This window comes from Vibrio sp. V23_P3S9T160 (genome assembly GCF_963886625.1).
GTDB lineage: Bacteria > Pseudomonadota > Gammaproteobacteria > Enterobacterales > Vibrionaceae > Vibrio > Vibrio anguillarum.
Map to the genome: position 1 here is coordinate 1 of NZ_CAWPDB010000124.1, position 40,688 is coordinate 40,688.

Annotated in this window: 29 protein-coding genes; 23 read left to right on the forward strand and 6 right to left on the reverse strand. The window is 47.0% G+C overall.

What is annotated here, in order from left to right; translation table 11 throughout:
• Positions 1-64 precede the first annotated feature (64 nt).
• Entirely contained in the window at positions 65-568 is a 504-nt protein-coding gene (locus tag AACU59_RS09500) for an FxsA family protein (protein WP_038149154.1), read from the reverse strand.
• Positions 569-1,047: 479 nt separating this feature from the next.
• Between AACU59_RS09500 and aspA the strand changes: the two genes are divergently transcribed.
• From aspA to AACU59_RS09555, 11 genes are all read left to right on the forward strand, one after another.
• Entirely contained in the window at positions 1,048-2,502 is a 1,455-nt protein-coding gene (gene aspA, locus AACU59_RS09505) for an aspartate ammonia-lyase (protein ID WP_094144540.1), read from the forward strand.
• Between the two features lie 148 nt (positions 2,503-2,650).
• Positions 2,651-3,964 (forward strand): anaerobic C4-dicarboxylate transporter family protein, encoded by a 1,314-nt coding sequence (locus AACU59_RS09510; protein WP_017042196.1) that lies wholly within the window; start codon positions 2,651-2,653, stop codon positions 3,962-3,964.
• Positions 3,965-4,479: 515 nt separating this feature from the next.
• A complete protein-coding gene (locus AACU59_RS09515) occupies positions 4,480-5,925 on the forward strand; it encodes a YfcC family protein (RefSeq protein ID WP_094144818.1) in 1,446 nt (481 codons plus the stop codon).
• Positions 5,926-6,768: 843 nt separating this feature from the next.
• Complete coding sequence (gene arcA, locus AACU59_RS09520; RefSeq protein WP_161437598.1) at positions 6,769-7,992, forward strand: arginine deiminase; 1,224 nt, start codon at positions 6,769-6,771, stop codon at positions 7,990-7,992.
• Positions 7,993-8,065: 73 nt separating this feature from the next.
• Positions 8,066-8,977: a carbamate kinase gene (gene arcC, locus AACU59_RS09525; protein WP_161437599.1), complete on the forward strand. Its 912-nt coding sequence runs from the start codon at positions 8,066-8,068 to the stop codon at positions 8,975-8,977.
• A 115-nt stretch (positions 8,978-9,092) separates the two neighbouring features.
• Entirely contained in the window at positions 9,093-10,103 is a 1,011-nt protein-coding gene (locus tag AACU59_RS09530) for an ornithine carbamoyltransferase (RefSeq protein WP_088732918.1), read from the forward strand.
• Between the two features lie 454 nt (positions 10,104-10,557).
• A complete protein-coding gene (pyrB, locus tag AACU59_RS09535; protein WP_017042200.1) occupies positions 10,558-11,487 on the forward strand; it encodes an aspartate carbamoyltransferase in 930 nt (309 codons plus the stop codon).
• Between the two features lie 15 nt (positions 11,488-11,502).
• A complete protein-coding gene (gene pyrI / locus AACU59_RS09540; RefSeq protein ID WP_017042201.1) occupies positions 11,503-11,967 on the forward strand; it encodes an aspartate carbamoyltransferase regulatory subunit in 465 nt (154 codons plus the stop codon).
• A gap of 408 nt (positions 11,968-12,375) precedes the next feature.
• Positions 12,376-12,834 carry an arginine repressor gene (locus AACU59_RS09545; RefSeq protein WP_088718009.1) on the forward strand — a complete coding sequence of 153 codons (459 nt, stop codon included), beginning with the start codon at positions 12,376-12,378 and terminating at the stop codon, positions 12,832-12,834.
• 160 nt (positions 12,835-12,994) lie between these two features.
• Entirely contained in the window at positions 12,995-14,797 is a 1,803-nt protein-coding gene (locus AACU59_RS09550; RefSeq protein WP_094145269.1) for a protein-disulfide reductase DsbD, read from the forward strand.
• A 241-nt stretch (positions 14,798-15,038) separates the two neighbouring features.
• On the forward strand, positions 15,039-15,668 hold the full coding sequence (locus AACU59_RS09555) for a response regulator transcription factor (RefSeq protein WP_013855820.1): 630 nt from the start codon (positions 15,039-15,041) through the stop codon (positions 15,666-15,668).
• 4 nt (positions 15,669-15,672) lie between these two features.
• On the opposite strand, the gene AACU59_RS09560 is transcribed toward AACU59_RS09555, so the two are convergent.
• Positions 15,673-17,418 carry a potassium/proton antiporter gene (locus tag AACU59_RS09560; protein WP_094145268.1) on the reverse strand — a complete coding sequence of 582 codons (1,746 nt, stop codon included), beginning with the start codon at positions 17,416-17,418 and terminating at the stop codon, positions 15,673-15,675.
• A 387-nt stretch (positions 17,419-17,805) separates the two neighbouring features.
• On the opposite strand from AACU59_RS09560, the gene AACU59_RS09565 reads away from it, so the two are divergent.
• Together AACU59_RS09565 and AACU59_RS09570 are read left to right on the forward strand one after the other, a co-directional pair.
• Positions 17,806-18,072 carry a DUF4212 domain-containing protein gene (locus tag AACU59_RS09565; RefSeq protein ID WP_013855818.1) on the forward strand — a complete coding sequence of 89 codons (267 nt, stop codon included), beginning with the start codon at positions 17,806-17,808 and terminating at the stop codon, positions 18,070-18,072.
• 12 nt (positions 18,073-18,084) lie between these two features.
• A complete protein-coding gene (locus AACU59_RS09570) occupies positions 18,085-19,788 on the forward strand; it encodes a sodium:solute symporter family protein (RefSeq protein ID WP_094145714.1) in 1,704 nt (567 codons plus the stop codon).
• Between the two features lie 97 nt (positions 19,789-19,885).
• On the opposite strand, the gene AACU59_RS09575 is transcribed toward AACU59_RS09570, so the two are convergent.
• The gene (locus AACU59_RS09575) at positions 19,886-23,320 is read right to left on the reverse strand and encodes a PAS domain-containing hybrid sensor histidine kinase/response regulator (RefSeq protein ID WP_094145715.1); all 3,435 of its coding nucleotides are present in this window, start codon (positions 23,318-23,320) and stop codon (positions 19,886-19,888) included.
• 86 nt (positions 23,321-23,406) lie between these two features.
• Positions 23,407-24,597, reverse strand: a complete 1,191-nt coding sequence (locus AACU59_RS09580) for a 3-phenylpropionate MFS transporter (RefSeq protein WP_017048886.1) — start codon at positions 24,595-24,597, stop codon at positions 23,407-23,409.
• 202 nt (positions 24,598-24,799) lie between these two features.
• Between AACU59_RS09580 and AACU59_RS09585 the strand changes: the two genes are divergently transcribed.
• From AACU59_RS09585 to AACU59_RS09630, 10 genes are all read left to right on the forward strand, one after another.
• Positions 24,800-26,626, forward strand: coding sequence for a DUF294 nucleotidyltransferase-like domain-containing protein (locus AACU59_RS09585; protein WP_094145724.1), 1,827 nt, complete (start codon positions 24,800-24,802; stop codon positions 26,624-26,626).
• A gap of 13 nt (positions 26,627-26,639) precedes the next feature.
• Positions 26,640-27,272 carry a 3'-5' exonuclease gene (locus AACU59_RS09590; RefSeq protein ID WP_026027882.1) on the forward strand — a complete coding sequence of 211 codons (633 nt, stop codon included), beginning with the start codon at positions 26,640-26,642 and terminating at the stop codon, positions 27,270-27,272.
• A gap of 141 nt (positions 27,273-27,413) precedes the next feature.
• On the forward strand, positions 27,414-29,363 hold the full coding sequence (gene acs, locus AACU59_RS09595) for an acetate--CoA ligase (protein ID WP_026027881.1): 1,950 nt from the start codon (positions 27,414-27,416) through the stop codon (positions 29,361-29,363).
• 285 nt (positions 29,364-29,648) lie between these two features.
• Positions 29,649-30,098 (forward strand): type II 3-dehydroquinate dehydratase, encoded by a 450-nt coding sequence (gene aroQ, locus AACU59_RS09600; RefSeq protein ID WP_013855811.1) that lies wholly within the window; start codon positions 29,649-29,651, stop codon positions 30,096-30,098.
• A gap of 83 nt (positions 30,099-30,181) precedes the next feature.
• The gene (gene accB, locus AACU59_RS09605) at positions 30,182-30,637 is read left to right on the forward strand and encodes an acetyl-CoA carboxylase biotin carboxyl carrier protein (protein WP_013855810.1); all 456 of its coding nucleotides are present in this window, start codon (positions 30,182-30,184) and stop codon (positions 30,635-30,637) included.
• Between the two features lie 14 nt (positions 30,638-30,651).
• Complete coding sequence (gene accC / locus AACU59_RS09610) at positions 30,652-31,998, forward strand: acetyl-CoA carboxylase biotin carboxylase subunit (protein WP_094145716.1); 1,347 nt, start codon at positions 30,652-30,654, stop codon at positions 31,996-31,998.
• Positions 31,999-32,111: 113 nt separating this feature from the next.
• Complete coding sequence (gene prmA / locus AACU59_RS09615) at positions 32,112-32,999, forward strand: 50S ribosomal protein L11 methyltransferase (protein ID WP_013855808.1); 888 nt, start codon at positions 32,112-32,114, stop codon at positions 32,997-32,999.
• Positions 33,000-33,138: 139 nt separating this feature from the next.
• Positions 33,139-34,107: a tRNA dihydrouridine synthase DusB gene (gene dusB, locus AACU59_RS09620; RefSeq protein WP_038171221.1), complete on the forward strand. Its 969-nt coding sequence runs from the start codon at positions 33,139-33,141 to the stop codon at positions 34,105-34,107.
• A 23-nt stretch (positions 34,108-34,130) separates the two neighbouring features.
• Positions 34,131-34,427, forward strand: a complete 297-nt coding sequence (fis, locus tag AACU59_RS09625; protein WP_010320338.1) for a DNA-binding transcriptional regulator Fis — start codon at positions 34,131-34,133, stop codon at positions 34,425-34,427.
• Positions 34,428-34,677: 250 nt separating this feature from the next.
• A complete protein-coding gene (locus AACU59_RS09630; RefSeq protein ID WP_094145717.1) occupies positions 34,678-36,717 on the forward strand; it encodes a TonB-dependent receptor in 2,040 nt (679 codons plus the stop codon).
• A 180-nt stretch (positions 36,718-36,897) separates the two neighbouring features.
• Here the strand turns inward: AACU59_RS09630 and AACU59_RS09635 are convergent, their stop codons facing one another.
• Both AACU59_RS09635 and cadB read right to left on the reverse strand, forming a co-directional pair.
• The gene (locus AACU59_RS09635) at positions 36,898-39,033 is read right to left on the reverse strand and encodes a lysine decarboxylase CadA (RefSeq protein ID WP_094145718.1); all 2,136 of its coding nucleotides are present in this window, start codon (positions 39,031-39,033) and stop codon (positions 36,898-36,900) included.
• A 117-nt stretch (positions 39,034-39,150) separates the two neighbouring features.
• A complete protein-coding gene (cadB, locus tag AACU59_RS09640) occupies positions 39,151-40,491 on the reverse strand; it encodes a cadaverine/lysine antiporter (protein WP_094145719.1) in 1,341 nt (446 codons plus the stop codon).
• Positions 40,492-40,688: the final 197 nt, after the last annotated feature.

A 40,688-nucleotide genomic window follows, 5' to 3' on the forward strand; every position in this document is an offset into this window, starting at 1 on the left:
TCTATTTCGGCATTTAATTTTTACAACTCAAAACAATAGAGTAAGAAACACCATAAAAAGTCTATTATTTCAGCCTATTATGCTCATCATCTTTACGTTCAAATTCACCTTCGAAGGTTTTTCCCGTTTCAGATGGTTCAAAGTCACGATCAAATGGGGCTTTGTTATGACGGCTATCATCAAACTGCGCCTGAAAACGGCCTGATACACCATTCACCACCACTTTATTCATCAAATAGTTGGCAAGCAAAGCCCGAGGCGCAGGCAATAGCACCACCATACCAAGTGCATCGGTCAAAAAACCCGGTACTAAAAGCAGCACACCCGCCACCGCCAGCATCACGCCCTCAATAATTTGCTGCGCAGGTAGCTCACCTTGGTGCAAACGGTGTTGAACGCTAAGTAAAGTTTGTATCCCTTGACTACGAACCAATGATGCACCAACAAATGCCGTAATCAGCACCAAGGCGATAGTTGGCCACATACCTAGCAAGCTGCCTACTTGGATAAAGAGGCCAATTTCAATGATTGGCACAAAAATAAAAGCCAGAAGTAAGATTGGAAACACACGCCCTCCTTTGTTTATTGCTCTCACCTTACCGTCAACTACAGGCGACTACAACACTCAACGCTCAATCAAAGAGCACGACCTCACAACCTAAATAACTAAATAGAGCCACTATCTATCTTAAAATAGACCGAATATTGGCTCTATCTGAAATCCATTCACTCGCTCATTTTGCTAACAAAACCTGAACAAATCTCATACCACACAGACAAATCCAACCGTCGGCATCACAACTATTTATCAACGCGATCACTGTTTTTAAAACCTAAAAATAACGCCTATGAGTGCGTATCAAATTTTCATAAAATATTGACCTAAAAGGTGATCCACTTACTATTTTTTAAATCTAGGTTGAGTATGATGTGCCACAGAAGTCAGGACGGATTTTCCAGCCTAAAATTCTGACGAATGGATTCTTAAACTGCAGAAATGGCTAATAATTTCACTAATTATCAGAATAATTCTCTAAGGATCCTGTTATGGCTACCCTATCAGAAACGACAGCTGCTACCGCTAACTCGGCCACTCGTATCGAAGAAGATCTATTAGGTCAACGTCACGTTCCTGCTGACGCGTATTACGGCATTCATACGCTGCGCGCTATCGAAAACTTTAATATTTCAAAATCAACCATTTCTGATGTGCCTGAATTTGTACGCGGTATGGTGATGACCAAAAAAGCCGCCACGCTAGCCAACAAAGAGCTCGGCGTCATTCCAAGCCAAGTGGCTAATTATATCCTCCAAGCGTGTGACTTGATCCTAGAAACAGGTAAGTGCATGGATCAATTTCCGTCAGACGTATACCAAGGCGGAGCCGGCACTTCTGTCAATATGAACACCAACGAAGTGATCGCGAACCTTGCTCTGGAATTAATGGGTAAAGAAAAGGGTCAGTACGAGTTCATCAACCCGAACGACCACGTCAATAAAAGCCAATCGACCAACTGTGCTTACCCTACCGGTTTTCGCATTGCGGTATACAACAGCATCCTGAAACTGATTGATTCTATTGCGTACCTAAAAGGTGCGTTCGAGCTAAAAAGCCAAGAATTCTCAGGTATTTTAAAAATGGGTCGTACCCAACTGCAAGATGCCGTACCGATGACTGTAGGACAAGAGTTTCGAGCTTGGGCGGTCACTATTAATGAAGAGATCCGCAACCTAGAGTACACCTCTAAACTGCTGCTTGAGATCAACCTTGGTGCAACAGCGATCGGTACTGGCCTTAATGCGGCGCCAGGTTATCAAGCGGCTGCGGTGAAACACCTAGCCGCCGTAACGGGTTTACCTGTCGTTCCAGCAGAAGATTTAATTGAAGCAACGTCAGACTGCGGAGCTTATGTTATGGCGCATGGCGCGCTAAAACGCCTTGCCGTGAAACTCTCTAAAATCTGTAATGACTTACGTCTTCTTTCATCTGGCCCTCGCGCGGGTCTAAACGAGTTGAACCTACCTGAACTGCAAGCTGGGTCTTCCATCATGCCTGCCAAAGTAAACCCTGTGGTGCCTGAAGTGGTCAACCAAGTGTGCTTTAAAGTACTTGGTAACGACAACACTATTTCCTTTGCCGCAGAAGGTGGCCAATTACAGCTAAACGTGATGGAACCTGTGATTGCACAAAGCATGTTTGAGTCAATTGAAATTCTTTCAAACGCCTGTATAAACCTTCGTGACAAATGTATTGACGGTATCACTGTCAATAAAGAAGTGTGTGAAGCTTATGTATTCAACTCTATCGGTATCGTAACTTACTTGAACCCATACATTGGCCACCATGAAGGTGACATCGTGGGTAAAATTTGTGCGGAAACGGGTAAGAGCGTACGTGAAGTGGTGCTTGAGCGAGGCTTACTCACCGCCGAAGAGCTCGATGACATCTTATCTGTCGAAAACTTTATGCGCCCGCAGTACAAAGCAAAACGCTACGAATAATCAAAAAAGGCTCTGATTCAGAGCCTTTTTACTTTCTACAGGTTATTAAGTGAAGAAAAATTGCGTTACATCATGGCGCAAAGCATACCGTTCAATATCGCTGAACCTGTAGAATGACCCTATTTTTCATTATCTTTAGGAGTATAAGATGTTCTTAATTGAGTTCCTTATCGTATTAGGATGTATCCTAATTGGTGCAAGGATTGGTGGTATTGGGCTTGGTGTTATGGGCGGTATTGGCCTTGCTGTACTGAGCTTTGGATTTGGCATGCAACCAACCAGCCCACCGATTGATGTGATGTTGATGATCATGGCCGTGGTTGCAGCAGCAGCCTCAATGCAAGCGGCTGGCGGTTTAGATTATTTGATCAAAATTGCCACTAACATTTTGCATAAAAACCCTCGCCACATCACTTTCATCGCCCCTTTGGTAACTTACTTTTTTACAATGATGGCTGGTACAGGTCACGTGGCCTATTCAGTACTGCCCGTAATTGCTGAAGTGAGCCGTCGCAGTGGTATTCGCCCAGAACGTCCTTTAGGTATGGCGGTGATCGCGTCACAATTTGCGATTGTAGCTAGCCCAATTGCGGCCGCCGTCGTGGCGTTAGTCGCCTTCTTAGAACCACAAGGCATCACGCTAACGGATGTGTTGATGATCACCATCCCAAGTACCATTCTTGGTTTGGCTTGCGCGTGCTTATTCGTCAATAAAATCGGTGTTGAGCTGAAAGATGACCCAGAATATCAACGTCGCTTGCAAGACCCAGAATTTCGCGCAGAGATGGAACAAGAAGTATCGATTGCTGATATTCAAATCACGCCACAAGCGAAAAAATCGGTCGGGCTATTTTTGTTCGGTGCCATTGTGGTGGTGGTGATGGGTGCATTGCCTAGCTTGCGCCCACAATTTAACGGCTCAGCCATGGGGATGGCGCACACGATTGAAATCGTGATGCTGTCTATCGCGGCGCTGATCATTTTACTGTGCAAACCTGACGGCAACGCCATCAGCCAAGGTTCCGTATTCCATGCAGGTATGCGTGCCATCGTAGCGATCTTCGGTATCGCTTGGTTAGGTGACACCTTCATTGCTGGCCATGGTGCCATGGTCAAAGAAGCGGTCTCTGGCTTAGTGGAAGTCGCACCATGGACATTCGCGTTCGCGTTATTTGCTCTGTCGGTGATGGTCAATAGCCAAGGCGCAACAACAGCCGTGTTAGTCCCTGTTGCAATAACCTTGGGTTTGCCACCAGCCATTATTATTGCGGTTTTCGTTGCCGTTAACGGTTACTTCTTCATTCCAAACTACGGCCCTATCATCGCATCTATCGACTTTGACCGGACTGGTACCACTCGTATTGGTAAGTATATTTTCAACCACAGCTTTATGCTCCCTGGCTTGTTAAGTATGGTGTTTAGTATTGGTTTTGGTTTGTTGTTCTCCAATATTTTGATGTAATCTCTACTATTGTTATAAGGGAGCTTTGGCTCCCTTTTTATTTGTCACGTATAAAATATTGATACATATCAATAAAGCAATAAATAATTACTTCTCTTCACTCATTCAGCTTAATGAATAAAATTTCAATATATTTACCCTACAACGATTATCCGCCTATCTCCATGTCTTCGAATAAAAAGCGTAAGAATATAATTCCATTATTTACACTCAATTACCCTAAATTAAATTCCCTAAAAAAATGGTGTGTAACTCGGTACTATTGTTTTGTGAAGCAAGACAAAGTTACGCTTTAAAACTCACCTTAGAATTTATACAGATATCTGAGCAAGTGAGCATTTATGTTCACTTAATAATAATTAAAACTTTTCATTTAACGTATTTAATTGAAGTTCCAATAACTTTTTATTCTTTCACCCCTAGTAGATAATATTTTAATGGGATGGCAGACTGAAGAACATTAGCCGCTGAACACACTCAGAATCTCGTTGTTCTCTGAGTGTAAGGAGATCGCTATGACAACCCAAACTGTATCCACGGAACCTAAAGGTGGCTTCTTTGCTAACTTTAAGTTTCCTTCCGCTTACACCATCCTTTTCATTCTAATTGCTCTTGTGGCCCTTTTAACCTGGATTGTGCCTGCCGGTCAGTATCAGCGCACCATGAATGAAGAACTGGGCAAAGAAGTGCCTATTGCGGGAACTTATCAACACGCAGAAGGTAACCCACAAGGGGTGATCGATGTGTTGATGGCACCGATTGACGGCTTTTATGACCACAACAGCTACGAAGCGGCCGCGATTGACGTGTCTCTGTTCATTTTAGTCATTGGTGGCTTTTTGGGCCTAGTGACCAAAACAGGTGCGATTGATGCGGGCATTGAACGCGTAACAGCGCGGCTTGAAGGGCGTGAAGAGTTGATGATACCCATCCTGATGGCGCTGTTTGCCGCAGGCGGTACGATTTACGGTATGGCGGAAGAATCCTTACCTTTCTACACCTTACTCGTACCTGTGATGATGGCCGCTCGTTTTGACCCACTGGTTGCCGCCGCTACCGTACTGCTTGGCGCGGGTATCGGTACGCTGGGCTCCACTATCAACCCGTTTGCCACCGTAATTGCGGCCAACGCAGCGGGCATTCCGTTTACTGATGGCATCATGTTGCGCTTAGCAATGTTAGCTGTCGGCTGGGTTATCTGTGTACTGTACGTGATGCGCTATGCGAAAATGGTGCAAGCAGATCAAAGCAAATCGATTGTGTACGACAAGTACGAAGAGAACAAAGCTCACTTCCTTGGCAACCAAAGTGGAGAGAAACTCGAATTCACCGCCACCCGCAAAGTTATTTTGACCATTTTCGCGGCCGCTTTTGGCGTGATGATTTATGGTGTATCTGTTGCTGGATGGTGGATGGCTGAGATCTCAGCGATGTTCTTGGGCGCAACCATCATTATCGGTTTAATTGCTCGTATGAGTGAAGAGGAATTCACTACCAGCTTTATTGATGGCGCACGAGACCTACTAGGCGTAGCGCTGATCATTGGTATCGCACGCGGCATTGTAGTGGTAATGGACCGAGGAATGATCACCGACACTATTTTGTTCTCAGCCGAGCAAATGGTTACTGGCCTTCCATCCATCATTTTTATTAACGTAATGTATTTACTGGAAATTCTTCTCTCTTTCCTTGTACCTTCGTCTTCTGGCCTTGCGGTATTAACCATGCCCATCATGGCTCCATTGGCTGACTTTGCAGGCGTTGGTCGCGACCTTGTCGTCACGGCTTACCAATCAGCTTCAGGGATAGTCAACCTCATCACGCCAACTTCTGCGGTAGTGATGGGCGGCTTAGCAATTGCTCGTGTACCTTATGTTCGCTGGGTGAAATGGGTCGCACCACTGTTAGGCATATTGTGCGTATTCATTATGCTATCTCTCAGCCTAGGTGCGATGCTATAGCGCCAAACTGATCAACGATATGTCGTAGGTGAAAACCGCGTCACATCCTTTAAAAGCCGCATGATTGCGGCTTTTTTATTGGCAGGCCGACTTAGGCTCATTGGCTGCGCAGCTACTCAACTCTAAACATGATACGTTAGCCAAATCAGGAAATGATGGCTTTCAACGTCGTTAGATCGTCATTAGTTTTGATGGCTATTTTTTTATAGCAATCGGCTGGGATAAATAACCACTTTTGGTGACTAAATAAAACGCGGCCGATATTCCTTTATTACCAAATTCAGATCGCCTGCTATTTCATCTCTCATTTTCCGTCCTCTATTACGCCAATTCAGACAAAACATCCACATTAGAAAGCCTGCGTCAGATCAAGTTTTATTAAGAAAGTTATGTTAACACAGTCCATTTCTTCGACTCATATTCAACTATATACCCTTTTCAAGTGCATATTCTTAACCAATTCTAAGAATTATCGACGTGTTTTTGGTGCATAAAATTCCCGACCAAAATACCTGTCCTATATGGAGTAGTGCTGCGTGAGATTTAAATTGAATGAACATCCATAAAAAAAGCAGTAATAAATATGACACTCACAATATAAACACTGCATAAACATTGTTAAAAAACTCTTATTTTCGCCGAATTTCAATATAAATCATTCTGTGATGGACCTCTAAGAACATATACAGACCAAGGGTAATATTAATTGCAGAACAAAGAAGTGAATAAATAAATTCATACTAAATTCCCTACAGAAATAATTATGTATTTATCCAGAAAAAGTTGAATTTAATGTCAAAAATATAACGGCATAAATGCATATAAATTAAGAGAGATACTATTATGAGTAAGTTATATGTTGGTTCTGAAATTGGTCAATTACGTCGAGTTCTTGTTCACCGCCCAAGACGCTCACTCACTCACTTAACACCATCAAACTGTCACGATCTTTTGTTTGATGATGTATTGGCCGTAGAGCGTGCGGGGAAAGAGCATGATGCGTTCACACAAACGCTACGTGACCAAGGTGTTGAAGTTTTACTGCTGACCGATCTATTAGCCGACACGCTAGCGGTTCCCGTCGCAAAAGAGTGGCTGCTTACTCAACAAGTATCGGATTACCGCCTTGGCAAAACATTTGCGAATGACGTGCGCTGCTACCTCAGCGATCTGCCAAACCTTGAATTGGCAAAAATCCTGACAGGCGGTTTGTCTTACGCTGAAATGCCAATGAAATCCTCTTCAATGATGCAAGGCTTGCATACACCAACCGATTTCATCATTGAACCACTGCCAAACCATCTATTTACTCGCGATACGTCTTGCTGGGTATACGGTGGCGTGTCAATCAACCCGATGGCAAAACCTGCACGTCAACGTGAAACCAACCATGTGCGTGCGATTTACCGCTGGCATCCAAGCTTTGCGGGCCAAGACTTCATTAAATACTTCGGTGATGACGAGAGCATTAATTACGATAATTCAACCATTGAAGGTGGCGACGTTCTTGTGATTGGCAAAGGTGCTGTACTGATTGGTATGTCTGAGCGCACCACAGCGCAAGGTGTTGAACACTTAGCTGCGGGCCTATTTAAACATGGCCAAGCGAAGCAAATCATTGCGATGGAACTACCAAAACACCGCTCTTGCATGCACTTAGATACCGTCATGACACACATGCGTGAAGACACCTTCTCTGTTTACCCAGAAGTAGTACGCAAAGATGTGAAATGCTGGAGCCTCACAGGCGATGAGTCTGGTGCCGTGAACGTCAAAGAAGAAGGTTACTTCGTGACCGCCATCGAAAAAGCACTTGGCGTTGACAAGCTCAACCTAATCACAACGGGCGGTGACAACTTCAACGCAGAACGTGAACAGTGGAACGATGCAAACAATGTCCTAACCGTCAAACCTGGCGTAGTGATTGGCTATGAAGGCAACACCTATACCAATGAAAAATACGACAAAGCAGGCATCACCGTTCTGTCTATTCCTGGTGACGAATTGGGCCGTGGCCGTGGCGGTGCACGCTGCATGAGCTGCCCAATTGAGCGTGACGGTATCTAGCCCTTAGGTTAATCAAATGGGTTGAGGCAAATCTCCTCTGCACGCATCAACCCACCTTAGAAGAGATAGAATTATGAGCAAACAAACTGTTGTTGTTGCATTAGGTGGAAACGCGCTACTTCGTCGTGGTCAGCCATTAGAAGCAGATGTTCAACGTCGCAACATTGAAATTGCAGTCAAAACCATTTCCGAAATAGCCAAACACTATAACGTGGTGCTGGTGCATGGCAATGGCCCTCAAGTTGGCCTGCTGGCACTACAAGGTCTCGAATACAAAAAAGTAGCGCCGTACCCACTCGACGTATTGGGCAGTGAAACTCAAGGGATGATTGGCTACATGTTGATGCAAGAGTTCAAAAACATGCTGCCTGAACGCAACATTTCGTGCATGTTGACCCAAATGATGGTCGACCCGAAAGACCCTGCATTTGCCAACCCAACCAAACCGATTGGCCCAGTTTATCAAGAAGCAGAAGCGCGTGAATTGGCTGAGAAATACCACTGGACAGTCAAGCCCGACGGCCAATATTTCCGCCGTGTGGTTCCGAGCCCTCAACCGATAGGCATCGTCGAACATGATGCGATTTCCCAGCTTATCAGCGCCGGTCATTTAGTGATTTGCACCGGTGGTGGCGGTATTCCAGTCAAACGTGAAAACGGCAAATTAGTCGGTGTAGAAGCAGTGATCGACAAAGACATGTCTGCTGCCTTTCTTGCCAAACAATTGAACGCCGACGCGCTGCTCATTTTGACCGATGCTGACGCCGTTTACCTTGATTGGGGCAAACCAACCCAACACGCGCTGCGCAGCACAACGCCAAGCGAGCTTGCCAACTATCAATTTGATGCTGGTTCTATGGGGCCAAAAATTGAAGCCTCGTGCGAATTCATTCAACAAGGTGGGAAAGTCGTTGGGATCGGCGCGTTAGAAGATGGCCTACGCATCTTAGAAGGCACAGCAGGCACCAACATCACGCGCGGATAAAACATTGTTTTTAAAATCTATTTTATAAACCGAATCTGTTTTTAACTTTAAACAAATAGTAACGCTTTCTTCCACCCTCTCATCAGAAGCAAGCGTTGCAAATGAGGAAAAGATCATGGCTTTTAACTTACGCAACCGTAACTTTCTAAAACTTCTTGATTTCACTCCACGCGAAATCCAGCACCTATTGGATCTATCCCTTGAGCTGAAAAAAGCCAAATACAACGGTTATGAGCAGCCTCGTCTCAAAGGCAAAAACATTGCACTTATCTTTGAAAAAACCTCAACTCGCACTCGCTGTGCATTCGAAGTAGCAGCGTTTGACCAAGGTGCTCAAGTCTCCTACTTAGGCCCATCAGGTTCACAAATTGGCCACAAAGAATCGATGAAAGATACCGCGCGCGTCTTAGGCCGCATGTATGACGGCATCGAATATCGCGGCTTTGGTCAAGAGATCGTTGAAGAGCTTGGTGCCTACGCTGGCGTACCAGTATGGAACGGCTTAACTGACGAATTCCACCCAACACAAATTTTGGCTGATTTCCTTACCATGATCGAACATGGCCGTGGCAAACGCCTCCATGAAATGAAATTTGCCTACCTCGGTGATGCACGCAACAACATGGGTAACTCCTTGATGGTGGGCGCTGCGAAAATGGGCATGGACATTCGCCTTGTTGCACCCAAAGCGTTCTGGCCAACCGAAGAATTAGTCGCGGAATGTCGCGCTATTGCAAAGCAAACAGGCGCGAAAATTACGCTCACAGATGATGTTCAAGAAGGCGTTCAAGGCTGTGATTTCCTTTACACCGATGTTTGGGTATCGATGGGCGAAGCGAAAGAAGCATGGGCAGAGCGCATTGAATTGATGCTGCCTTACCAAGTGAACATGGCAATGCTAAAAGCCACTGGTAACCCACATGTGAAATTCATGCACTGCTTGCCTGCTTTCCACGGCGAAGATACCACCGTTGGCAAAGAGCTTGCGAAAAACTACCCAGTGCTTGCCAAAGGCGTTGAAGTGACCGATGAAGTGATTGAATCTGAGCATTCCATCGTGTTCGATGAAGCTGAAAACCGCATGCACACCATCAAAGCCGTGATGGTGGCCACCTTAGGTAACTAACTTAGGTAACGAATAGTAGATAATGAATGTAGGCGATGAATCGTCTACTTCATTTCTTTGATGTTGAATCGATGCGAGCTTGAATAAAGCTCGCATTTTTTTTCAGTCAATAACACTCACAAATCGCGCCTATGCTTTAGCTGTAAACGCGTAGTAAACAACATCGAAATCAAGCTAATTTCGCATAAAAATCCATTTTCTGGATATTTTCCAAAGAGTATTGCCAGCGTGTTTTTTGTCCGTATAATCCTTCGCAATTTGTCTAAACGGAGCAGAAAATGAACCGCAGCACTCCCCATCAACGCCATCCATTACACCCGGCGCCGGTCGAGTTAGCTGTTTTGTTTTTCTGTTCTGAACGTTATTGAAGCCTCCTATTTTAGGGGGCTTTTTTTTAAGCAAAATTTCGCAAAGGCTAGTAGCCAAAGCGAACCATACAGAGGGAAGACACGTTATGGCGCATTCGTTATTTAACAAGCACATCATTTCCATTCCAGAACTGAGCCGTGCGGAACTGGAGCTGATTGTTGAAACTGCAACAAGGCTTAAAGCGGAACCAAACCCTGAACTTCTCAAAAATAAAGTGGTGGCAAGCTGCTTCTTTGAACCTTCTACACGTACCCGTTTGTCGTTTGAAACGGCAGTGCAGCGCCTAGGCGGCACAGTGATTGGTTTTGATAATGGCGGCAATACGTCACTTGCCAAGAAAGGGGAAACCTTAGCTGACTCGGTGCAAGTTATTTCCTCTTATGTCGATGCATTTGTCATGCGCCACCCACAAGAAGGCGCTGCACGTTTAGCCTCTGAGTTTTCCAACGGCGTTCCCGTAGTCAACGGTGGCGATGGTGCTAACCAGCATCCCACTCAAACCTTGCTCGATCTGTTTTCCATTTATGAAACGCAAGGCAGGCTCGATAACCTTAACGTCGCGTTCGTCGGCGACTTAAAATATGGCCGCACCGTCCATTCGCTCACCCAAGCCTTATCGAAATTCAACAATGTACGTTTCTTTTTTATCGCCCCAGAAGTGCTGGCGATGCCAGATTACATTTGCGAAGAGCTCTCAGAGGCTGGCATTGCGTTTAGTTTGCACGCCAGCATTGAAGAGGTCGTGCCTGAACTGGATGTGCTGTACATGACGCGCGTACAAAAAGAGCGCTTTGATGCATCCGAATACGCGCACATGAAATCGGCTTACATCTTAACCGCAGAAACATTAAAAGAAGCGCGTCACAATTTAAAAGTGCTGCACCCACTGCCTCGGGTCGATGAAATCACCACCGATGTCGATAAAACACCTTACGCCTACTATTTCCAACAAGCCGAAAACGGCGTTTATGCGCGTGAAGCTTTATTAGCCCTTGTTCTTAACCCAACCTTATAAGTAGGAGATAACATCATGGTAAAAGAGACCCAATTACAAGTTGAAGCGATTCGTAACGGTAGCGTGATTGACCATATCCCTGCCAACCTTGGGATCAAAATTCTCTCTTTGTTTAAGTTAAATGAAACCAATCAACGTGTGACGATTGGCCTAAACCTACCCTCTTCTGCGTTAGGTAATAAAGATCTGATTAAAATCGAAAACCTTTATCTCACCAAAGAGCAAGCGAACCAATTAGCACTGTATGCCCCGAAAGCCACCGTCAATCAAATTGAAGAGTATAAAGTGGTCAACAAACTGACCCTCACTTTGCCAGAGCGAATTGACAGCGTATTTCGTTGCCCAAACAGCAACTGCATCTCTCATGGCGAGCCTGTCGAGAGCCGCTTTAAAGTGCAACTCAAACAAGAGAATGTGCATCTCAAATGCCACTATTGTGAGAAAGTATTCTCGCGCGAAATCATGACTGAACGTTGCTAAAACAGCACTAAGCGCGCATCCATCGCGTTTACAGCCCTGCCAGCCTCCAGCGTCCTAACTCGGCGCTGGACCAACTTACGAATCTTGCATATTTCCGTGCATATTATTCCATCAAATCAACATAAAACGCCAAAAATCAATCGGTAATCTAGTTTATTATTTGGTGATCCCCCGCAAAAAGCGACACATTGATTAATGTTAAGCTACAAGCATCAATAATAATCCCCCACCACTTATAGAGGGGAAAAGAGCAATGCTCAACCGTTGCGCCATTGGCGTTAAACATAACGTGAACTCACACTCTATGGCTTTGGGAGTGTGCTGGCATGGTAAGGATCACCGATACCCCAGACGCAGTAGCGTGTATAAAAGGAACCGCCCGTGAACAGAAAAATCCCCCACGGCGCAATGCAAACCGATGACAAAACGTTAGCTTCCGCTTGTAAAAAAATCCTACAACAACAAAGTTTTGCTAACCAAAATGAGCTACGACTCAGGCTAATAGAGCTCGGCTACGAAGGCATTAGCCAATCCACTGTGTCACGCTTGCTTTCCCAACTTGGTGTGGTGAAAGTGCAAAATGCGTGCGGGAAAAAAGTGTACTGCATTACGGTCGAAACCGCGCCAGTGCGTGTTGAGTCATCTATCGCCTCACAAATTGAGTTTATCACTCACAATCAATCCACTGTGGTGGTGAAAACTCATCCTGGAAGTGCTCAATTGGTCGCGCGATTGGTTGATATTGATCCCCACACTGAGATTTTAGGAACGGTCGGTGGTAATGACACTGTGCTTATTATTCCCAAAGACATCAATAATATTGAAGCGTGTGAAGCGGTGGTGAAAACTCGCCTAGGTGTCGCTTAACCCCCATCGCCCAGCCAAGTGAGGTCCACAACCTCACTTGGCTTTTCTCGCTTCACTGCCTCATCAGCGACGATTTTTCCATCACTGTGAAACTTATTGCGCCGAAAAGCGGTCTGATTGGGTTAAGATGACACTCACCTAATGAAGACTCGATTTTTGTATGCGCCTACTCTTTTCCTTTGTACTGCTAGCTCTGCTGACACTTTCCCAACCTGCGTTGGCGGTCTTCGGCAATGACAATCCATTCAATAGTGGTAACAACCTCGGTTTGGCCTCAGCCGACAATCAATTTGTCCCAGTTGACCAAGCGTTTCCTTTTCATGCCGAACAGCAAGGTAGACAGGTATTCTTAGATTGGCAGGTCAAGCAAGGCTATTACCTCTACCAAGATCGGATCAGTATCAGCGCCGAAAATGCACAGCTTGGTGAAATCGAGATGCTCGATGGTCAGCCATATCACGATGAATTTTTTGGTGATGTGAAGATTTATACTGAGCCACTGTTTGTCGACGTACCGCTCCTCAGTGCAGCAGCGAACGCCAAATTAATTATCCAGTACCAAGGGTGTGCAAAAGCGGGCTTTTGCTATCCACCAGAAACGCGAATTATCGACCTTCAAGCTGTGGCAAGCGATACTCGCTCTGACAACAACACGGCGGCCAATATGGCGAAAAGCGAAACAGATTCGCCAAAAGCGCCCGTGGCTGAACAAGACGGGCTAGCAAACCGCCTCGCCGATTCTTGGTGGACACCGCTGCTCTTTTTAGCACTTGGCGTTGGCCTAGCCTTTACCCCTTGTGTACTCCCGATGTACCCAATCCTCACCAGTATCGTGCTTGGCCGTGGCCAACTTTCACAACAGCGCGCGTTGATTTTATCGTTTATTTACGTGCAAGGTATGGCGCTCACTTATACCGTACTTGGCCTAGTCGTCGCTTCGGCTGGGTTACAATTTCAAGCCGCGATGCAGCACCCTTATGTACTGATTGGTCTCAGTACCCTATTTGTGCTACTCGCCCTGTCGATGTTTGGCGTTTATACCTTGCAACTGCCAAGCAAAGTGCAGACTTGGCTAAACAGCCTGAGTAATAAGCAGCAAGGCGGTAGCAGTGTTGGTGTGTTTGCCATGGGCGCGATTTCCGGTTTGGTTTGCTCACCGTGCACCACCGCGCCTCTTTCTGGCGCACTGCTGTATGTCGCGCAAAGTGGCGACCTATTCACGGGGGCGATTGCACTGTATGCCTTAGCAATGGGCATGGGGATTCCGCTGATTTTGGTCGCCGTGTTTGGTAACAAACTGCTGCCCAAAGCCGGTGGCTGGATGGAGAGAGTCAAAACACTATTTGGCTTTATTTTACTGGCTGCGCCGATCTTCTTACTTGAACGCTTATTGCCACCAGTGTGGTCAACGGCGCTCTGGTCTGCGCTTGGGATCGTCGCGTTTGGTTGGCTCTATCATTGTAAAAACAGCTTGCCGTTTGGTGGCTGGAAACAGAGCATGGTTGGCATTATTGCGGTATTGGGTCTGTTTGCTTCAGCGCAACCTGCACTGGATGTGTGGTTTAAGCCAGAACAAACCAACCTAGCAAGCCCTAGCCATGTCGAGTTCATTCGGGTGAATAATATTGCCGAGCTCAACTTGCAGTTGAGCCAAGCCAAATTAGCAGGTAAACCCGTCATGCTCGATTTCTACGCCGACTGGTGCGTGGCGTGTAAAGAGTTTGAAAAGTACACTTTCCATCAGCAAGAGGTCGCGCAGAAACTGCAAAACTTTGTGCTATTGCAAGCGGACGTCACCAAAAATCAGCCACAAGATATTGAGCTACTCAAGGCGATGAACGTGCTAGGGTTACCGACGATTGATTTTTGGAATGCGCAAGGTGAACGCGTTTCAAACGCACGTATCAGCGGTTTTATGCCAGCCGATCGCTTTTTAGCGCACCTCACCGCCCACCAGCTTTAAGGTTTACCGATTATTGCCGACTGTTTGAGCAAGCCATTGCAACCGTCGGCAATAATAGCGCGTGAACGCCATCACTTCTTCTCGAACCGCTTGGCATGCACCACTCTCAGATCAGGCTCAGTCACTACTAAGTATCAGACAAAAAGTGGATACAGTTCAGACTTTTAGCGTATAAAGATTGTTCAGTGAGAGATCGCGGTCAATAATCGATTTAACGACATTGCTAAAAGTGTAAAACGTCATGGATTCGACCTACACCATCATCATTGCTGACGACCACCCTCTGTTTCGCAATGCGCTATTTCAATCGGTGCATATGGCGATAAGCGGTGCCAATTTATTGGAAGCGGATTCGCTAGATGCCCTGTTAGCCTTATTAACCAAACAGAGCGATGTGGATTTGCTGCTGTTGGATCTCAAAATGCCAGGCGCAAATGGGATGTCAGGGCTCATTCACTTGCGAGCCGAATACCCTGATTTACCGATTGTGGTGATTTCAGCCAGTGAAGAACCTTCGGTGGTAGCGCAAGTAAAAAGCCACGGTGCCTTTGGTTTTATTCCTAAATCGAGTGACATGCGTGCGCTGATCTCGGCGCTCAATCAAGTCCTAGCCGGTGACCCATTTTTCCCTGAAGGGCTAATTGCCAATCACGCCGCATGCAATGATTTAACCAAGAAAATTGCCGCCTTAACCCCGCAACAATACAAAGTATTAGGCATGCTCTCTGATGGACTACTCAACAAACAAATCGCCTATGAGCTTAATGTTTCTGAGGCAACCATCAAAGCGCACATGACGGCTATTTTCCGTAAACTTGGGGTTAAAAACCGTACCCAAGCAGTAATTTTACTCAATGAGTTGGGCGAGTAGTCGGCTACTCGCTCGCTTCATCTAACGTCTCTTCTAAAGGTAATCGCAAACCGACTTTGGTTGCTTGCCAATCGGCCACGTCCGCCACGACCAGATACAGACCTTGCCATTCAAAATGGTCACCCAATACTTGTGTGGCTCCGAGCTCTTGGATCAGCAAATCGTTGAGCGTCATCTCTTGATTGAGGTGCTCAATCGTCAAACCATAATAGGCTGCGACATCAACGAGTTTTGCATCCACATCCAAAAAGAAGTCACCAAAGAAGCGCTCTAACGAGGCTTTTTCTGGCGCTTCACTGAATAGGTTGCTCAGTGATTCGAGATCTTTCTCCTGTGCTAACACGCACAAGACATCGCCCTCTTGCAACTTGGTGCTGCCCGATGGGTGAAGCAGTTGTTCATCACGAAACACGGCGGTAATACGTGTTCCTTCAGGCATAGAGAGGTTGCGTAATGGCTCGCCAATACACCATTTATCTTGTTTGAGTTTATAGACCAACATTTCCCATTCGCTGCACGGGTATATCTCAACACCGGTACGTGAAATTGGCTCAGGTTTGGGCGGTAGTTCAACGCGAGCCAAAGCAGCGGCTTTCATCAAGGTCCCACCTTGCACCACTAACGATACCATCACCACGAAGAAGGCTAAGTTAAAATAGAGCTGCGCGTTCGGTAAACCGGCCATCATTGGGAAAACCGCTAAAATAATGGGTACTGCGCCGCGCAGTCCAACCCAAGAGATAAACCACTTTTCACGCGCGGTAAATGCTTTGAATGGTAATAAACCAATCCATACAGAAATGGGGCGCGCAAACAAAATCATACCAAAGGCGAGCGCAAGGCCCGGCACCGCAATGGTCAGCAATTCAGAAGGTGTGACCAATAACCCAAGCACAAGGAACATACCGATTTGACTAAGCCACGTCATCCCATCCAGTACGTTCAAGATCGAGTAACGGCAACGGGTCGGTTTATTACCCAGCAGTAACCCCGTCAAATAGATAGATAAAATACCACTGCCGCCGAGTGAATTGGACAGCGCAAAGATAATCAAACCGCCACTGATGGCCAAAATGGAGTAGAGCCCTTCTGGAAGTTGATTGCTATTAATCAGCTTCCAGAGCAGCCAACCTCCGGCTAATCCAAATAAAGCCCCGAGACCAAATTGCTGGATAAAACTCAGCAGCAAGAATCCTGCGCTGAGATCATCGCCTTGGCTACCCAGTACCGCAATTAATGTCACGGTTAAAAACACCGCCATTGGATCGTTAGTGCCCGATTCAATCTCTAACGTTGAACCGACGCGCTCATTCAAGCTTCTCCCTTTAAGCAGGGAAAAAACCGCCGCCGCATCGGTTGAACCAACAATCGCGCCCACCAAAATACCTTGCAGCAATTCCAAATTAAACAGCCACGCCGCCATCAAGCCGGTGAGAATGGTGGTGATCGCCACCCCAAACGTTGCTAACGAAACTGACGGCCAAAAGGCAATCCGAAAACTGGCAACACGGGTACGCATGCCGCCATCTAATAGGATGATAGCAAGCGCTAAGTTACTGACTAAATAAGCAATCGGATAATTATCAAATAAGATGCCACCGGGGCCATCCTCCCCAGCCAACATACCCACCAATAAAAAAACGAGCAGAATAGGAATTCCTAACTTAGAAGAGACTGGACTTAACAACACACTTAATGCAATCAGCAAAGCACCTACGAGAAAAAAACCATTGATAGCGATTGCATCCATATTCCTTCCTTATTGATTTAATTATTATTGATTGAATAACCAACATAAATTCGCGTTCCATTGTGCCTTAGTTTAATCCGTTTTTAAGACAACTTTATGTAAACATTGATCGTTTTTATCGCGGCATGAATAACCAACCACATAAAAAATCATTAACTCGCCATGAGCGACTTTCCAATCAAGAGCTTATGATCTTATACTTTTGGCTAATTTAACATTTACTCAACATAAGAAAGGCCTTCTAAATTGAGGCATTTCATTTAGTTACAATGAATTGGAAAAAACAACATCCCGACTAAAGTTGCACAGACCCACCACCCTTTCACTGCTATCTTAATTTCGTAACATTAGATTAACACTACGATATGTAAACCGAAGGAGAAGGTCATGGCGTTCCAATCAACCGAACATGCTCAAGCCTACTGGAAGGAAAACTTGGGAATTATGGGCTCACTGCTGGCAGTGTGGTTCTTGGTATCATATGGTGCAGGCGTTCTTTTCGTCGACGCACTTAATACGATTCATTTAGGCGGGTTCAAACTAGGGTTCTGGTTCGCACAACAAGGGTCCATCTATACCTTTGTCGCCTTGATCTTTATTTACGTTGTGCGCATGAATGCGCTCGACAAGAAATACAACGTGCAGGAAGACTAAGAGGTTTACGAAATGGATATTCAAACTTGGACGTTTATTCTAGTCGGTATTACGTTTGCACTCTATATCGGCATTGCCATTTGGGCCCGTGCAGGATCGACCAGTGAATTCTATGTTGCTGGCGGTGGCGTTCACCCTGTTGCCAACGGCATGGCAACTGCAGCGGACTGGATGTCAGCCGCTTCGTTTATCTCGATGGCGGGTATTATCTCGTTCATCGGATACGACGGCGCGGTTTATCTAATGGGCTGGACTGGCGGCTATGTGTTACTAGCGCTCTGCCTTGCACCTTACTTGCGTAAATTTGGCCAGTTCACCGTGCCAGATTTTATCGGTGAGCGGTACTACTCAAAAACCGCGCGCATGGTGGCGGTATTTTGCGCCATCTTTATCTCGTTTACTTATGTTGCGGGGCAAATGCGCGGCGTCGGCGTGGTATTTTCTCGCTTCCTCGAAGTGGACATTAACGTTGGTATCGTCATCGGTATGGGGATCGTGTTCTTCTATGCGGTACTTGGTGGCATGAAAGGCATCACTTATACGCAAGTTGCACAGTTCTGCGTGCTCATTTTCGCCTTCCTTGTTCCGGCCATTTTCACCTCGATCATGATGACAGGTAACCCACTGCCACAAATTGGCATGGGTTCAACCATTACAGGAAGCGATGTCTACCTACTCGATAAACTTGATGGCCTAACTCAAGAGCTCGGCTTTACTACCTATACTGATGGTAATAAGAGCATGGTTGACGTGTTCTTTATCTGCGCAGCCTTGATGGTAGGTACTGCTGGTCTTCCTCACGTGATCATTCGCTTCTTCACTGTGCCTAAAGTGCGTGATGCGCGTATTTCAGCAGGTTGGGCATTGCTGTTCATCTCTTTGCTATACACCACCGCACCGGGCGTTGCTGCCTTTGCACGAGTTAATTTAATTGACACTATCAATGGGTCAGACATGCAAGGTGTACCCGCAGCAGAAGCACCGACTTGGTTTAAAAACTGGGAAAACACTGGTCTTGTGAGTTGGGAAGATAAGAACGGTGATGGTCGCATGTTCTACTCCGGCGATGAGCGTAATGAGATGAAAATTAGCCCTGACATCGTCGTATTGGCATCTCCTGAATTAGCGAAATTGCCAAACTGGGTGGTTGGCTTACTCGCAGCTGGGGGTTTAGCTGCCGCGCTTTCTACAGCCGCAGGTCTTTTGTTGGTTATCTCAACATCAATCTCACATGACCTATTGAAGAAAGGCTTCAAACCAAACATGACCGATAAACAAGAGCTGTTAGCCGCACGCTTAGCCGCCATCATTGCGATTGTTGGTGCGGGTTACCTAGGCATTAACCCACCGGGTTTTGTGGCTCAGGTGGTAGCGTTTGCCTTCGGCTTGGCAGCCGCCTCCTTCTTCCCGGCCATTATTTTGGGCATCTTCTACAAGAAGATGAATAAAGAAGGCGCGATCGCGGGCATGGTCGCAGGGATTATCTTTACTGCAACCTACATCATCTACTTCAAATTCATTAACCCGGCAGCCAGCACGCCAGATAACTGGTTGTTTGGTATCAGCCCTGAAGGCATTGGTACGTTAGGTATGTGTTTGAACTTCGTGGTATCGATTGTGGTGAATAAATTTACCGCAGAAGTTCCAACCGAAGTGCAAGAAATGGTGGAATCAATCCGCTTCCCGAAAGGCGCGGAGCAAGCTCACGACCATTAATCTTCACCTGCGAGCGTCATGCTCGATGTTCGCTCCGCAGTGAAGTGTGATAACAACCATAAAGCCGATGTCCACGCATCGGCTTTATGCTGCATGCTTAATTGACTCGATTCAACAGCGCGCGCAGTTTGAGTGGTTTTATTGGTTTGGGAATAAAGCTAAAGCCATTGGATTTAATCGCATCCATCATCTCTTCAGTGCGATCAGCGCTGATGATGACCCCTTCAAAGCTATCTCCAAGCCGCAAGCGACACTGCTGCAACACTTCTAAACCAGTGCGACCATTATCTAAGCGGTAATCCGACAAAATAACATCAGGCAACCAATTGTTTTCTAATGCTTTCAGGCTTTGCAGTAAGTCCGCTGCTACTTTGACATCACACCCCCACCTTGCGAGCAGATCGTTCATGCCAACTAAAATATCAGCTTCGTTGTCCACACACAGTACGCGCAGATGATTGAGATCAGATGGCATACCTTGTTCTATCGCCAGTGTCGGAGCCTGTTTGACAGCTTCAGCGCGCGTCAAAGAGAGCGAAAACACGCTGCCTTTTCCATGCCAAGAGCGCATCGAAATTTCATGACCCAGCACATATGCAATGCCTTTTGAAATCGCTAAACCGAGCCCCAAACCTTGGTCAGAACGGACTTGACTACCACGGTTAAACTCTTCGAAGATTTCTTGCTGCTTATCTTGCTCGATACCAATACCATTATCCCAAACATCAATCCTGACCTGATCTCGCACTCGGCGTACACCCAGCACCACTTTACCTTTAGGGTTGTAGCGAAACGCGTTAGTGAGAAAGTTTTGTACCACGCGACGTAATAATTTAGGGTCAGACATCACATAGAGCGAGGATGGGATCACTTTAAAATCAATCCCTTGCTGCTTAGCTAAGGCGCTAAATTCAGCGTTAAGATTCGAAAATACATCATTAATAGCAAAGCTATGAGAATGCACATCGAGCTTGCCGGACTCTAAACGTGAAATATCCAGCAAATCACCAATCAGATCTTCAGCCGCGCCCAGAGCACTCTCTATATAACCCGCCAACGTTTTCACTTCCGTCTCTTTGGCCACCTCCGAGAGCGAAGAGGCAAACAGGCGCGCAGCGTTCAACGGCTGCATTAAATCGTGGCTGACAGCGGCCAAAAAGCGCGATTTTGATTGCGATTCTTGGTCTGATTTTTGAGTTGCCGCCACCAAGCGTTTGTTGAGGGTTTCAAGCTCTAGGGTTCGTTGGTGCACGCGCTCTTCCAAGGTTTCATTGGCCTCTTTTAATGCCTGCTCCGCTTCGCGAAAAACGGTGATGTCGCTAAAGCTCATCACAAACCCGCCGCCCGGCATCGGGTTCCCTTGCACTTCAATAACTCGTCCATCAGGACGAATACGCGCCGAGGTGTGTCTGGTTCCTTGCTCAAGGTGATACACCCGCCGCCGCACGTGATCCTCAGGGTCACCAGGGCCGCATAATCCGTGTTGCGCGTTGTGCCGTATCACATCCGCAATCGGCCGCCCCACTTGAATCAGCCCAGCGGGAAACTCAAACAGTTCGAGATAGCGTTGATTCCACGCCACCAGCCGTAGCTTTTTATCGACCACGGTAATTCCTTGACCAATATGCTCAATGGCCCCTTGTAATAAGCCGCGACTAAAGTCGTACAGTTCGGATGCTTCATCAACAATGGTCGCCACTTCCTCAAGTTGCATGTTACGCCCTTGCAGCGCAGAAGTGAGCACCAATTTGGCCGAAGAAGCACCAAACACCCCCGCCAGCACTCTTTCTGTATGGCGGATTAAGGTAGATGGCGCTTGTTGATTAGGTAGTAACGTCTCTCTCTGCTGGCTCCAATATTGGCGAAAGGCAGTGCGAACGCGAGTGCGCCCTACAAAACGAGCGGCCAACATTTCAAGCTCAGCCACTGTCACGCGGCTTTGATACAAGCTGAGATTCTCACTCTCAGGCAGCGGCGTACCGACAAAAGAAGCCGATTGCAAACGCTCACTCAAACTCGGACGAGTCACCATAGAGACAACAACGTAGCAGAATGTGTTGAGAGCAACACTGAGCATCATGCCCCAATCTGAGTTTTTCAGCCCCATCTGCACCAACCAATCCGGCGGGGTGATCATCCATAACAGAACGTTAGTTTGTGCATCGCCCGCCAGCATGTCGGTTTGGCTCATTAAGGTTACTAGCCACACAGTAAAACCGACCGCCAATCCAACATAAACGCCTTTGCGGTTGCCTTCACGCCAGTACATGCCACCAATCAATGAAGGGGCAAATTGGGTAATCGCCGCAAATGAGAGAAAACCGATCGCCGATAAAGAACCAATCGCATCCAACGCCTGATAAAAGCCCCAAGCACCAAGCAGCAGCAACAGAATCAACCCGCGACGGATGTTGAGCAACAACCCAGATAAATGACGGTAGTTGCGCTGAGTTAAGCGCATGCGGCGCAGCAGAAGCGGCATCACCAAATCATTAGAAACCATGATAGCCAATGCGATGGTCGAGACAATCACCATGCCGCTGGCCGCTGATGTGCCACCTAAAAACGCCAGTAAGGCTATCTGCTCTGCGCCCACCGACATAGGCACGCTGAGTACATAAGTATCGGCAGGGCTGCCGCTTAACAAACTTTGCCCAACCCATGCAATAGGTAGAACAAATAACCCCATCAAAGTCAGGTAAAGAGGAAATAACCAGCGCGCCGTGTGTAGATCTTGCGCGCGTTCATTTTCTACCACCATGGTATGAAACTGACGCGGTAAGCAGATGATCGCCATCATGGTTAATACGGTGTGGATCAACAGCGTTGGCCAGTTGGGCGCTTGATACGTCTGCTGAGCAATCGCACTTAGATCAACCGTTTCACGGCTTGAAGCCAGATAAATGATGAAACCGCCCACGGTTAAAAAAGCGACCAATTTAACAATCGATTCAAACGCAATCGCCATCATCATGCCGCGGTGGTGCTCGGTGTTATCAATATGCCGTGTACCAAACAGCATGGTAAATAGCGCTAAAGCCGCGACCACAAACCACGAGACGTGATAATTCTGATAACCAAATTGCGTAGCGAGGTTGGGGGCGACAATCTCAAGCCCCATAGTGATGCCGCGCAGTTGCAAGGCGATGTAAGGTAAAATGCCCACCACGGCAATCAAAGTTACGGTTACCGCTAATCCTTGCGATTTTCCGTAGCGAGCAGCAATAAAATCGGCGATGGAGGTAATATGTTCGCGCTTCGCAATCAAAATCAGCCGCGCCAACATACGCCAGCCAAGGGTAAACACTAAAATAGGCGCAATGTAGATAGGCAGAAATGACCAAGGATTGCTAGCCGCTTGACCCACAGTGCCGTAAAAAGTCCAAGAGGTGCAATAGACCGCGATCGATAAGCTGTAGATCCACGGTCGCCATTTCGCCAGCCATTGGCTTTGCCTATCACCATACCAAGCGACGAGAAACAGCACGCCTAAGTAAGCGAGCGAAACGGGAACGACGATCCATCCTTGCATTTGATATCCTTATCGGTTCAAAAAAGCCTCTTCAAAGAAGAGGCTTCATTTAACTAAGGATAATTTTTAATCTCAATCAGTTAAGGTTAATTCTGTGCTTCAGGCGCTGCTTTCATTACCTCAGTACCTGACTCATTGGATGATGTGGGTTCGACTTTAATCAACAGCGCCAAGATGCCCATTGCCGCCATCGCCCAAAATACATTAGCGCCCCAGCGTTCATAACCCCAGCCACTCAAGGTGGTCATCAAAGCAATAAATGCCCCAAGTGGAATGGCATTATACAGCGCTTGCATAGCCACCATTTTGCTTTGCGGTGCGTGCTGAATGTATTGAATCGCCGCTATATGCGCCATCGCAAACGTCACCCCATGTAGCAGTTGAATCGTCCCTAGCGCAAGCAGCGCGGTGGTCGACGCCATTAACGTCCAACGCACCACAACCCCAATCGACGCGACAACAAATAATGTGCGTAGTGACCAGCCTGAAAAAAGGCGTTTGCTGAGCGCAAATACCGCGACTTCAGCGGCAACCCCTAAACTCCATAAATAGCCAATCAGCTCTTCCGAATGCCCCGCCGCTTTCCAGTGAATCGAACTGAAACTGTAATACGCCGCGTGACTGCCCTGTATTAGCGCCGCTAAAATCAAGAATTTTATCACTGGCCACTCACGCAATAACTGCGTCAGTTTAGGTCGGACGGCATGTGCATCACCAACCGTCACGGGCATTGGGTTGGGATTGCGCAAGCTAATCAATAGTGAAACAAACACCCCAGCCAAGGCGGTGTAGAGGATCATGTCAGAACCATAACGTGCCACAAGTACGCCAACCACAGTAGAACCAGCGATAAAAGCCACCGACCCCCATAAGCGAGTGCGACCATAATCGAGCATTTTTAAGCGTGCATAATAGTTAGCCATCGCATCGGATAGCGGCACCACGGGGCCACAGCAAAGGTTAAACAACACAGTAGCTAACGCCATCAGCCAGAAACTGCCGCCCGTAAAGAAGTGAAAACCAATAAATAAAAACGCCGCCAAACTTAACCAACGCAGTGCTGGTAGAAGAAGCTCGGCCTTATGGATACGCGGCGTAATCACCAAATTAGCGACGCAACGCGTGGCAAAGCCCATACCGATTAATACGCCAATATCGGTTGCAGACACACCTTGGGTTTCAAACCACAGCGCCCAAAATGGCAAGTAAACGCCATACGCAAAGAAGAAACCAATAAAGTACTGCGATATCCAACCATATGGAGAGGGGTTAAGCATGATTCATCCTGAACAAAACGAGGGAGAGAAAACGGCCGTATTATGCAGGCAGTTTAAGATTCTAAAAAGGGAAGTTTACTGATAAATCTGTTTCCTTATTCACAACCTTGCGGGTCATATCACTCATTAGACCAAAGTCGTCTGGAGGTAGTGGCGATTTTTGTCACACTTAGATAGGAATTTCTTCTGAGTGACGATCGTTATGCCTGACAAATTCAACATGCAGTCACCGCCCTTTGACCGCTTAACATTGCCGCAGCAACAGCGACTTCGCTCATCCTTGGATGTAGCGTATTTTCGTAGCAACGATCTGCTGCAGACCAGTGATAGACCCAGCGTGTATCTGCACGTACTGATCAAAGGCGCGGTCGAAGAACGCTCGCCAGATGGCAAAGAGATTTTTGCTCACTACGCCAACGATGACATGTTTGATGTACGCGCACTGTTTGAAGAAAAAGCCAAGCATCAGTACGTGGCGCTGGAAGATACCTTAAGCTATCTGCTGCCGAAAGCCGTCTTTCTCGAACTGTATAATGACAACGGTCAGTTCGCCGCCTACTTCGACAATAATCTCGCCAAACGCCAAGCTCTGCTTGATGTGGCGCATCAGCAAAAGAATTTAGCCGAATTTATTTTAACTAAGGTGGATGACTCAATTTACCATCCACCGATGATTTTAAACCCAGATCAACCGCTCAACCAAGTGACCCAGCAATTACGCGATAACGGAGTTGATGCGGCCTTAGTTCGTCTTGCCGAGCATGATCAACGCTTAATCGAAAACCCCAGTGCGCACCCCTATGCTATCGTCACGCGCACCAATATGCTGCATTCCGTCATGCTCGATAACCACCCGCTCGATACCCCTGTTGGGGTAATTGCTACCTTTCCTGTGCTGCACATCAACGATGGCGACTTTCTGTTTAATGCGATGATCGCCATGACGCGCAACCGCATAAAACGGGTGATGGTGTGTGATGGTCATCAAGCGGTTGGCATGCTGGACATGACACAAATTCTCAGTGCTTTCTCCACTCATTCTCACGTGCTGACGTTAAGTATTGCTCGCGCTAACTGCGTAGAAGAGTTAGCTCTCGCCTCCAACAAACAGCGGCAACTGGTTGAAAGCCTAATCAACAATGGCATTCGCACTCGTTTTATTATGGAGCTGATTTCAGCGGTCAATGAACAGATCATCGAAAAAGCCTTTCAGTTGGTTGTGCCGCCCGCGCTGCATGATCACTGCTGCTTGATCGTACTCGGCTCCGAAGGCCGTGGAGAGCAGATCCTCAAAACCGACCAAGATAACGCGCTGATCATCAAAGATGGCTTGCAGTGGCATCAAATGGGTGTGGTCATGGACACGCTCACCCACACCTTACAGCAGCTCGGCTATCCGCTTTGTCCGGGCAATGTGATGGTCAATAATCCCAAATGGGTTAAAAGCCAAACTGAGTGGAAAACCACGCTTAGCCAATGGGTGAAAGCGGCCAAACCCGAGCAAGTGATGGATATTGCGATCATGGCCGACGCACACGCTGTCGCGGGCAACAAACACTTATTGGCCCCTATTAAACAGCACTTGAGCCATTTAATGGCCGACCAAGAATTGATTTTGATGGAGTTTACTCGCCCCGCGCTGAGTTTTTCTGTGCCACTCACGCTGTTTGGCACCGTAAAACACTCCAAATCTGGCTTAGATATTAAACAAGGTGGCATTTTCCCGATTGTGCATGGCATTCGCGCCCTAAGCCTTGAACATCAAGTTCAACAAAACAACACCTTTGAACGCATCGAGGCGCTAGTAGAGCAACGGGTTTTGGAAAAAGAAACCGCCGATAATCTCAGTGAAGCGCTCAAACAGTTCTTTAAATTGCGCTTAGCTCAGCAACTGAGCAATCAACACAGCACCAATAAACTCGATTTAAAACAGCTCGACCGAACCGAGCGTGACCTGCTCAGGCACAGTTTACACGTGGTGAAAAAATTCAAGCAGTGGCTTGGCTATCACTATCAAATTCGCGAATAGTGGAGTCTGAAAATTGAATTGGTTTACACGCCATTATTGGTTTCACAAACTAAAAGACTCTCCTTATCAGCCGCTGTTTGCAACACCGATGCAAGGGGAATATGTATCGCTCGATTGCGAAACCACCAGCCTTGACCCGAATCGCGCCGAGTTAGTGACGATTGCCGCCACCAAAATTATCGACAACCGCATTTTAACCAGCCAGCCATTTGAAGTGCGTTTGAGCGCGCCACAATCGCTCGACTCGGGTTCAGTCAAAATCCACAAAATTCGCCATCAAGATCTGGTCGATGGCATCGACGAGCAAGAGGCCATCACTCACCTATTAGACTTTATCGGCAACCGACCTTTAGTGGGCTACCACATTCGCTATGACAAAAAAATCCTCGACCTCGCTTGTCGGCGACATTTAGGCTTTCCACTGCCTAATGCTCTCATCGAGGTAAGTCAGATCTATCATGATCAGTTAGAGAGAATGCTGCCGAACGCGTACATCGACCTCAGCTTAGAGGCGATTTGTCGCCATCTCGACTTGCCGATGCAGGATAAACACGACGCGCTGCAAGATGCCATCGCCGCGGCATTAGTGTTTGTGCGCTTGACCAAAGGTGATCTGCCTCCCTTTGTTGCACCTTACTCGCGCTAGCACTTACCCCACACTCATCCTAAAGTCTAATTGTAGAAAATCGCACTCTGACTGACAGTTACCCACATACAGATTTTCCTTTCAGCGCAATTTGATCGCCAATCAACAGGGAAATTGTTCAAATTCACAAGGAGAAAAGCAATGAGTGAAGCCCACGTTTATCCGGTAAAAGAGAACATCAAAGCCAAAACACATGCGGATAATGACACTTACCTAGCGATGTACCAACAATCAGTGACCGACCCAGAAGGCTTCTGGAGTGAACACGGCAAGATTGTGGATTGGATTAAGCCTTTCACTCAAGTGAAACAAACCTCGTTTGATACTGGCCATGTAGATATTCGCTGGTTTGAAGACGGCACATTAAACGTCTCCGCTAACTGCATCGATCGCCACCTTGCCACTCGTGGTGATGAAGTGGCGATTATCTGGGAAGGTGACGATCCGGCTGACGATAAAACCCTCACCTTTAAAGAACTCCATCAACAAGTGTGTCGCTTTTCTAATGTGTTAAAAGATCAAGGAGTTCGCAAAGGAGATGTAGTCTGTCTTTACATGCCAATGGTGCCAGAAGCAGCCGTTGCGATGCTCGCTTGTACTCGAATAGGCGCAGTGCATACTGTGGTGTTTGGTGGCTTTTCACCGGAAGCCCTTTCCGGTCGCATCATTGATTCCGATTCCAAAATAGTCATCACCGCCGACGAAGGTGTACGTGGCGGTCGCGCTGTGCCCTTGAAGAAAAACGTCGATGAAGCCTTGACTCACCCTGAAGTGAAAAACATCAGCAAAGTGATCGTCTTTAAACGCACTGGTGGCCAAATTGACTGGCACGAACATCGTGATGTGTGGTGGCATGAAGCAACCGCAAAAGCTTCCGACCACTGCCCAGCCGAAGCCATGAAAGCCGAAGATCCCCTCTTCATCCTCTATACCTCTGGTTCAACGGGTAAACCCAAAGGTGTGCTACACACAACCGGTGGCTACCTTGTTTACGCGGCGATGACCTTCAAATATGTGTTTGACTATCAGCCGGGCGAAGTGTTTTGGTGTACCGCCGATGTGGGCTGGATCACTGGCCACACCTACTTGGTTTACGGTCCTTTGGCCAATGGTGCGAAAACCGTTCTGTTTGAAGGGGTCCCCAACTACCCAGACACCAACCGCATGAGTCAAGTGGTGGATAAACACCAAGTCAACATTCTTTACACTGCGCCGACCGCTATTCGCGCCTTGATGGCGAAAGGCAATGAAGCCGTCAAAGAGACGTCACGCACCAGTTTGCGCATTATGGGTTCGGTGGGAGAACCAATTAACCCAGAAGCGTGGGAGTGGTACTACAAAACCATCGGTAACGAAAAATCACCGATTGTCGATACATGGTGGCAAACCGAAACGGGTGGTATTTTAATTACGCCACTGCCGGGCGCGACGGCACTTAAACCGGGTTCGGCCACACGGCCATTCTTTGGCGTGCAACCAGCCTTGGTCGATAACATGGGCAACATCATTGAAGGGGCTGCCGAAGGTAACTTGGTTATTTTAGATTCATGGCCGGGCCAAATGCGCACCGTTTATGGCGATCATGACCGTTTTGAACAAACCTATTTTTCAACCTTCAAAGGTATGTATTTCACCAGTGATGGCGCACGCCGCGATGAGGATGGCTACTACTGGATAACGGGCCGCGTGGATGACGTGTTAAACGTTTCTGGCCACCGCATGGGCACCGCGGAAATTGAATCAGCTTTGGTTGCTTTTGATAAAATTGCAGAAGCGGCGATTGTCGGCGTGCCACACGATATTAAAGGCCAAGCCATTTATGCTTACATCACCTTAAATGATGGCGTCTACCCCAGTGCCGAGTTGCACAAAGAGGTCAAAGATTGGGTACGAAAAGAGATTGGCCCTATTGCAACTCCCGATGTACTACACTGGACCGATTCACTGCCCAAAACCCGTTCTGGCAAAATCATGCGCCGTATTTTGCGTAAAATCGCCACCGGCGACACCAGTAATTTGGGCGATACCTCGACACTGGCGGATCCTAGCGTAGTGGATAAATTGATCGCCGAAAAAGCAGAATTGTCTTAACGCTAACGATTCTACCTGCCGCGAGGCATTGAGATGATTAAGCCGTCACACTTGTGGCGGCTTTTTCTTTCCCTCTCAGTTCTTCTCATTCTGTTAACTCGGTTGCAGAATTAAATGAGTAAACTATCTGATAAGACCAGTAAATTGCTGCCATTTGCGCTGAATTAGCTATAATCTTGGGCAATTTCTTAAATTCAGGGAATTTTTGACGAAAAATTCACTCTGACCTAAGAATAATATGGGAATATTAATATTCGTTTCACGATATAGGGAGATGTCGACACAATGACTGCTAAATCTCGCATTCTGGTCTTAAATGGGCCAAATCTTAACCTGTTAGGGCTACGTGAACCTGCACATTATGGTTCTGACACCTTAGCGCACATTGTCGAGACATTACGCGAACAAGCGCAAAAAGCAGATATTGAGTTAGAACATCTTCAATCGAACCGCGAATATGAGCTGATCGAAGCCATCCATGCCGCTTACGGCAAGGTCGACTTCATCATCATTAATCCCGCCGCATTGACGCACACCAGTGTGGCACTGCGCGATGCGCTATTGGGTGTCGCCATCCCATTTATTGAAGTGCATCTATCCAACGTTCACGCACGTGAACCTTTTCGCCACCACTCCTATCTGTCGGATAAGGCGCAAGGGGTGATTTGCGGGTTAGGTGCACAAGGTTATGAATTTGCTCTTGCAGCTGCCATAAAAGCGCTACAGGCAAAATAACCCACATACGATCAACGATAAACAAACACTCTACGGCCCAACCTTAAGGGCTGACGTATTCACAAGATAAAGAGAAAGAAAAGATGGATATTCGTAAAATCAAGAAGCTTATCGAACTGGTAGAAGAATCTGGCATTTCTGAACTAGAAATCTCTGAAGGTGAAGAATCGGTACGCATCAGTCGTAACACTGCGCCAGTACAGATGGCTCAGATGCATTACGCTGCACCAGCGCCAGCACAACAAGCCGCGCCAGTCGCTGCCCCTGCGCCAACGGCTGAAGCCGCCGCGCCTGTAGCGCCAAAAGGTCACCAAGTGCTTTCGCCAATGGTCGGTACTTTCTACCGCTCACCAAGTCCAGATTCAAAAGCGTTCATCGAAGTCGGTCAAAGTGTTTCAGTCGGTGACACACTATGCATCGTTGAAGCGATGAAAATGATGAACCAAATCGAAGCCGATAAAGCAGGTATCGTTACGGCAATCCTACTTGAAGACGGCCAGACCGTTGAATTCGACCAACCGCTTGTTGTTATCGAATAATCGAGGTTTGCTTTATGTTAGATAAATTAGTCATCGCGAATCGAGGTGAAATTGCACTTCGTATTCTGCGCGCATGTAAAGAGCTTGGCATCAAAACTGTTGCCGTGCACTCCACTGCCGATCGTGATTTAAAACACGTACTGCTGGCCGACGAAACCATCTGTATTGGCCCAGCACGTGGTATTGACAGCTACTTAAACATTCCACGCATTATTTCTGCAGCAGAAGTAACTGGCGCAGTAGCCATTCACCCCGGTTACGGTTTTCTTTCTGAAAACGCCGACTTTGCTGAACAAGTCGAGCGTTCAGGCTTCATTTTTGTTGGCCCGAAAGCCGATACTATTCGCATGATGGGTGACAAAGTGTCAGCCATCAGCGCAATGAAAAAAGCGGGCGTTCCTTGTGTGCCGGGTTCTGACGGCCCACTGGATGGCGATGAAGTCAAAAACAAAGCTCATGCGAAACGTATTGGCTACCCTGTGATCATCAAAGCTTCTGGCGGCGGCGGCGGTCGTGGTATGCGCGTGGTTCGTAGCGAAAATGAACTGACCCAAGCGATCGCAATGACACGTGCCGAAGCCAAAGCGGCGTTCAACAATGACATGGTTTACATGGAAAAATTCCTAGAAAACCCACGTCACGTTGAAGTACAAATTATTGCGGATGGTCAAGGTGGCGCAATTCACCTTGGTGAACGTGACTGCTCAATGCAGCGTCGCCACCAAAAAGTGGTTGAAGAAGCGCCTGCACCAGGCATTACCGAAGAGATGCGTAAATACATCGGTGAACGTTGTACACGCGCTTGTCTCGAAATTTGCTATCGTGGTGCCGGTACGTTTGAATTCCTATACGAAAACGGCGAGTTCTACTTCATTGAGATGAACACGCGTATTCAAGTTGAGCACCCAGTCACTGAAATGGTCACTGGCGTTGATCTCATCAAAGAACAACTTCGCGTCGCCGCAGGTCAACCACTGTCGTTTACCCAAGATGACATTAAGATCCGTGGCCATGCGATTGAATGCCGTATCAACGCGGAAGATCCGGTTCGTTTCCTCCCTTCTCCGGGCAAAATCGAACACTTCCACGCGCCGGGGGGTATGGGCGTTCGTTGGGAATCACACATTTATGCAGGCTACACAGTGCCACCGCATTACGATTCAATGATCGGCAAGCTCATCACTTACGGTGAAAACCGTGACGTGGCAATTGCGCGCATGAAAAATGCGTTAAACGAAATGATCGTCGATGGCATTAAAACCAACATCACCTTGCAGCAATCGATCATGCAAGATGAGAACTTCCAACACGGTGGAGCGAACATCCACTACCTTGAGAAGAAATTGGGTTTACAGCACTAATTTTCGCGTCGCGAGAGACCAAATGCTCACTTCGGTGAGCATTTTTGTTTTCGGCAGCCGAGTCAGTTTCTGCTAAACTCTGCGCCAACTGACGACATAACAGAGCAACTGACATGCCTTGGATTCAAATTAAACTGAACGCAACTAACGCCAATGCCGAGCCAATTGGCGACATGCTGATGGAAGAGACGGGCGCAGTATCCGTCACTTTTCTTGATGCGCACGACACCCCTGTTTTTGAACCGCTTCCGGGCGAAACTCGCCTTTGGGGCGATACCGACGTGCTGGCGCTGTATGATGCCGAAGCCGATAGCGCATGGATCATTGACCAAATTCGCTCAAGCAAACTGCTGAGTGATGACTTTGCCTACAAAGTTGAACAGCTCGAAGATAAAGACTGGGAACGTGAATGGATGGACAACTTCCACCCAATGAAATTTGGTCAACGTTTGTGGATTTGCCCAAGCTGGCGTGAAATCCCAGAACCTGACGCTGTCAACGTAATGCTCGACCCGGGCCTTGCATTCGGCACAGGCACTCACCCAACGACTGCATTATGTTTAGAGTGGCTCGAAGGGCTCGATCTGACAGGTAAAACCGTCATCGATTTTGGTTGTGGTTCAGGCATCTTAGCCATTGCGGCGATCAAATTGGGCGCAGCCAAAGTCGTCGGTATTGATATCGACCCACAAGCACTGCTTGCTTCTAACGACAACGCAGGGCGCAATGGCGTAGCTGACCAACTTGAAGTGTATTTGCCACAAGACCAACCTGAAGGCTTAATCGCTGACGTGGTTGTGGCCAACATTTTGGCCGGCCCACTGCGTGACCTGAATGGCGTGATCAAAGGGTTACTTAAACCCAACGGCCAACTTGCGATGTCCGGTGTTTTGGACACTCAAGCCGAAGAAGTTGCCAACCATTATCGTGACGAGCTTCACATTGACCCGATCATTGAGCTCAATGAGTGGTGCCGCATCTCGGGTCGCAAGCAAGGCTAGATAAGACTTTGCGTGCTAATAGACTGTATTTTATACGATTTACTAAAACAAATTGTAAATGCTCAAATATTAGTCTTTTCACGCAGTAAAAAAATGCGTAAAATGCGCGCCCTTGCTGGTACAGAACTGTGATGACGTTTTGAAAATCGGAAACTATCAACTTAAGAACAATCTTATCGTTGCCCCTATGGCAGGAGTGACTGACAGACCATTTCGAGAGTTGTGTCTTCGCTATGGAGCAGGCATGGCCGTCAGTGAAATGATGTCCTCTAATCCTGCTCTATGGAATACGTCAAAGTCGATGCAACGTATGGTACATGAGGGCGAATCGGGCATTCGCTCGGTACAAATTGCGGGAGCCGACCCACAGCTTATGGCCGATGCAGCCCAATTTAGTGTTGAGAACGGTGCTCAGATCATCGACATCAACATGGGTTGCCCAGCAAAAAAGGTGAATAAAAAGCTGGCGGGTTCAGCCTTACTCCAATTTCCGGAGACGATTGAACAGATCTTGAAAGCGGTGGTGAACGCCGTTGATGTCCCAGTGACATTAAAGACCCGTACTGGCTGGGACACAGACAACAAAAACTGTGTCTACATCGCTAAATTAGCCGAAGACTGCGGCATACAAGCTTTAGCCCTGCATGGCAGAACCAAAGCGTGTATGTACAAAGGCGAGGCCGAATACGACAGCATTAAAGCGGTGAAAAGCGCCATCTCTATTCCGGTTATTGCTAACGGTGATATCGATAGCCCAGAGAAGGCGAAATACGTGCTGGATTACACCGGCGCTGACGCTTTAATGATTGGACGACCTGCCCAAGGTCGCCCGTGGATTTTCCAAGAAATCCAACACTATTTGGAAAACGGCACCACGATGTCTGAACTTCCGGCTGCGGAAGTGAAAGATATTATGCTTGGTCATGTACAGGCTCTCCACAGTTTCTATGGTGAGTATTTAGGCCCTCGCATCGCTCGTAAGCATGTGGGTTGGTATCTGAAAGAACATGAACAAGCGAGTGAGTTTCGCCGTACCTTCAACGCTATTGACGCAGCACCGCTGCAAATTGACGCGCTCGAAGGTTATTTTGATAACGTTGCATCATAATTAAGAGAAGAGCTAGACCGCATATGTTCGAACAAAACCTGACTTCAGAAGCTTTCACAGTAACAACCGTAACTTCACAAGATCAAATCACGCAAAAACCACTACGTGATTCAGTTAAAGCATCTCTTAAAAACTACCTTGCGCAGTTAAACGGCCAAGAAGTGACAGAACTATACGAGTTAGTTCTTGCTGAAGTTGAACAGCCACTACTCGACACCATCATGCAGTACACTCGCGGTAACCAAACTCGCGCAGCAACCATGATGGGCATCAACCGCGGCACTCTTCGTAAGAAGCTAAAAAAATACGGCATGAACTAATCTAGCTACTGCACAAATCTAGCAACTAGATACCATCGCTTTTAAAACCGAGCCTCTGCGCTCGGTTTTTCCATTTTTATTACTCAAAACACCAGTAAAAGCTATCTCTGCTGACAACATTGCTATTGATCTCACATTGCTCATTCATTAAACAAATAAACTTAGCGGCAATAAATAAAGGTGACTTATTCTTTTAAATGTTAATGATATCAATTACCATTCGCATAACGCATTATTGTAAGAGTTCATTATGTCCTATTTTAAAAGTCGCCCCACATTACTTTGCTTAGCTATTCTCGCCGCTCATCACTCAGCACTAGCCCAAGAAGAGACGTTGGTTGTAACAAGCCAACAAACTCAGCACCCGGTTGTTGCCACCGCAACACGGACTGCAACGCCTGCGAAATTAGTGCCGCAAACCATTAATAGCCTACCTGCAGAGCAGCTCAGCGCCTTTAATCCATCCTCATTAAGCGCAGCGCTAGTCGGTACGCCCGGTATTGATGCGGTCAATGATACCCGCTTTGATAGCGTGACAATTCGTGGTTTTGCGGCCAGTAACGATTTCTACCTCGATGGTTTCCGTGATGACATGCAGTACACGCGCGATCTCGGCAACATCGAAAGTGTCGAGATCCTGAAAGGACCGGCGGCGGTACTGTATGGACGTGGTAGTACTGGTGGCATCATCAACCGAGTCAGTAAAACGCCACAAAAAGGCCAAGCCTCAAGTATCAATGCACGAATTGGTAGCCATGATTACCAACGTCTCGCTGCCGATCTTAGCGGTGAATTACATGACGATGTGCAGGTGCGCTTGAATATGGCACAAGAAGACAGCAACAGTTTCCGCGATGGTGTGGAAGGCAAACGCACACTGCTGGCACCTTCACTGCGTTGGGCAATCAAGGACAACCTCGATTTTCTTATCCAGTATGAACGTAATGAGCACCACCGCACACCGGACCGAGGCATTCCTGCGGTCAATGGCTATCCGGCTGATGTGCCTAACAGCGCTGTCTACAGCGATACTAAACGTGATTTTATTGATGATGTGAGCGAAACAACTCGCTCACGACTCACTTGGCAATTGAACGATCTTTGGCAACTGCGCCAACAGCTCAGCTACATTAAGCTCGACAGCGAATTTGATAATACTTACGTCACTCAAGTGAAAGGGGATAACGTGGTTCGTAAGCGCTGGCAGCAACAGCTCAATGCCAGCAACTTAACCAGCCAAAGCGAAGTGGAAGGCCAATTCAATACTGGCTCAATTAACCACCGTTTATTGGCTGGCCTAGAACTGAATTGGCAGGAACGTAATCCAAAACTGTATCAAAATAAGGAGGCGATCCCTGCGGGCAACCTTTACCAACCGGACCAACTCCCAAGCCACAATGGTGAAATGTCGCTGTCTAGCGATGCTAATCATAAAGTACGCAGCTCTGGTCTTTACTTACAAGATCAAATCAGTCTAAACAACTGGCATCTTTTACTAGGCCTGCGCTACGACGAATTTAAAGTTACCACTCACCGCTTGGATCTTAATAAAGAAGAAACTCAAACCTCTTATAACCTAAGTCCTCGCTTAGGCTTGGTTTGGAACCCAGTGGCGGATCACGCCTTATACGCTTCTTACAGCAAAACCTTTTCTCCTGTCGGAGGCGGGGTGATTGGTCTCTCACCAGGTAACAAAGCTAATCAGCTTGATCCTGAGCACAGCCGTTTATATGAAATTGGTGCAAAAAGCGATTGGTTCGATGGACGCATTGCCAGCACTTTATCTCTGTATCGTTTAGAGATGTATAACCGCCGGATGAAAGATCCTCTCGACCCAAAAATCATATTACTCACTGGTTTGCAAAGAACCGATGGTGTGGAATTGGATGTGAAAGCATACCTCAGCGAAACATGGTCACTGCGTGGGGCTATCGGCTGGCAAGATGCTGAAATCATCAAAGCCGAGAATAATACCCAAGGCAATCGCCCAAGTGCAGTATCAAAACTGAATGGTCAGCTGTTTGTCCACTACCAAGCTGAGCAAGGCTGGTTCGCTGAAACGGGTATGACAGCGGTAGGCGATCGCTATGCTGACTCACAAAATACGACCAAACTGCCCGGTTACGCGCGTTTTGATGCTCGTATGGGTTACCAATGGCAAGATTGGAGCACTCAATTGAGCGTAGAAAACGTGTTAGATAAGGACTATTACGTCAGTGCCACTGGTGCGACACAAATTATGCCAGGCGCACCTCGTCAGTTCTATATTAACGCCTCTTACGCTTTCTAAGCACTATAAGCCGCTAGAGAGCCGCTAAATACTTCGATAAAAAAGAGAGCCGAATGGCTCTCTTGAATCGATTTACGTTGGTTTGAGGGGATCGCAATCGAATTTAGAGTGTTGGCAGGTTTATCTTTATCACTGCGCGCGTAATAAAGGTTCCCGATAAACCGCCAACAAAATCGACCTTTAGTCTTTCAACACTTTCACGGTGTAGCTCCCGTTAGCTTGACGATACAAGCCGTGAATATCAGTATCAAACCCCGGATAATGCGCACCGATTTCACACAACATTTCCAAGAATTCAAGGACAGGACGTGAGCTCTCTGTCACCATTTCACCTGGCAACACCAAAGGTACACCAGGAGGATAAGGTAAGATCATATTCGCGCTCACGCGGTTAACCATTTCATTCAACAGAACCTCTTCAGTTTTACCGCGTAGTTCTTGCTGCCATGCCGCGTGTGGCGTCACTTTCATCTCAGGCAACACATCAAATGCTTTGTACATCAATTCTGGCAATGCATATTTCTTAGTTAAGTCGTGAATACCTTGCGCTAGATCTTGGATACGCATGCCTTCGTAGAAGCTTGGGTCTTCTTTGTATAAAGAAGGAAGAATCGAACGAATGGTCAAGTTCAAATCGTAACCCCGTTTGAACTCAGTCAAACCGCGCAGCAGTTGCATCGCTTTCGATTTATCAATACCAATTGAGAACAAGAACAGCAGGTTGTATGGGCCTGTTTTTTCAACCACAATGCCGCGCTCGTCTAAGAATTTAGCCACTAATGAGGCAGGGATCCCCGACGCTTCAAGCTCACCTTGTTGATTCATTCCCGGTGTTAACAACGTAATTTTAATGGGGTCAAGGTACATGTGGTTATCATCAATACCTTTAAAACCATGCCAGTTATCATTAGGGTCTAGCTTCCAACATTCCGTTGTATCAATATTCTCCGGCTGCCATACATCAAAGAACCAGCTATCACTCTCACCTTTTAATCGTTTGATCTCTTTACGGAAACGTACGGCGCGATCAATAGAATCTTGCATCAACTTACGACCCGTATTGCCACGCATCATCGCTGCTGCTGTTTCAGTTGAAGCCACAATACCGTATTGAGGCGAGGTCGAGGTATGCATCATGAAGGCTTCGTTAAACGACTCTTTATCAAACTCACCTTTTATATGAATCATCGAAGCTTGCGAGAAAGCGGCGAGCAGCTTATGAGTAGATTGTGTTTCATAAAACACTTTACCTGGCATCTCTTCACCGCTCATACCACATTTACCTTGGTAAATTGGGTTGAAGTTAGTGTAAGGCACCCAAGCACTGTCAAAGTGAATGTGTTTACAATCTAAAGACTCTTTGATGAATTGGGTGTTGTACAACAAACCATCGTAAGTCGAGTTGGTGATCACAGCATAGCTTGGCGCGCTGGCACCCGGGGTATTGGCCACTTTTTCAGCAATCACATCACGGCTAAATTCGCTTTGTGGAATTCCGCCTAAAATACCGTAAGCATTACGAGTTGGACGGAAGTAAATAGGCGTTACGTCTGTCATCATCATTAAATGAGTTAATGATTTATGGCAGTTACGATCCACCAGCACAGTGCTACCCGCCGGTGCAGAATACATGCCGACAATTTTATTTGATGTCGAAGTACCGTTGGTTACGATGTAAGAACTGTCGGCATTAAATGTTCGTGCAATATACTCTTCCGCTTCTTTATGTGGGCCAGAGTGATCAAGCAGTGAACCCAGTTCTGGCATCGAAATTGAGACGTCTGCTTTGAATGTATTCGGGCCGTAGAAATCATAAAAGATACTTCCTGCGGGGCTTTTTTGGAATGCCGTACCGCCCATATGACCAGGAGTACAGAAAGTGTACTTGCCCTCTTCCACATATTTAAACAGCGCTTTGGTAAACGGAGGCATGATCGCATCTTTATACTCTTGCGTTGCTTGATTGATCTTCACTGCAATATCATCGGCCATGCCTAACGAATACTCAAAAAAGCTCACGTTCAAACGCAAATCTGTCAATGAAATATCTAACGTTGACTGCTCATTGGCAAATGCGTGTACTGGCAGTTTTTCATTGACATTACTGATGCGCTCACAAAGCTCAAGAGAGTATTTATCCCAGTCAAATAACACCCCACAAACTCGTGGATTCATCTCAATTAATTTGATCAAATCTTTATCATCAACGGGATAAACCACGTCATAACCTGCTTTTTCTAATGCCGCGTGAAGCTGGCGAACAGGCTCTTCTTTAAAGAACACACCCATGTGGTTCAAGATAGCAAAAATATTCATTTGGACATCTCCAAGACGAGAAAAGGCGCTCCCTATCCGTTGTGATAGTGAGGAGAAGAAGCACCAAGGAAAATGAAGAACTAACGCACTGCGTAGCTGGCGCGCTAGCCTAGGAAATTAAGCCGCTGACGCAGGTAAATCGTTTTTGTGTGACTCTATGTATTGAGCAAGGCCCGTTTTTTTGCTGTAGAACATCAAAATGACCAGTGACATGATGAAGGTAGCGGTCAAGGTCGTCCCTTCCGCACCAGCCAGTGCCACCATACAAAACGCACACGCGACACCAGAGAACAGCATCACAAAACCATTACGCGTCGTCATCCCTTCGAAACGGATCAAGTTAATGCTGGAGTAAAAGTAAGGCAGCATGGTTAACAACACTGCATCTGTTGTAAGTTGGTTAAAGATATCTGACGCGTGCGCGGTTTGAGAGCTAAAGGCCATCAAGACACACATCAGCGCTGTCATCTTGATTGACGCTAAGATCAATCCTTTTTTAGGCACACCGTTTTTGTCTGTATCACCGTAGATTTTAGGAAAGTTGCCATCGCTCGCAGCACGTTTACCCGCTTCACCGACCAACATCATCCAAGAACCTAACGACGTAAAACAAGCCAAGGCTGTGAAGGCTGAAACAAACGGTGCAGACCAACTACCAAAGAGTTCCGTTGTCGCGAGCGCAAAAGGAGCACCGGAAGCGGCAACTTCTGCGGCAGGGAACATCCCACTGATCATTTGTGTCGAAAGGATATAAATAATCCCCGCGATCGCAGTGCCAAGCATTGTGGCTAGCGGCACGGTACGTTTGGGGTTGTGTACCATACCCGACGATACCGCGGCTGATTCAACACCAACAAATGACCATAAGCAGATCAATACAGCACTGATAATGGCGTGATTATCACTGCCAGCAGAAACGTTCCAGTTTTGTTGATAGGTTGCCATATCAAAATGAGTCCAGCCCAAAAGAGCAGTGCCCAGCACTGGAACCAAAATTAATACCAAACCAAACGTACACAAACGGCTAACCCAACTTCCCCCTAGCAAGTTGACCAAAGTAAACACCCATACAGCAGCAATAGTGGCTAGCCCAGCGGGAACAGGGTTGTTCAAAATAGGGAAGAACACCGAAAGGTAGGAGACACCCGTAATGGCAATAGCTAAGTTCCCAATCCAGTTTGCGTGGTAATAAAGCACACCTGCTTGGAAACCAAATACTGGTGAGACTTCACCTGCATAAGCAATTGGGCCACCTTCTTGTGGGTTTTTAGTGGCTAAGCGTGCAAACACAAACGCCAAACTCAGCGCGCCGATGATGCAGATAATCCAACTAAATAGAGAAATAGAGCCAACCGTTGCAAGGCTTGAGGGTAACAAGGCAATGCCGCTACCCATCATGTTGCCCGCGACCACCCCAGTACAAGCAATGACGCCAATTTTTTTGGTATTCGATGACATAACGTCTCCCGATATTTTCTACGAGCCATAGGCTCAAACCATAATAAGTGAGAGGCTTTGGCTAATAGGTCGCCACGACATCTCACTGAATTTGGCTGCAGATTACGCTCAAAATTGACGAAAAAAATAAAGATGCGCTTATCAATAAAATAATGAGTGAATCCCTATTTATTGAGAAAAACCTGATAACGAAAAAA

Coding starts and splice junctions, on each gene's coding strand:
- aspA (WP_094144540.1), top strand. CDS start 1,048: ATGGCTACCCTATCAGAAACGACAGCTGCTACCGCTAACTCGGCCACT.
- AACU59_RS09510 (WP_017042196.1), top strand. CDS start 2,651: ATGTTCTTAATTGAGTTCCTTATCGTATTAGGATGTATCCTAATTGGT.
- AACU59_RS09515 (WP_094144818.1), top strand. CDS start 4,480: ATGACAACCCAAACTGTATCCACGGAACCTAAAGGTGGCTTCTTTGCT.
- arcA (WP_161437598.1), top strand. CDS start 6,769: ATGAGTAAGTTATATGTTGGTTCTGAAATTGGTCAATTACGTCGAGTT.
- arcC (WP_161437599.1), top strand. CDS start 8,066: ATGAGCAAACAAACTGTTGTTGTTGCATTAGGTGGAAACGCGCTACTT.
- AACU59_RS09530 (WP_088732918.1), top strand. CDS start 9,093: ATGGCTTTTAACTTACGCAACCGTAACTTTCTAAAACTTCTTGATTTC.
- pyrB (WP_017042200.1), top strand. CDS start 10,558: ATGGCGCATTCGTTATTTAACAAGCACATCATTTCCATTCCAGAACTG.
- pyrI (WP_017042201.1), top strand. CDS start 11,503: ATGGTAAAAGAGACCCAATTACAAGTTGAAGCGATTCGTAACGGTAGC.
- AACU59_RS09545 (WP_088718009.1), top strand. CDS start 12,376: ATGCAAACCGATGACAAAACGTTAGCTTCCGCTTGTAAAAAAATCCTA.
- AACU59_RS09550 (WP_094145269.1), top strand. CDS start 12,995: ATGCGCCTACTCTTTTCCTTTGTACTGCTAGCTCTGCTGACACTTTCC.
- AACU59_RS09555 (WP_013855820.1), top strand. CDS start 15,039: ATGGATTCGACCTACACCATCATCATTGCTGACGACCACCCTCTGTTT.
- AACU59_RS09560 (WP_094145268.1), bottom strand. CDS start 17,418: ATGGATGCAATCGCTATCAATGGTTTTTTTCTCGTAGGTGCTTTGCTG.
- AACU59_RS09565 (WP_013855818.1), top strand. CDS start 17,806: ATGGCGTTCCAATCAACCGAACATGCTCAAGCCTACTGGAAGGAAAAC.
- AACU59_RS09570 (WP_094145714.1), top strand. CDS start 18,085: ATGGATATTCAAACTTGGACGTTTATTCTAGTCGGTATTACGTTTGCA.
- AACU59_RS09575 (WP_094145715.1), bottom strand. CDS start 23,320: ATGCAAGGATGGATCGTCGTTCCCGTTTCGCTCGCTTACTTAGGCGTG.
- AACU59_RS09580 (WP_017048886.1), bottom strand. CDS start 24,597: ATGCTTAACCCCTCTCCATATGGTTGGATATCGCAGTACTTTATTGGT.
- AACU59_RS09585 (WP_094145724.1), top strand. CDS start 24,800: ATGCCTGACAAATTCAACATGCAGTCACCGCCCTTTGACCGCTTAACA.
- acs (WP_026027881.1), top strand. CDS start 27,414: ATGAGTGAAGCCCACGTTTATCCGGTAAAAGAGAACATCAAAGCCAAA.
- aroQ (WP_013855811.1), top strand. CDS start 29,649: ATGACTGCTAAATCTCGCATTCTGGTCTTAAATGGGCCAAATCTTAAC.
- accB (WP_013855810.1), top strand. CDS start 30,182: ATGGATATTCGTAAAATCAAGAAGCTTATCGAACTGGTAGAAGAATCT.
- accC (WP_094145716.1), top strand. CDS start 30,652: ATGTTAGATAAATTAGTCATCGCGAATCGAGGTGAAATTGCACTTCGT.
- prmA (WP_013855808.1), top strand. CDS start 32,112: ATGCCTTGGATTCAAATTAAACTGAACGCAACTAACGCCAATGCCGAG.
- fis (WP_010320338.1), top strand. CDS start 34,131: ATGTTCGAACAAAACCTGACTTCAGAAGCTTTCACAGTAACAACCGTA.
- AACU59_RS09630 (WP_094145717.1), top strand. CDS start 34,678: ATGTCCTATTTTAAAAGTCGCCCCACATTACTTTGCTTAGCTATTCTC.
- AACU59_RS09635 (WP_094145718.1), bottom strand. CDS start 39,033: ATGAATATTTTTGCTATCTTGAACCACATGGGTGTGTTCTTTAAAGAA.
- cadB (WP_094145719.1), bottom strand. CDS start 40,491: ATGTCATCGAATACCAAAAAAATTGGCGTCATTGCTTGTACTGGGGTG.